This is a genomic window from Chryseobacterium sp. FG46, assembly GCF_057809135.1.
Genome location: NZ_JBMDJJ010000024.1, coordinates 1 through 57,671 on the forward strand (window position 1 = coordinate 1; position 57,671 = coordinate 57,671).

62 protein-coding genes and 1 tRNA gene (1 of these 63 running past the window's edge) are annotated in these 57,671 nt (G+C 36.4%); 45 read left to right on the plus strand and 18 right to left on the minus strand.

What is annotated here, in order from left to right; genetic code table 11:
* Positions 1–345 precede the first annotated feature (345 nt).
* Positions 346–419: transfer RNA gene (locus ACODR7_RS16455), tRNA-Ile, on the minus strand.
* Positions 420–481: 62 nt separating this feature from the next.
* On the minus strand, positions 482–880 hold the full coding sequence (gene mce, locus ACODR7_RS16460; RefSeq protein WP_076597204.1) for a methylmalonyl-CoA epimerase: 399 nt from the start codon (positions 878–880) through the stop codon (positions 482–484).
* Positions 881–973: 93 nt separating this feature from the next.
* Between mce and rbfA the strand changes: the two genes are divergently transcribed.
* From rbfA to ACODR7_RS16505, 9 genes are all read left to right on the plus strand, one after another.
* A complete protein-coding gene (gene rbfA / locus ACODR7_RS16465) occupies positions 974–1,333 on the plus strand; it encodes a 30S ribosome-binding factor RbfA (protein ID WP_488840700.1) in 360 nt (119 codons plus the stop codon).
* Between the two features lie 3 nt (positions 1,334–1,336).
* On the plus strand, positions 1,337–2,542 hold the full coding sequence (locus ACODR7_RS16470) for an ABC transporter permease (protein WP_488840702.1): 1,206 nt from the start codon (positions 1,337–1,339) through the stop codon (positions 2,540–2,542).
* Between the two features lie 79 nt (positions 2,543–2,621).
* Positions 2,622–4,418: an endonuclease gene (locus ACODR7_RS16475; protein WP_488840704.1), complete on the plus strand. Its 1,797-nt coding sequence runs from the start codon at positions 2,622–2,624 to the stop codon at positions 4,416–4,418.
* 61 nt (positions 4,419–4,479) lie between these two features.
* Positions 4,480–5,217, plus strand: a complete 738-nt coding sequence (locus tag ACODR7_RS16480) for a shikimate dehydrogenase family protein (RefSeq protein ID WP_488840706.1) — start codon at positions 4,480–4,482, stop codon at positions 5,215–5,217.
* A gap of 74 nt (positions 5,218–5,291) precedes the next feature.
* A complete protein-coding gene (locus tag ACODR7_RS16485; RefSeq protein WP_488840707.1) occupies positions 5,292–7,091 on the plus strand; it encodes a DUF349 domain-containing protein in 1,800 nt (599 codons plus the stop codon).
* A gap of 64 nt (positions 7,092–7,155) precedes the next feature.
* Positions 7,156–8,181 carry a bifunctional diaminohydroxyphosphoribosylaminopyrimidine deaminase/5-amino-6-(5-phosphoribosylamino)uracil reductase RibD gene (gene ribD, locus ACODR7_RS16490; protein WP_488840709.1) on the plus strand — a complete coding sequence of 342 codons (1,026 nt, stop codon included), beginning with the start codon at positions 7,156–7,158 and terminating at the stop codon, positions 8,179–8,181.
* Positions 8,182–8,244: 63 nt separating this feature from the next.
* Positions 8,245–8,409, plus strand: coding sequence for a bacteriocin-like protein (locus ACODR7_RS16495; RefSeq protein WP_488840711.1), 165 nt, complete (start codon positions 8,245–8,247; stop codon positions 8,407–8,409).
* 36 nt (positions 8,410–8,445) lie between these two features.
* Positions 8,446–8,628, plus strand: a complete 183-nt coding sequence (locus tag ACODR7_RS16500; RefSeq protein ID WP_488840712.1) for a bacteriocin-like protein — start codon at positions 8,446–8,448, stop codon at positions 8,626–8,628.
* Positions 8,629–8,747: 119 nt separating this feature from the next.
* Entirely contained in the window at positions 8,748–9,353 is a 606-nt protein-coding gene (locus ACODR7_RS16505) for an IMPACT family protein (protein WP_488840714.1), read from the plus strand.
* Here ACODR7_RS16505 and ACODR7_RS16510 read toward each other — a convergent pair.
* Entirely contained in the window at positions 9,350–10,060 is a 711-nt protein-coding gene (locus ACODR7_RS16510) for a zinc metallopeptidase (RefSeq protein WP_171006330.1), read from the minus strand. The genes ACODR7_RS16505 and ACODR7_RS16510 overlap by 4 nt on opposite strands.
* Before the next feature lie 104 nt (positions 10,061–10,164).
* Between ACODR7_RS16510 and ACODR7_RS16515 the strand changes: the two genes are divergently transcribed.
* From ACODR7_RS16515 to ACODR7_RS16610, 20 genes are all read left to right on the plus strand, one after another.
* Entirely contained in the window at positions 10,165–11,292 is a 1,128-nt protein-coding gene (locus ACODR7_RS16515) for a GNAT family N-acetyltransferase (RefSeq protein WP_488840716.1), read from the plus strand.
* Between the two features lie 51 nt (positions 11,293–11,343).
* A complete protein-coding gene (locus ACODR7_RS16520; protein ID WP_168801911.1) occupies positions 11,344–11,520 on the plus strand; it encodes a hypothetical protein in 177 nt (58 codons plus the stop codon).
* A gap of 273 nt (positions 11,521–11,793) precedes the next feature.
* A complete protein-coding gene (locus tag ACODR7_RS16525) occupies positions 11,794–12,165 on the plus strand; it encodes an NADH-quinone oxidoreductase subunit A (RefSeq protein WP_034693436.1) in 372 nt (123 codons plus the stop codon).
* A gap of 103 nt (positions 12,166–12,268) precedes the next feature.
* A complete protein-coding gene (locus ACODR7_RS16530) occupies positions 12,269–12,829 on the plus strand; it encodes an NADH-quinone oxidoreductase subunit B (RefSeq protein WP_002983540.1) in 561 nt (186 codons plus the stop codon).
* 6 nt (positions 12,830–12,835) lie between these two features.
* The gene (locus ACODR7_RS16535; protein WP_488840720.1) at positions 12,836–13,330 is read left to right on the plus strand and encodes an NADH-quinone oxidoreductase subunit C; all 495 of its coding nucleotides are present in this window, start codon (positions 12,836–12,838) and stop codon (positions 13,328–13,330) included.
* A gap of 75 nt (positions 13,331–13,405) precedes the next feature.
* Complete coding sequence (gene nuoD, locus ACODR7_RS16540) at positions 13,406–14,629, plus strand: NADH dehydrogenase (quinone) subunit D (protein WP_076597193.1); 1,224 nt, start codon at positions 13,406–13,408, stop codon at positions 14,627–14,629.
* 91 nt (positions 14,630–14,720) lie between these two features.
* Entirely contained in the window at positions 14,721–15,230 is a 510-nt protein-coding gene (locus ACODR7_RS16545; RefSeq protein ID WP_062675585.1) for an NADH-quinone oxidoreductase subunit NuoE family protein, read from the plus strand.
* Positions 15,231–15,239: 9 nt separating this feature from the next.
* Positions 15,240–16,397, plus strand: coding sequence for an AAA family ATPase (locus ACODR7_RS16550; RefSeq protein ID WP_488840721.1), 1,158 nt, complete (start codon positions 15,240–15,242; stop codon positions 16,395–16,397).
* Positions 16,398–17,018 carry a DUF3226 domain-containing protein gene (locus ACODR7_RS16555; RefSeq protein ID WP_488840723.1) on the plus strand — a complete coding sequence of 207 codons (621 nt, stop codon included), beginning with the start codon at positions 16,398–16,400 and terminating at the stop codon, positions 17,016–17,018.
* A 3-nt stretch (positions 17,019–17,021) separates the two neighbouring features.
* On the plus strand, positions 17,022–18,380 hold the full coding sequence (nuoF, locus tag ACODR7_RS16560) for an NADH-quinone oxidoreductase subunit NuoF (RefSeq protein ID WP_089697000.1): 1,359 nt from the start codon (positions 17,022–17,024) through the stop codon (positions 18,378–18,380).
* A 5-nt stretch (positions 18,381–18,385) separates the two neighbouring features.
* A complete protein-coding gene (locus tag ACODR7_RS16565) occupies positions 18,386–19,297 on the plus strand; it encodes a hypothetical protein (RefSeq protein ID WP_488840725.1) in 912 nt (303 codons plus the stop codon).
* A 41-nt stretch (positions 19,298–19,338) separates the two neighbouring features.
* Positions 19,339–20,337 carry an NADH-quinone oxidoreductase subunit G gene (locus ACODR7_RS16570; protein WP_488840727.1) on the plus strand — a complete coding sequence of 333 codons (999 nt, stop codon included), beginning with the start codon at positions 19,339–19,341 and terminating at the stop codon, positions 20,335–20,337.
* A gap of 178 nt (positions 20,338–20,515) precedes the next feature.
* Positions 20,516–21,580 carry an NADH-quinone oxidoreductase subunit NuoH gene (gene nuoH / locus ACODR7_RS16575; protein ID WP_076597190.1) on the plus strand — a complete coding sequence of 355 codons (1,065 nt, stop codon included), beginning with the start codon at positions 20,516–20,518 and terminating at the stop codon, positions 21,578–21,580.
* Between the two features lie 124 nt (positions 21,581–21,704).
* Positions 21,705–22,262 carry a NuoI/complex I 23 kDa subunit family protein gene (locus ACODR7_RS16580; RefSeq protein WP_040996950.1) on the plus strand — a complete coding sequence of 186 codons (558 nt, stop codon included), beginning with the start codon at positions 21,705–21,707 and terminating at the stop codon, positions 22,260–22,262.
* The gene (locus ACODR7_RS16585) at positions 22,262–22,759 is read left to right on the plus strand and encodes an NADH-quinone oxidoreductase subunit J family protein (protein ID WP_488840729.1); all 498 of its coding nucleotides are present in this window, start codon (positions 22,262–22,264) and stop codon (positions 22,757–22,759) included. The genes ACODR7_RS16580 and ACODR7_RS16585 overlap by 1 nt, the downstream gene beginning before the upstream one ends.
* 4 nt (positions 22,760–22,763) lie before the next feature.
* A complete protein-coding gene (gene nuoK, locus ACODR7_RS16590) occupies positions 22,764–23,093 on the plus strand; it encodes an NADH-quinone oxidoreductase subunit NuoK (protein ID WP_002983557.1) in 330 nt (109 codons plus the stop codon).
* 2 nt (positions 23,094–23,095) lie between these two features.
* Positions 23,096–25,009: an NADH-quinone oxidoreductase subunit L gene (nuoL, locus tag ACODR7_RS16595; RefSeq protein WP_488840731.1), complete on the plus strand. Its 1,914-nt coding sequence runs from the start codon at positions 23,096–23,098 to the stop codon at positions 25,007–25,009.
* Between the two features lie 2 nt (positions 25,010–25,011).
* Positions 25,012–26,505 carry a complex I subunit 4 family protein gene (locus tag ACODR7_RS16600; protein WP_076597187.1) on the plus strand — a complete coding sequence of 498 codons (1,494 nt, stop codon included), beginning with the start codon at positions 25,012–25,014 and terminating at the stop codon, positions 26,503–26,505.
* A gap of 16 nt (positions 26,506–26,521) precedes the next feature.
* The gene (locus tag ACODR7_RS16605; protein ID WP_110368337.1) at positions 26,522–27,901 is read left to right on the plus strand and encodes an NADH-quinone oxidoreductase subunit N; all 1,380 of its coding nucleotides are present in this window, start codon (positions 26,522–26,524) and stop codon (positions 27,899–27,901) included.
* A gap of 263 nt (positions 27,902–28,164) precedes the next feature.
* Positions 28,165–30,477: a GAF domain-containing protein gene (locus ACODR7_RS16610; protein ID WP_488840734.1), complete on the plus strand. Its 2,313-nt coding sequence runs from the start codon at positions 28,165–28,167 to the stop codon at positions 30,475–30,477.
* A gap of 10 nt (positions 30,478–30,487) precedes the next feature.
* Here ACODR7_RS16610 and ACODR7_RS16615 read toward each other — a convergent pair whose 3' ends face one another.
* Together ACODR7_RS16615 and ACODR7_RS16620 are read right to left on the minus strand one after the other, a co-directional pair.
* Positions 30,488–31,411 (minus strand): bestrophin family protein, encoded by a 924-nt coding sequence (locus ACODR7_RS16615; RefSeq protein ID WP_488840735.1) that lies wholly within the window; start codon positions 31,409–31,411, stop codon positions 30,488–30,490.
* 15 nt (positions 31,412–31,426) lie between these two features.
* Positions 31,427–32,602, minus strand: coding sequence for a Pycsar system effector family protein (locus ACODR7_RS16620; protein ID WP_488840737.1), 1,176 nt, complete (start codon positions 32,600–32,602; stop codon positions 31,427–31,429).
* A gap of 26 nt (positions 32,603–32,628) precedes the next feature.
* Here ACODR7_RS16620 and ACODR7_RS16625 point away from each other — a divergent pair, with 26 nt between their 5' ends.
* Positions 32,629–36,345, plus strand: coding sequence for a metallophosphoesterase (locus tag ACODR7_RS16625; protein ID WP_488840739.1), 3,717 nt, complete (start codon positions 32,629–32,631; stop codon positions 36,343–36,345).
* 318 nt (positions 36,346–36,663) lie between these two features.
* Complete coding sequence (locus ACODR7_RS16630; protein ID WP_488840741.1) at positions 36,664–37,386, plus strand: hypothetical protein; 723 nt, start codon at positions 36,664–36,666, stop codon at positions 37,384–37,386.
* 83 nt (positions 37,387–37,469) lie between these two features.
* On the opposite strand, the gene ACODR7_RS16635 is transcribed toward ACODR7_RS16630, so the two are convergent.
* From ACODR7_RS16635 to ruvX, 6 genes are all read right to left on the minus strand, one after another.
* Positions 37,470–38,282 (minus strand): hypothetical protein, encoded by an 813-nt coding sequence (locus ACODR7_RS16635; protein WP_488840743.1) that lies wholly within the window; start codon positions 38,280–38,282, stop codon positions 37,470–37,472.
* 37 nt (positions 38,283–38,319) lie between these two features.
* Positions 38,320–39,195 carry an SdiA-regulated domain-containing protein gene (locus ACODR7_RS16640; RefSeq protein ID WP_488840745.1) on the minus strand — a complete coding sequence of 292 codons (876 nt, stop codon included), beginning with the start codon at positions 39,193–39,195 and terminating at the stop codon, positions 38,320–38,322.
* Between the two features lie 57 nt (positions 39,196–39,252).
* Positions 39,253–40,020 carry a nucleoside triphosphate pyrophosphohydrolase gene (gene mazG, locus ACODR7_RS16645; protein ID WP_488840747.1) on the minus strand — a complete coding sequence of 256 codons (768 nt, stop codon included), beginning with the start codon at positions 40,018–40,020 and terminating at the stop codon, positions 39,253–39,255.
* A 234-nt stretch (positions 40,021–40,254) separates the two neighbouring features.
* Positions 40,255–40,815, minus strand: coding sequence for a DUF5606 family protein (locus ACODR7_RS16650; protein ID WP_488840749.1), 561 nt, complete (start codon positions 40,813–40,815; stop codon positions 40,255–40,257).
* A gap of 74 nt (positions 40,816–40,889) precedes the next feature.
* Positions 40,890–41,462 carry a peptide deformylase gene (gene def, locus ACODR7_RS16655; protein ID WP_076597177.1) on the minus strand — a complete coding sequence of 191 codons (573 nt, stop codon included), beginning with the start codon at positions 41,460–41,462 and terminating at the stop codon, positions 40,890–40,892.
* Positions 41,459–41,875 carry a Holliday junction resolvase RuvX gene (gene ruvX, locus ACODR7_RS16660; protein ID WP_488840751.1) on the minus strand — a complete coding sequence of 139 codons (417 nt, stop codon included), beginning with the start codon at positions 41,873–41,875 and terminating at the stop codon, positions 41,459–41,461. The genes def and ruvX overlap by 4 nt, the downstream gene beginning before the upstream one ends.
* A 115-nt stretch (positions 41,876–41,990) precedes the next feature.
* On the opposite strand from ruvX, the gene ACODR7_RS16665 reads away from it, so the two are divergent.
* From ACODR7_RS16665 to ACODR7_RS16675, 3 genes are read left to right on the plus strand one after another with little or no spacing between them, the layout of a single operon-like run.
* On the plus strand, positions 41,991–42,467 hold the full coding sequence (locus tag ACODR7_RS16665) for a SixA phosphatase family protein (protein WP_062675602.1): 477 nt from the start codon (positions 41,991–41,993) through the stop codon (positions 42,465–42,467).
* Positions 42,448–43,008, plus strand: a complete 561-nt coding sequence (locus tag ACODR7_RS16670; RefSeq protein ID WP_488840753.1) for a zinc metalloprotease — start codon at positions 42,448–42,450, stop codon at positions 43,006–43,008. The genes ACODR7_RS16665 and ACODR7_RS16670 overlap by 20 nt, the downstream gene beginning before the upstream one ends.
* Positions 42,999–43,340 (plus strand): hypothetical protein, encoded by a 342-nt coding sequence (locus tag ACODR7_RS16675; protein ID WP_488840755.1) that lies wholly within the window; start codon positions 42,999–43,001, stop codon positions 43,338–43,340. Before ACODR7_RS16670 ends, ACODR7_RS16675 begins: the two co-directional genes overlap by 10 nt.
* A gap of 169 nt (positions 43,341–43,509) precedes the next feature.
* Here ACODR7_RS16675 and ACODR7_RS16680 read toward each other — a convergent pair whose 3' ends face one another.
* Positions 43,510–45,054: a serine hydrolase gene (locus tag ACODR7_RS16680; RefSeq protein WP_488840757.1), complete on the minus strand. Its 1,545-nt coding sequence runs from the start codon at positions 45,052–45,054 to the stop codon at positions 43,510–43,512.
* An 88-nt stretch (positions 45,055–45,142) separates the two neighbouring features.
* Here ACODR7_RS16680 and ACODR7_RS16685 point away from each other — a divergent pair, with 88 nt between their 5' ends.
* From ACODR7_RS16685 to ACODR7_RS16705, 5 genes are all read left to right on the plus strand, one after another.
* On the plus strand, positions 45,143–45,610 hold the full coding sequence (locus ACODR7_RS16685) for a hypothetical protein (RefSeq protein ID WP_136521046.1): 468 nt from the start codon (positions 45,143–45,145) through the stop codon (positions 45,608–45,610).
* Positions 45,611–45,668: 58 nt separating this feature from the next.
* Positions 45,669–46,160, plus strand: coding sequence for a metallophosphoesterase family protein (locus ACODR7_RS16690; RefSeq protein WP_488840759.1), 492 nt, complete (start codon positions 45,669–45,671; stop codon positions 46,158–46,160).
* 149 nt (positions 46,161–46,309) lie between these two features.
* Positions 46,310–46,804 (plus strand): DUF8465 domain-containing protein, encoded by a 495-nt coding sequence (locus ACODR7_RS16695; RefSeq protein WP_488840761.1) that lies wholly within the window; start codon positions 46,310–46,312, stop codon positions 46,802–46,804.
* A gap of 18 nt (positions 46,805–46,822) precedes the next feature.
* The gene (locus ACODR7_RS16700; protein ID WP_488840763.1) at positions 46,823–47,539 is read left to right on the plus strand and encodes a DUF3822 family protein; all 717 of its coding nucleotides are present in this window, start codon (positions 46,823–46,825) and stop codon (positions 47,537–47,539) included.
* Positions 47,540–47,623: 84 nt separating this feature from the next.
* Entirely contained in the window at positions 47,624–48,196 is a 573-nt protein-coding gene (locus ACODR7_RS16705; RefSeq protein ID WP_488840765.1) for an RsmD family RNA methyltransferase, read from the plus strand.
* On the opposite strand, the gene ACODR7_RS16710 is transcribed toward ACODR7_RS16705, so the two are convergent.
* On the minus strand, positions 48,193–48,540 hold the full coding sequence (locus ACODR7_RS16710) for a winged helix-turn-helix transcriptional regulator (protein ID WP_488840767.1): 348 nt from the start codon (positions 48,538–48,540) through the stop codon (positions 48,193–48,195). The genes ACODR7_RS16705 and ACODR7_RS16710 overlap by 4 nt on opposite strands.
* Positions 48,541–48,624: 84 nt before the next feature.
* Between ACODR7_RS16710 and ACODR7_RS16715 the strand changes: the two genes are divergently transcribed.
* Positions 48,625–49,224, plus strand: coding sequence for a nitroreductase family protein (locus tag ACODR7_RS16715; RefSeq protein ID WP_488840769.1), 600 nt, complete (start codon positions 48,625–48,627; stop codon positions 49,222–49,224).
* A gap of 81 nt (positions 49,225–49,305) precedes the next feature.
* Here the strand turns inward: ACODR7_RS16715 and murI are convergent, their stop codons facing one another.
* The 5 genes from murI to ACODR7_RS16740 form a co-directional block, all read right to left on the minus strand.
* The gene (murI, locus tag ACODR7_RS16720; protein WP_488840771.1) at positions 49,306–50,136 is read right to left on the minus strand and encodes a glutamate racemase; all 831 of its coding nucleotides are present in this window, start codon (positions 50,134–50,136) and stop codon (positions 49,306–49,308) included.
* Positions 50,137–50,280: 144 nt separating this feature from the next.
* Positions 50,281–51,405, minus strand: a complete 1,125-nt coding sequence (gene hemW, locus ACODR7_RS16725; protein ID WP_488840773.1) for a radical SAM family heme chaperone HemW — start codon at positions 51,403–51,405, stop codon at positions 50,281–50,283.
* Between the two features lie 51 nt (positions 51,406–51,456).
* A complete protein-coding gene (locus ACODR7_RS16730; protein ID WP_488840774.1) occupies positions 51,457–52,407 on the minus strand; it encodes a PorP/SprF family type IX secretion system membrane protein in 951 nt (316 codons plus the stop codon).
* 51 nt (positions 52,408–52,458) lie between these two features.
* Complete coding sequence (locus ACODR7_RS16735) at positions 52,459–53,532, minus strand: RluA family pseudouridine synthase (RefSeq protein WP_170872093.1); 1,074 nt, start codon at positions 53,530–53,532, stop codon at positions 52,459–52,461.
* A 73-nt stretch (positions 53,533–53,605) separates the two neighbouring features.
* Entirely contained in the window at positions 53,606–54,697 is a 1,092-nt protein-coding gene (locus tag ACODR7_RS16740; protein ID WP_488840776.1) for a PASTA domain-containing protein, read from the minus strand.
* 156 nt (positions 54,698–54,853) lie between these two features.
* Between ACODR7_RS16740 and ACODR7_RS16745 the strand changes: the two genes are divergently transcribed.
* From ACODR7_RS16745 to ACODR7_RS16765, 5 genes are all read left to right on the plus strand, one after another.
* Positions 54,854–55,837, plus strand: coding sequence for a D-alanine--D-alanine ligase (locus ACODR7_RS16745; RefSeq protein ID WP_488840778.1), 984 nt, complete (start codon positions 54,854–54,856; stop codon positions 55,835–55,837).
* An 89-nt stretch (positions 55,838–55,926) separates the two neighbouring features.
* A complete protein-coding gene (gene coaD / locus ACODR7_RS16750) occupies positions 55,927–56,391 on the plus strand; it encodes a pantetheine-phosphate adenylyltransferase (RefSeq protein WP_076597162.1) in 465 nt (154 codons plus the stop codon).
* 23 nt (positions 56,392–56,414) lie between these two features.
* On the plus strand, positions 56,415–56,786 hold the full coding sequence (locus ACODR7_RS16755) for a four helix bundle protein (RefSeq protein ID WP_488840780.1): 372 nt from the start codon (positions 56,415–56,417) through the stop codon (positions 56,784–56,786).
* A gap of 55 nt (positions 56,787–56,841) precedes the next feature.
* Positions 56,842–57,474: a trimeric intracellular cation channel family protein gene (locus tag ACODR7_RS16760; RefSeq protein ID WP_076597161.1), complete on the plus strand. Its 633-nt coding sequence runs from the start codon at positions 56,842–56,844 to the stop codon at positions 57,472–57,474.
* Positions 57,475–57,478: 4 nt separating this feature from the next.
* On the plus strand, positions 57,479–57,671 hold the beginning of the coding sequence (locus tag ACODR7_RS16765) for a hypothetical protein (RefSeq protein ID WP_488840782.1). 344 nt of this gene lie beyond the right edge of the window; the window shows 193 of its 537 coding nt (coding positions 1–193); its start codon is at positions 57,479–57,481; its stop codon lies off the right edge, out of view.

Consider the following 57,671-nt stretch of genomic DNA (forward strand, 5'->3'; position numbering starts at 1 on the left):
TTCTATTCAGGTTGACTAAACTTTTTGCTTAGCCCCCAACTTTTGCGCTTGATCCCATTTTTGCTTAGCCCCCAACTTTTGCGCTTGATCCGACAGAACTTTCTTTCTATTCAGGTTGACTAAACTTTTTGCTTAGCCCCCAACTTTTGCGCTTGATCCACCAGAATCAGGTAATAGCATTTCTTTTGAAAACACTACTGTGTAATCTGAGGGGGAAACGGGAGGGGAAAGTTATTTTGGGAACGATGACTATTTTTGTCTACAAATAACAACAGGAAGAACATAAAAAAACCCCTGAAATAGGGGTTTTTAAAATTTTCGAAGAATTGTCTATCTTCAAAACCGTGGTCCCACCTGGGCTCGAACCAGGGACCACCTGATTATGAGTCAGGTGCTCTAACCAACTGAGCTATAGGACCTCAAAACTTGGTTAAATTTTGTGTTTGCAAAAATAGTAAAATTTCTTTCACTACAAAACTTTTTATTGCTTTTCTTGGCAAAGTTCTACCAGCACACCGTTGGTAGACTTAGGATGAAGGAATACAACTAATTTGTTATCAGCACCTTCTTTAGGTTCTTCGGAGATAAACTGAAATCCTTCTTTTTTTAATCTTTCTACTTCCTCAAGGATATTTTCAACCCCAAATGCAAGATGATGGATGCCTTCTCCCTTTTTATCAATAAACTTAGAGATCGGACTTTCAGGATTACTGGCTTCTAAAAGCTCAATTTTACTTTCTCCTGTTTCATAAAAAGAAGTAACCACACCTTCCCTTTCTACGGATTCTTTTTTATAGGATTCTTTTCCTAATAGTCTGGCAAAAAGCTCATCAGAAATACCTAAAGACTTTACAGCAATACCAATATGTTCTAGTTTCATAAATACTAATCAATATAATTAAATCGTAAATTTGATACTGTAGTTGAATTTCAAAGTATCAATTCAAACAAAAGTACTAAATTTGCAGAAATTATGGAAAGTAACAGACAAAGAAAAGTAGCACAGATCATTCAGGAAGACTTCGCGGAGCTTTTCCGCCAACAGGCTGCAGAAAGCAAACAGAGCATATTGGTATCTGTTTCAGATGTAAAAGTAACTGCCGACTTAGGAATTGCTAAGATTTATTTAAGCATTTTCCCACAGGAATTTCGTACCGCTGTGATGAAGGAGATTGAAGAGAACAAACCTCAATACAGAAACTTCATTGGCCAGAAAATGGCAAAGCAGGTGCGAATTATCCCACAACTTAACTTTTACCTGGATACCGCTCTTGATGATGTTGAAAGACTGGAAAGAGAATTAAGAGGCGAAGGCGACAATCCTGTTTTATAGATCTTGAAGAATATTGCATTTTACATAGCATCCAGATACCTTTTGGCTAAAAAAGGAAGTACTGCCGTTACGTTCATTACGTGGCTGGCCGTAGGTGCCATGACGGTTGCTGTGGCTGCAATGTTCGTCATTATTTCTGTTTTTTCAGGTCTTGAAGACCTGAATAAAGACCTTATTTCCAATCTTCATGCTGACCTTACTTTAAAAAGCACTTCCGGAAAAACGATCAAAAATCTTGATAATGTCAGTAAAATTCTGACCAGCAATAAAGAAATCAGCAGCTTCTCCCGTGTTATTGAAGAAAAAGTATACATCAGTTTCAACGGAAAGGGTGACATTGCTTACTTAAGGGGTGTAGATTCTGCCTATGTGAAGGTAAATCCTATTAATAAAGAGGTTTTCTATGGAACTTATCCAAGTTTCAAATACTCCAATGAGGTATTAATGGAGAATAGTCTTGACAACAGACTTTCAATTCCTGTAGATTCTTCCAATCATTATGCAACAGTCTTCATGCCGAAACCGGGAACGGGGATTATCAGTAAGGAAGAAGACATCTATAATAAAAGAGATATTCTGGTAACAGGTGTATTCCCTGGGAAAGACCAGCTGGACAGCTATATTGTTTCTCCTATTGAGCTTACTGAAGAATTGCTTAGCCTTCCTAAAAAGTCAGCTTACCAGATTGTTATTAAACTGAAAAATCCGGAAAATGCAGATGCTGTAAAACAAAGCCTGCTTTCTTCACTTGGAAAAAATATCGAGATCAAAACCAAGGAAGAGGAAAATGCCGCTTTCTGGAAAATGATTAACACAGAAAAACTTTTTATTTATCTGATCTTTGCATTGGTCATCTTTATTACCACTTTCAATCTTGCCGGAGCAATTATTATCCTTCAGCTTGATAAAAAAGAGCAGGCAAAATCATTGATATCATTGGGCTTTCCTTTAAGCCATTTGAGAATGACGTATTTCTATACCGGACTCCTGATTGTTATTTCAGGTGTGATTACCGGATTAATTCTCGGAACAGCACTTTGCTATTTCCAGCTTTACACAGAATTCTTCAGAGCCAATGAGACTCTGCCATTCCCAGTGAAAATTGTAGGAAAAAACTATCTTATCGTAGCCCTTACAGCTTCCCTGTTTGGAATCACTATTTCATGGTTTTTTTCAAAAATCAGCAAGGAATATATTACTAAAAACTAATATATTGACTTTATATATTACACACAATTAACACACTTCAGTTTCATTTTTTCGTACCTTTACGCCCCAATTTTAAAAAATGAAACAACTTTTATCTTTTTTTCTTTTAAGCGTGACATTTATTGGCGCTTTGGCACAGGCTCCGGCAGGATATTACACAAATGCTAACGGGTTAACAGGTGCAGCTCTGAAAACAGCCCTTAAAACCATTATCAGTAATGGACACATAGACCATGGTTATGGTGGCCTATGGACAGGCTACGCTACCACGGACCGCGATTATTTCTATGAAAATGACGGAACAATTCTGGATATTTATTCTGAAAATCCAAATGGGCCGGATCAGTATAATTTTACCTATGGACCTACAGATCAATGTGGATCTGCAGGATATTCTAATGAAGGTGACTGCTACAACAGAGAGCACGTTATTCCTCAAAGTTTATTCAGCAGCGCTTCTCCGATGGTAGCTGATATTCATTTTATCCGGGCTACAGATGGAAAAGTAAACGGAATGAGATCCAACTACCCTTTCGGAATTGTTGGCAACACTTCTTTCACCTCTAAAAACGGATCAAAACTAGGTACATCTGTATCTGCAGGATATGCAGGTACTGTATTTGAACCCATTGATGCTTTCAAAGGAGATATCGCCAGAATGATTCTTTATTTTGTAACAAGATATGAAGATAACCTTCCCGGTTTCTCTACGGGTAATATGCTTGCCAACACAGCATTTCCAGGGCTACAGCCTTGGGCACTTAACCAGTATTTAATCTGGAATGCAATGGATCCGGTATCGCCGGAAGAAATTGCAAGAAACAATGCTTCTTATACTTATCAGGGAAACAGAAACCCTTTCATTGATCACCCTGAATATGTTACCCAGATCTGGGGAACTCCGGTTGTTGATAACCAGGCACCTACAGCAGCAACCAACCTTGTTGCAAGCAATCCAACGTCAAACTCTATTGCTTTAAGCTGGACAGCCGCTACAGATAACGTGGGAGTAACTTCGTACCAGATTTACGCCAACGGAACATTAAAAACTACAGTTTCAGGTACTACAACGTCTACTATTGTTTCAGGATTATCACCACTTACTCAATACACATTCTATATAATTGCTAAAGATGCTTTCGCAAACTCTTCTCCACAAAGCACAACAGCAACAGAAACTACTCTTAGCGGACCTGCAGGAGGCGGAAGCTGTGGTACAGAAGACTTCAGTACAATGCAGGACGGATCTTCACTTCCATCTTCATATGCAACAAGAACATGGACAAACAACAATATAACATGGACTGCAACTCTGGCAAGAACAGACGAAACAATCAATGATAAAGCTGTCTGTACCAAAGGAACGCTTACTAGTTCTGTTATTTCCGGAGGTGTTCAGACACTTACATTAACTACACAAAGAAAATACAACGGAAACAATGGTAACCTGAATGTACTGATAAATAATGTTGTTGTAGGAACCATACCATACAGTACTGCTGTAACCACCACTACAATTAACGTAGGAGTAAGCGGTGATGTGACCATTCAGATTGCAAACCCAAGCAGTGGAGACAGAGTCGCAATGGACGATCTTAGCTGGACATGTGCTACAACATTAGCAACGGTAGAAACTAAAAAAGACAAATCAGCATTTATGATCTACCCCAACCCGGTAAAAAATAATGAATTATTTGTAAAAGGAGAAAGCCTTGGCAAAATTTCAAAAGCTGATATCTATGATCTTTCCGGGAAATTAATTGAAACAATTACCAATCCTTTCAGACATTCAAACAAGATCAGCCTTAAAGGTTTGGCTAAAGGAACTTATATTCTGAAAACAGATAATTTCTCTACTAAATTTATCGTAGATTAATTATTAAAAAATATTTCAAACCAAGGCCGGATTTTTCCGGTCTTTTTTTTACTTTTGATCTATGGATTCCAATAAAAAATTAGGATTGATAGGCAGAAACATTTCCTATTCTTTTTCTAAAAAATTCTTCGAAAATAAGTTCCAAAAGCTCATGCTGAAGAACTTCTCCTATGATATTTTTGATCTGAACGAAATCAGTGAAGTAGAAAAACTTTTTGTTTCTCCGGATCTGTTAGGATTCAATGTAACCATTCCTTATAAAGAGAAAATAATTGATTATCTGGATGAATTAAGTGATGAAGCTGAGAAAATAGGTGCCGTAAACTGCGTTCTTATTCAGGATGGTAAGAAAACAGGCTATAACACAGATGCATTCGGTTTTGAAAAAACTCTTCTTTTGCACAGAAAACCTTCACAGGACAAAGCTTTGATTTTAGGAAACGGAGGAGCTGCTAAAGCCGTAAAATATACTTTGGACAAGCATAATATTCCTTCAGTCACCATTTCCAGAAGTACGGAAATCAATTTTGAAAATCTTGATCAGGAAACCGTTGCTGAGCATAAACTTATCATTCAGTGTACACCGGTAGGTACTTTCCCGAATGTGAAAGACTGTCTGAATTTTCCTTTTGACGGACTTTCTCCAGATCATCTGATTATTGATCTGATTTATAATCCCAACTACACCCAATTCATCATCAATGCCTCTGAAAAAGGAGCAAAAACCGTGAATGGATACTATATGCTTGAACAGCAAGCAGAAAAAGCTTGGGAAATTTGGAATTTTCAAAAAAAATAACATAAATTAGTGCTTTAATTGGCCTTTCAGCTATATTTAAAGGATATTAACGCCACTCACATAAAAGATTTGCTATGACTACAGAAAACAATCTTTCTGAAAACGAAGAAAAGAAAAATCCAAACGAAGTATCTCAGGACCCATCAGAAAACACCGTTTCTCATGATGCAAACCAACATGAGGATGATGCAGAACACCTGGATGAACATGAAGAAGAAATCTCCCTTGCCGATGCTTTAAAGGAAATGGAAAAAATCATCAACACTCCCAACGCCGGAGAGAATTTCAAAAGATTCAACCAACTGAGGGAAAAAGCAAGTCATTACATCCATGATGAAGTGGAGGACAAAAAGCATGAATATGTAGAAGCCGGAAATCCTGCTGAAAATTTCAGCTATGAACACCCTTCTCAGGCTAAGTATTCTGCACTGGTCAATATCTTCAAGGAAAAACATGACGACTTCCAGAAAGGACAGGAAGAAGAGCAAAAGAAAAACCTTGACCATCGTCAAAACATAATCGAAAGACTTAAAAACCTATACACCAGCTCTGAACCAGGAATTAATCTTTTCAGATCTATCCGTGAGATTAAAGAAGACTGGTCAAAAGCCGGACAGGTTGCCAAGTCTGAATTCAAAATTCTTAACAATAACTATTTCCACCACCTGAATCAGTTTTATCAGATGCTGGATCTGAATAAAGAGTTTTTGGAACAGGAATACAGCCACAACCTGGAAAAGAGAGAGCATATCATTGCCCGTGCTAAAGAACTGGAAAACGAACCGGTAATTCAGAAGGCGTTAAATGAGCTTCAGTATCTTCATAAACTATGGAAAGAAGAAGCAGAACCTGTGGCTGAAGAGTTCCGTGAAAAAACATGGGAAGAATTCAAAGAAATTTCCAATAAAATTCACGAAAGAAAATCTGAACTTTCTGCTTCTATTGAAAAAGAACAGACGGTTAACCTTGAAAAGAAGAATGAAATCATCGCTGAAATCAAGAAACTGTCTGAACCTTCGGAAACACCTAACCACAATTACTGGCAGAACGCCATCAAAAGAGTGGAAGATCTGCGTTCTGAATTTCTGAAGACAGGAAGTGTTCCAAGAAAACTTTCCAACCAAAACTGGAATGATTTCAAAACAACACTAAGAGGTTTCAATACAACGAAAAACAATTACTACAAATCGTTGAAAGGCTCTCAGCAGACTAACCTTGAAGAAAAATTAAAGCTGATCCAGACGGCACAGGACAATATGAATAATGAGGAATGGGATATTGCCGTTCCGTTATTCAAAAAACTTCAGGAAGACTGGAAAAAAATCGGCCACGTTCCCAAAAGCATGACCAATAAAATCTGGGATGAATTCCGTGATGCCTGTAATGCATTCTTCAACAACTACAGAGAGAAAAGCAATACTTCTACGGACAACTGGAAAGAAAACTATAAAAACAAAAAAGCACTTCTTGATGAATTGAAAGAGGTTTCCAATGAAGAAGGCAGCATCGAAAAAATCGAGCAGATCAAGACTTCATGGAATAACATAGGAAAAGTTCCAAGAGATAAAATTTCAATCAACTCTGAATTCAACAAAACATTAAGAGAGAAATTGAAAATAAACAAGATCAACGAACTTGAACTGAAAGAAGAAGGCTTATCTGAAAATCAGCTAACCGATAAAGCAAGGAAGATCAAAAATCAAATATCTGATCTTGAGGCAGAAATCGTTAAACTGGAGAACAACCTTTCTTTCTTCAACAAACCGTCCAGAGAAAATCCTCTTTTAAAAGACACTTACAATACGATTGATGAGAAAAAAGCTCATCTGGAAACGTTAAAACAAAATCTCCACAGCATTATCAGCGGAGAATAGTACATAACAAAATAAATAAAGGCGGAGCAAAGCAATTTGTCTTCGCTTTTTCTTTTTATAAAACATGAACAACGACGAATTTTATATTAAAAGATGTATCGAGCTGGCTCAAAAAGCTCTTGGAAACACCTACCCCAACCCTCTTGTTGGAAGTGTGATTGTACATAACGGAAAGATCATTGGCGAGGGATATCATCACAAAGCAGGAGAACCTCATGCAGAAATCAACGCCATTAATTCTGTTAAAAATAAAGATCTTATTCCGGAATCAACGATTTATGTATCTCTGGAACCATGCGCCCATTATGGAAAGACTCCGCCTTGTGCTTTAAAGATTAAAGAACTGGGATTTAAAAAAGTGATGATTGGCGCTATGGATTCTCATGATAAAGTGAATGGTAAGGGAAAAAAAATCATTCAGGATGCAGGCATTGAGGCCGTTTCAGGAATGCTGGAAAAAGAATGTGTTGAACTCAACAAGAGATTCTTCACTTACCATGAAAAGAAAAGACCTTATATCATTTTAAAATGGGCAGAATCCGGTGATGGCTTTCTGGATAAAGATTTTAAACCGACAGCTGTTTCAAACTCGTTAGTGAATCAATTTGTTCATCAGTTAAGAGCTGACGAACATGCCATTTTAGTAGGAACTCAAACCGCTTTGAATGATAATCCAAGTCTTACTGTTAGAAATGCTGAAGGCGTAAACCCTGTAAGAATTCTGATTGATTTTGATTTAAAAGTTCCTGCCAGCTTCAAGATTTATAACAATGAAGCAAGAACATTGGTTTTAAATTCTGTGAAAGAAGGCACTGAAGGACACGTTCAATTCATTCAAATCAACAAGGCTTATTTTCTACCGGAACTCATGGAAGCACTGTATAAAGAACAGATACAGTCTGTCATCATTGAAGGTGGCCGCTTTACTCTGCAGCAGTTTATCAATGCTAATCTTTGGGACGAAGCCATTGTAATTAAAAATGAGAATTTGATATTAGAAAATGGGACAAAATCCCCGGAATTCGGTCAAATTCCTGCTAGAATTGAAAATTTCAGAGATAATACCGTTTCATTTTTCAAAGCAAAATAACTCTTTTTTATCACTGTTAAATGAAATAATTTATTTACATTAGTCTTACAAATCAAAATTACTATGAAAAATGTAAAGAAAGTTTCAAGACAGAGTTTAAAAAAAGTAAAAGGAGGAATTGCTCCTGAGTGCTGTTCATTCTATCCACCTTCATTACAGCACTGCTGTGCAACTCCTTCCAGCATGAGCTGTCCACCACCTTGGGCAGACGGGACATTTCCTTGTTAGATTTATTTTTAATTTTAAAAACCAAAAACTAATATCATGAAAAATTTGAAAAAAGTATCAAGAACCGGTTTAAAAACAATTCAGGGAGGAGCTTTTGTAACATGTACACTCCCTAATGGACAACCTACCAGATGCAGAGATAAATGTCCCCAGGATTTTTGCGGCCCAACAAGCTATATGTGCCTGATCCCGATGGATCTTTGCGGAGATGGAATGTAAGACCGTAATTTTATATCAAAAAAACAGATAAGCCGTCAAGATTTGACGGCTTAATTTATGATTATGGTGCAGAATCGTAAAGCATTTAATATTTTTGCATAAACAAAGCAGGAACTCTAATGACGTTTGAATACAAAACCATAGAAAAGCCCATAGAAAATACTCTTTTAAAAGAAAAAGGAAGCAAGTTCATCGGATTTGCTTACCCGATAACCCATGAAAAAGAATTAAAGAGTGCACTCGAGAAAATAAGAGAAGAACATCCCAAAGCTACTCATCACTGCTATGCCTTCAGAATGGGATTAAATGGAGAGAATTATCGCGCCAATGATGACGGTGAACCTTCCGGAAGTGCGGGATTACCAATTTACAACCAGCTTCTGGCTCATGAAATTACCAATGTTCTTGTCATTGTTGTTCGTTATTATGGAGGAACTAAATTAGGTGTTTCAGGGCTAGTGAAAACCTATAAGGAATCTGCCAAGATCACATTGGAAGAGGCCAGTATTATCACCAGAGAACTGGAAACAGAAGTAGAGATTCAATTTAATTTCAATCAGCAAAATACGATTTTCACCCTGCTTTCAAAATTTGATGCTAAAGTTTTGAACTTCGATGCGAATGAAAACTGTATTCTTACTGCATCCCTGAAACTGGCACAAAAAGAAAACATCTCAGAAAAACTTTCTGAGATGCAATATGTTTCATTTGAATTTAATGATTAATCCCTTCTTCCGCCAAGAAGCAAAGATGCCCAGTAAAGAAGTTGTGCCAGAGAGCCTAAGGCTGCTACCACATAAGTTCTTGCTGCCCATTTCAAACTATCCTGTACTCCCACGAATTCTTCTGCAGTTACCGTTCCTGTATCTTTAAGCCACTTCATTGCTCTGTTACTCGCATCATATTCCACCGGAAGTGTTACAAAAGCAAAAAGTGTGGTCATTGCAAACATCGCAACTCCTATTGCCAGCACAGTTGTATTTCCATTTGGATTTTCAATTGTTCTGGATGCTGCCATTACTGCGATACCCGCAATAAGGACAAACTGCATCAGATTGGAACTTATATTCACAATAGGAACCAACTTTGAACGTAAATTCAACATGGAATATCCTACTGCATGCTGCACTGCATGCCCGCACTCGTGAGCTGCTACTGCCGCCGCCGCTGCGTTTCTCTGCATATAAACCCCTTCAGAAAGGTTCACTGTTTTATCTGCCGGATTATAGTGGTCCGTCAATTGTCCGGGTACCGATATTACCTGAACATCATTTATTCCGTTATCTCTCAACATCTTTTCCGCTACCTCTTTGCCCGAAAGACCATTTCGAAGGTGTACATTGGAATAATATTCAAATTTCGATTTCAATCTGGACGAAACCCACCAGCTCACCAACATCGAAATACCAATAATGATATAATAACCCACCATTTTATATAAATTTTGTGTTTAATTTTACCCATAATCATATAAAAACTGTGCCAAAGTATACGATATTATTATTTATATTTGTCCTTTAATTCCTCTCAAAAAACATGTCTACAGTTTCAATTATTGAAGTAAAAACAGCGGGTCAGCTCAAGCAATTCGTAAGATTTCCAATGGATTTGTATAAAAACAATCCCTACTATGTTCCGTCCTTTATCAATGACGAAATCAACATCTGGAATGCTGATGAAAATCCTGCGCTTCAATATTCTGAGGCAAAGCAGTATCTGGCCTATAAGAATGACAAGATCGCAGGAAGAATTGCCGTTCTGATTAATCATAAGGAAGAGAGAGAATTAGGAATTAAAAAGGTACGTTTTGGATGGATCGACTTTATTGATGATGCTGAAGTTTCAAAGGCATTGATTCAAAAAGCACTTGATTATGCCAAAGAAAAAAATATTGATAAAATTGAAGGACCTATGGGGTTCACCAATCTTGACAAAGCCGGGATGCTGGTAAAAGGTTTTGATCAGCTGGCAACTATGATTGGGATTTACAACCACGAGTACTATCCAAGACATCTTGAAAATCTTGGTTTAACCAAAGAAAAAGAATGGGTGGAGTTTGAAATCATTTTCCCTGAAACCTTGCCTGAAAAAATCCACAAGTTCAATCAGCTTATTTCTGAAAAGTATAAACTGAAGGTTTTAAAATTCAAAACAAAAGAAGAGATTATTCAGTATGTAGATCCGATGTTTGATCTTCTGGATGAAACGTACAAACACCTTTCTACCTACACGCCTATTTCAGATGAGCAGCGTAAGACCTACAAAGAGAAATATTTTAAGCTCATCGATAAAGATTTTATTGTATGCATCGCTGATGAACACAACAATTTGATCTCATTTGCTATTACCATGCCTTCTTATTCCAAAGCACTGCAGAAATCCGGTGGAAAGCTGCTTCCATTCGGCTGGTGGCATTTCCTGCAAGCAGGTAAGAAAAATGACAGGGCTAACTTCTACCTGATCGGCATCCATCCCGACTATCAGAGAAGAGGAGTTACTTCTATTATTTTCAAAGAAATCTGGAATATCTTCAGAAAAAAGGGCGTAAAATACCTGGAAACCAACCCGGAACTGGAAGAAAATAAAAGCATTCAGCTCTTATGGCAGGATTACCATCCGGTGAATCATAAAAGAAGAAGAACGTATTCAATGGAAATCAAATAATTGATACTGTAATTTGTACAACGTAAACTTAAAATCTAAACTTTGAATTTTATGAAACCACAACTTATCATATTTGCTGTTTTAATCGCTGGATTTATCAGTTACAATGTCTTTTTCCAGTCACCTGATGACAAAACAAATACCGTTATCAATATTCTTTTTGCGAGTATTCTTTTTGGATATATCTCCTTTATGGCCTACACTCTTCTTAGAAAAATGAAAAAATAAGACCATAAAACAGCATCAGTGCATGGTTTGATATGAACCTCTATTCAGTATTCAATGAATCCAAAATATTCCAAATGCAGGGAATGAGGGCCCATTTTTCCACACTTACTACAAAAAAAGGGGAAAAACACACCAAAAAAATAATCATAAAAAGCTAATTTTTATTGATTCTAAATTACCGATTTAGCTCATTTTCATCCGACTTTTAAGCTGATAAATTTCATGCTTTCTTGTTTATTCGCTAAATTTGCAAATTGAGATAATAATGCAAAAATGAATTTACCTGAAAGTTATATTCCAATCCTTATCCAGGCTGGTGTAGCAGTAGGATTTGTAGCTGTTTCTTTGCTTGGGGCACATTTCTTAGGCCCACAGCAGAAAAAAGGAAACTCTGTAAAAAACCAAAGCTGGGAATGTGGAGTTCCTGTAGAAGGAAATGCCAGAACACCGTTTTCTATCAAGTACTTCCTGACTGCGGTATTGTTCGTACTATTCGATATTGAAATCGTATTCTTTTATCCTTACGCTGTAAACTTCAGAGAATTCGGTATGGAAGGATTCCTTGCCGTACTTACATTCGTTGCAATTTTCTTCGTAGCGTTTTTCTATGTCTGGAAACGCGGTGCGCTGGATTGGGATAAATAAAGTAATTATAAATTTTAATTAAACATTTTAGATGGTGATTTTAAGTTATGCCATTAAGAATTAATTTAAAATCTAAAATTTAAAATCTAAAATCATCTACAAGATGTCAGATAAAAAACCAGTAATAAGAACAGATGCACCTGCTCCCGAAGGCTATGAAGGAGAAGGATTTTTCGCAACAAAACTGAGCAGTGTAATCGGAATGGCAAGGAAGTTTTCGCTTTGGCCGTTACCCTTTGCAACCTCTTGTTGTGGTATCGAGTTTATGGCTACCCTGAACCCGACATATGATGCTTCAAGATTTGGTATGGAAAGAAACTCTTTCTCTCCAAGACAGGCAGATATGCTGATGGTTTGCGGAACTATATCAAAGAAATTGGGACCTGTCCTGAAAGAAGTGTACACTCAGATGGCTGAGCCGAAATGGGTGGTAGCAGTTGGAGCTTGTGCTTCCAGCGGTGGTATTTTTGATACGTATTCTGTACTTCAGGGAATTGATAAAATTATTCCGGTAGACGTTTACGTTCCCGGATGTCCTCCAAGACCTGAACAGATCATTGAGGGCGTAATGCAGGTACAGGCTCTTGCGGAAAGTGAAAGCATAAGAAGAAGAGATATGCCTGAATATCAGAAATTATTAGATTCTTACAACATAAGCAACTAAACGGAAATGACAAACGAATTTGTATTAGAAGCAATCACAAGAGAATTTCCGGAATCTGTTATTTCAAGTTCAGAACCTTATGGAATGCTGACCATTGAAGTGAAGAAAGAAGATATCAAGAAGATTATTCATTATCTGAAAGATTCATCACTGGAATTTAATTTCCTTACGGATATCTGCGGTATTCATTATCCTGAATTCCCTGAAAAGGAAATTGGTGTTGTTTACCATTTGCATAATATGATGACCAATTTCAGATTACGTCTGAAAATCTTCATGTCCAGAGAAAATATTGAAGTAGACTCTCTTGTAGATCTTTATGTGGGAGCCAACTGGATGGAAAGAGAAACGTATGATTTTTATGGGATTAAATTTAAAGGACACCCGGATCTGAGACCTATTCTGAATATGGAAGACCTGGGATACCACCCAATGTTGAAGGAATATCGCCTTGAAGACGGAACAAGAACCGACAAGAACGATAGTATGTTCGGAAGATAAAAAATAATGCAATAAGCAGTAAGCAGTAAGCATTTAGCTTAAAGCCTATAGCCTATCGCCTAAAGCATTTAAATTATGAAAGATAACTCATTATCTAATATACTAAACCAGTACGAAAGTAAGGAACAGATTGACGGACAATTATACACCCTGAATCTGGGACCTACCCACCCTGCTACGCATGGGATTTTCCAGAATATCTTAACGATGGACGGAGAGAGAATCCTTCACGCTGAGCAAACCGTAGGATACATCCACAGAGCATTTGAGAAAATTTCTGAAAGAAGAAACTATTCTCAGATCACTACCCTTACCGACCGTATGAATTACTGTTCTGCACCCATCAATAACTTAGGCTGGCACATGACAGTAGAAAAACTGATTGGCGTAGAAGTTCCAAAACGTGTAGACTATATGCGTGTTATCCTGATGGAGCTTGCCAGAATCGGTGACCACCTGATCTGTAACGGGGTAACCGGAATGGACTCAGGAGCTATTACAGGTCTTACTTATATGTTCATCGAAAGAGAACGTATTTATGATATGTATGAGCAGATCTGCGGAGCCAGAATGACTACCAATATGGGAAGAATCGGAGGTTTTGAAAGAGATTTCACACCTAAGTTTCATGAGTTGTTGAAAGACTTCTTAAAAACTTTCCCGCCAAGGTTTAAAGAATTCTGTACATTATTAGAAAGAAACAGAATCTTTATGGACAGAACCATCGGTACAGGAGCTATCTCTGCCGAACGAGCTTTAAGCTACGGTTTCACAGGTCCCAACTTACGTGCAGCAGGTGTAGATTACGATGTTAGAGTTGCACAGCCTTATTCTTCATACCAGGATTTCGACTTCATTATTCCGGTAGGAACTTCAGGAGACACTTACGACCGTTTCATGGTTCGTCAGCAGGAAGTCTGGGAATCCATCAAAATTATCAAACAAGCATACGAAAACCTTCCGGAAGGGCCATTCCATGCGGATGTCCCTGATTTCTATCTTCCTGAAAAGGCAGATGTATACCAGAAAATGGAAGCATTGATCTACCATTTCAAAATCGTAATGGGAGAAACCGATGTACCGAAAGGAGAAGTTTACCATGCTGTAGAAGGTGGAAACGGAGAATTAGGTTTCTATCTTGTGAGTGACGGAGGAAGAAGCCCTTACAGACTTCACTTCAGAAGACCATGCTTCATCTACTATCAGGCATACCCTGAAATGATTACAGGTTCTGTAATCTCAGATGCTATTGTAACGATGTGTAGTATGAATATTATTGCGGGAGAATTAGACGCATAACTGGAATTATAAATTTTGAATTATAAATTATAAATTGATTTTAGACCGTTATTCAATTAGAATTTAAAATCTAAAATCTAAAATTTCAAAAATGAGCGAAACAATAGCTTTTAAACCGGAAAGTTTAGCACAGGTACACAAAATTATCGCAAGATATCCTGAAGGAAGACAGAAATCTGCTCTTCTTCCTGTACTTCACCTGGCACAGAAAGAATTCGGAGGATGGTTAGATGTTCCTGTGATGGATTATGTTGCCGGACTATTAAGTATCCAACCGATCGAAGTATATGAAGTGGCTACTTTCTATACGATGTTCAATATGAAGCCGGTAGGTAAATATGTATTGGAAGTTTGCAGAACCGGACCTTGTATGGTTTGTGGAAGCGAAAAGATCCTGGATCATATCAGAACCAAACTGAACATTAAAGACGGAGAAACTACTGAAGATGGTATGTTCACTTTAAAGCCAGCTGAATGTCTTGGAGCATGCGGCTACGCACCCATGATGCAGCTAGGGAAATTCTTTCATGAAAATTTAACGATAGAAAAAGTAGATGAAATCCTTGATCTTTGCAGACAGGGACAAGTTGCTTTAGACTAAACTAATTATATGGGAAACCAACATCTTACATATTTTAAAATTGAAAATTTCAAGAAGTTTGACTCTCTTGAAGTGAAAGATATTGGTCAATTTAATTTGATTGTAGGAGATAATAATGCCGGAAAGACATGTTTATTAGAGGCCTTTTCATTAGGAGTTAAACATAAAGAAATTATTTCTAATCTATATAATATTCTTAGACACAGAAAAGATTCTGACTATTATTATAAAATTATTAGAAATACAGACCCTACTGGAAATATTAAAAATCTACATTCATTATTAGAAGATATTTTCAATTTCGAAAACAATATTATTACTCCGTTTTTAAAAAAAGGCAATGATTATTTCAAGTATACTTATAATGATGTTGAAATACTTATTGAAAATAAATTTATAGGGCTTAATAAAGAAACTGAAAAAGATAAACAAAATAAATACATTTTTGATTTTATAACAAAGCACGAGTTATTTTCATATAATGAGATTAATAGAAAATCGAAAAACTGGATATTTATAAATAAAAAAGATGAAACCCAGAAAAAATTCCATTTAGATTTTATGGTTGATATTACATCCGGTTATTACTTTGATTTTTTTAGTTATAAACCATTCCATAATATTATTTATTTTTCAAACAAAATTTCTAATGAGAAAATATTAAAATATGAATCTATTATTTCTGATTACGACACAAAAAAAGAAGTAATATATTTATTAAATAGTATTTTCGAACTACAAATCCTAGATTTTAACTTTTCATCAAATGATCTGAAAATATCAACTAAAGAAAATGGAAAGTATAAATCAATTCGGGAATATGGAGATGGAGTTCAGAGATTTATTCTTTTTGTATTAGAAATGTTAATTAATGAAAATGGAAAATTATTTTTTGATGAAATTGAAGTAGGAATTCATTTTTCAAAAATTGGAAAATTATGGAAATCTATTTTTGATTTAGCAAAAAAATATAATGTTCAAATTTTTGCAACCACCCACTCAAAGGAATGTATAGAAGCTTTTATAGAGGCTTGTCAAGAAGTAAATTTGCAAGGAGATATTAAATTAATAAAATTATTAACTAATAAAGATAAAACTACTAAGGCAATAACTTATCCATATAATGAATTTGAATATTTAGTAGATTCTGAAACAGAAATTAGATAGATGGATAAAATTAGAATATTTTGTGAAGGATTTTCCGATCAACGTTTTTTAAGAGACTTTATTTATCTTAACTACGGTATTGAGATAACAGATAAGCAATTAAAAAAAAATGAGTTTATTCATTGTTTAGGAGGTTGGACTAATTTGAAAAATAATAAAGGTAGAATAACTGAAGAATTTTCAGATTATTTATCATTAATATTCCTTGACGCTGATGATCATGAAACGATTGAAAAATCAGGTATTATTGAAACAAAAAAATTTGTTGCTGATTTAATGCATAGCTGGGGTTGGACAAAATATGACTTATACGTTTTTCCAAATAATCACGATGAAAAAGGAGAAGTTGAAGATTTTTTTGAGAAAATAATTAATACTAATAATGCAGATATTTTTGATTGTTGGAATAATTTTGAAAATTGCTTAAAAAGCAAAAACGAAAACTATTTAATTCCTGCTAAAAAATCAAAAATCTATCTTTATCATGAAGCTTTAGAGGCAAATAAAGATAAATGCAAAGATATGGGAAGAGACTTTACGGATAATAAATTATGGGATCTAGATGTCAATAATTCACATCTAAAACCATTAAAGGAATTTTTAGACAAATATTTAATTTAAACAATGAGTAAAAAACTTTTACTTAAAGACGCACATATAGAAGGTATCCGCTACTTTGAAACCTACCGTAAACAGGGAGGTTACACAGCTGCTGAGAAAGCCTTGAAAATGACTCCTGACGAAATTCTTGAAGAAGTAAAAGCTTCAGGACTAAGAGGTCGTGGTGGAGCTGGATTCCCAACAGGAATGAAATGGAGCTTTTTGGCAAAGCCTGAAGGTGTTCCAAGACACCTTGTTGTGAATGCGGATGAATCTGAACCCGGAACGTTCAAGGACAGATATCTGATGGAGTTCCTTCCTCATTTATTGATCGAAGGAATGCTGATTTCTTCTTACTGTTTAGGTTCCAATACTTCTTATATCTACATCCGTGGAGAATATTCATGGATTCCGGATATCCTTGAAGAAGCTATTGAAGAAGCTAAAGCAGCAGGATTTTTAGGTAAAAATATTTTAGGAACTGGTTTCGATCTGGAAATCTACGTACAGAGAGGTGGTGGAGCATACATTTGTGGTGAAGAAACTGCATTGCTTGAATCCCTTGAAGGAAAAAGAGGAAACCCAAGATTAAAACCACCATTCCCGGCTGTAAAAGGTCTTTGGGAGAGACCAACGGTGGTAAACAACGTTGAGTCTATTGCGGCAGTAGTTCCGATCATTGATATTACAGGTGCTGAATATGCTAAAATCGGGGTGGGAAGATCTACAGGTACGAAATTGATTTCTGCTTGTGGAAACATCAACAAACCGGGTGTATACGAAATCGATATGACGATCACCGTAGAAGAATTCATCTACTCTGATGAATATTGCGGTGGTATTAAAGACGGTAAAAAATTAAAGGCTTGTATTCCTGGAGGAAGTTCTGTTCCGATTGTTCCGGCAAACTTATTGTTGAGAACCGTAAACGGAGAGCCAAGATATATGAACTATGAATCATTGGCAGATGGTGGTTTTGCTACCGGAACCATGATGGGTTCAGGAGGTTTCATCGTTTTGGATGAAGACCAGTGTATTGTAGAACATACCATGACCTTGGCAAGATTCTACAACCACGAAAGCTGCGGACAATGTACGCCTTGCCGTGAAGGAACGGGATGGATGTACAAGATTTTAAAGAAAATCGAGAAAGGAGAAGGAAAAATGGAAGATATCGATCTGCTTTGGGATATCCAGAGAAAAATCGAAGGAAATACGATTTGTCCGTTGGGTGATGCAGCAGCCTGGCCGGTTGCCGCAGCGATCCGTCACTTCAGAGATGAATTTGAGTGGCACGTAAAAAACCCGGAATTGTCTCAGACACAAAACTATGGATTGGCACATTATGCAGATCCTATCCCGGCTGTTGAAAAGAACGCATAGGTAAGATGAAAAAAATATTGGTGGTCGGCTTAATGATGTCGAATTTTGTATTTGCACAGAATAAGAAAACTGATACTGCAAATTATAACAGATCCGTTGAAGAGGATTTGTCATATGTAGTGAGTGAGAAACAGCAGATTAAAGCTGAGAGAAAGGAAAAGCCTTTACCATTAAGCAAAAAAGGTCAGGTTTTCGTATTTTACGGATGGAACAGAGCGGCTTACAGCAATTCTGATATCCACTTTACTGGAAACGGATACGATTTTCAATTGAATAACGTAACCGCAAAAGACAGACCTACAAAATTTGGAATTGTCTATTTTGATCCAAGCTGGTTTACCGTAACACAGTATAATTTCAGAATAGGATATTTCATTAAAGACAATTTAGCATTGGTACTGGGGATAGACCATATGAAATATGTAATGGATCAAAACCAGACTGTAGGTTTCAAAGGTCATATTTCAGATCCTGAATATGCAGCAATGGTTCAAAACGGGCAGGTTAATCTTGCAGATGAGAAGTTCCTTACTTTCGAACATACTGATGGACTTAATTATGAAAACTTAGGTCTTGAGAAATACAAAAATCTTGTTCATAAGAAAAATATAGATTTAGTATGGTCTTATGGAGCCGGAATCGGGTTTATGTTTCCGAAAAGTAATGTAAAACTTTTTGGTAACGAAAGAAGTGACCGTTTTCACGTTGCAGGTATGGGAACCGATATCAGATCCAGTCTTAACTTAGTATTCTGGAAAAACTGGATGCTGAGATTAGAAGGAAAAGCAGGTTATATTAATATGTGGGACATTAAAACCACGTTGAATAACAAGCCGGACAAAGCACGTCAGGATTTTGTTTTCGGACAGGTTCTTGGAGGAATTGGATATACATTTAATACAAAGAAATATAAATAACAAAGCCTATTGCTTAACGCATAAAGCTTAAAGCATATCATATGAGCGAAGAAGTTAAAAAATTCAAAATAACTATAGACGGACAGACTACCGAAGTTTTGCCTGGTACTTCTATTCTGGAAGCTGCAAGACAAATCGGTGGTAAATCTGTACCTCCTGCAATGTGCTACTACAGCAAGTTGGAAACCAGCGGAGGAAGATGCAGAACTTGTCTGGTAGAAGTTTCTAAAGGATCTGAAGCAGACCCACGTCCTATGCCCAAATTAGTGGCAAGCTGCAGAACTAATGTAATGGACGGTATGGAAGTAAAAAATCTTACTTCTGAGAAAGCTCAGGAAGGAAGAAAAGCGGTTACCGAATTCCTTTTGGTAAACCACCCGCTGGACTGCCCTATCTGTGACCAGGCAGGAGAATGTCATCTTCAGGACTTAGGATATGAGCATGGTGTGGAAAATACAAGAACAGAATTCGAAAGAAATACTTACGAAGCTGATGATCTTGGACCGAACATCAAATTAAATATGAACCGTTGTATTCTTTGCGCAAGATGCGTACTTACAGCTAACCAGCTTACAGAAACAAGAGAACACGGTATCCTTTTCAGAGGAGATCACGCAGAAATTTCAACCTATTTAAATAAAGCTTTAGACAATGACTTCATCGGAAACGTTATCGATGTTTGTCCTGTAGGAGCATTAACAGACAGAACAGCCCGTTTTGCCAGCAGAGTTTGGTTTACCAAACCGATGAACGCAACTTGTAAATGTGATAAATGTTCAGGAAAAGCTGTAGTATGGTTTAAAGGAGACGAAATTGTAAGAGTAACTGCCAGAAAAGACCAGTGGGGTGAAGTTGAAGAATTCATCTGTGATACATGCCGTTTCGAAAGAAAATCTTTATCAGACTGGAATATCGAAGGTCCTAGACATATCGACAGACATTCTGTAATTTCATTGAATCACTACGAAAAGCCTAAAGACGAACTAAGAGTTTTAGACAATCCGATGGCTAAAGAAATCAGTGAAAAAGACGAAAAATAAAAAGATGGAAGCCTGAAGCTGGAAGATGGAGGTTTGTAACCGTAAAATATTTCACTTCTTCTTTTAACTTTAATATCGTTAAAAAATAAAATAAATTGGTAATGTGATGTAGAGTTGATGCCACGACGTGATAAACTTCCAGCTTCCAGCTCCCATCTTCAAACATTTAAAATAAAAAATGGATTTACTTACATTTAAACTTATACTTGTACTAGCACTTTTTCTGCTGTCACTTACGATTGCAGCCTACTCTACATGGGCAGAAAGAAAAGTTGCCTCTATCATGCAGGATAGAATTGGTCCCAACAGAGCCGGACCTTTCGGATTGCTGCAGCCTCTTGCTGACGGTGGAAAATTCTTCTTTAAAGAAGACTTTACGCCTGCCAATGCAGAAAAATTCCTTTTCGTATTAGGGCCGGCTTTGGTGATGTTTATTTCATTGATTACAGGAGCTGTTATTCCTTGGGGTAAAAGTTTAAATATTGCAGGTACTTCTTTTGATCTTCAGGTAGCAAACATCGATGTTGGTGTGCTTTTCATCATCGGTATGGCTTCCATCGGGGTTTACGGAATTATGATCGGAGGTTGGGCTTCGAACAATAAATATTCATTATTAGGTGCTATCCGTGCTTCTTCTCAGATGATTTCTTATGAACTGGCAATGGGATTAGCACTTCTTTCCATCATCATGATGGCTGGAAGTTTGGATTTAAAAGAAATTACTGAAAGCCAGACTACCGGAAAATTATGGGGCGTTATTCCTTGGGTTTCAGGATTGAACTGGAACATTTTCTACCAGCCGATTGCATTCCTTGTTTTCTTTGTAGCCGCTTTGGCAGAAACCAACAGACACCCATTTGATTTACCTGAGTGTGAATCTGAATTGGTAACAGGATACTCTACAGAATATTCTTCCATGAAATTAGGTTTATATATGTTCGGGGAATACGTGAACATGTTTATCTCTAATGCTTTTATGGTCGTTCTTTTCTTCGGAGGTTATAACTATCCAGGTATTGAATGGGTAACTCAAAACTGGGGTGAAAACACTGCAGGGATTTTAAGTATTGTAGCCTTCCTTACAAAAACAGTAATTGGAATTCTGATCTTCATGTGGATCAGATGGACACTTCCAAGATTCAGATATGACCAGTTAATGCACTTAGGATGGAAAACATTAATCCCAATGGCATTGGTAAACCTATTAATTACAGGAGCTGTAATTTTAGCGTTTGGAAATTAAATTATCTAAACCTAACAGGTTTTTGAAACTTGTTAGGTTTGTGTAAATATTGAATATTAAAAATTAAGATAACAGACAAGATTAGTCTAAAATCTGGTGTCTAACATCTAATATCTATAATTAAATGAAACTTACAAACAGATCAAAAGTTGTTTCCAATAAAGAAATGACCCTTGCTGAAAAAATCTACCTTCCTGCCATCTTTACAGGAATGGGGATTACATTCAAGCATGCTGTAAGAACCGTGATAAAGGGTGCTCCCGCAGTATATTCGTATCCGGAAGTACAGAAACCAAGAACCACAATCTGGAGAGGCCAGCACGTTTTGAAAAGAGACGAAGAAGGCAGAGAAAGATGTACAGCTTGCGGACTTTGTGCGGTAGCTTGTCCTGCAGAAGCCATTACGATGACTGCTGCTGAAAGAACTAAAGAGGAAAAAGGACTTTACAGGGAAGAGAAATACGCTTCAGTATATGAAATCAATATGCTAAGATGTATTTTCTGTGGTATGTGTGAAGAAGCTTGTCCTAAATCTGCCATCTATCTTACCGACAGGTTGGTAGACGTGGAAACCAACAGAGGTTCTTTCATTTACGGAAAAGATAAATTAGTTGAAAAAATAAATGAAAGGATTGATATCACGACAAGACAATCCGAGAAACAAAAAAATGCGGTAAAATAATGGATCAGTTTTTATTTTTCTTGGTGGCGTTTTTAGCAGTGGCAAGTGCTGTTTACTTTGTATTTGCAAGAAATCCTCTTTATGCTATTTTGTCATTAATTGTTACGATGTTTTCAATTGCCGGAATGTACATTCTTCTCAATGCACAGTTCCTGGCAATCATCCAGATTATTGTTTACGCAGGTGCTATCATGGTACTTTTCCTTTACATCTTAATGATGCTTAACCTTAATAAACAAGACGAAAGTAAGAAGAACAATACTTTAAAATTTGTTGGAGTTTTTACGGCAGGTCTTCTTTTGGTAGGTGTATTGGGAGTTTTCAGAGGAGTAAAAGACAATCACATTGTTGTTGAAAATATAGACAGAGGGGTAGGTCTTACGAAAAATCTGGGTAGACTTTTGTTTAATGAATATGTTTTACCGTTTGAGCTTGCTTCCATCCTAATTCTGGCAGGTATTGTAGGCGCGGTATTAATCGGTAAAAAAGATTTATAAAATTATGGGAGAAGTAAATACATTTATACAAAGCATCCCTTTGGACTACTTCATCATTCTTTCCTCAGTATTGTTCTGTTTGGGAGTAATGGGAGTATTGCTTAGAAAAAATGCTATTGTGATTCTGGGCTGTGTAGAGCTTATGCTGAATTCTGTAAACCTTTTATTGGCAGCTTTTTCAGCATATAAAGGCAACGGCGACGGACAACTTTTAGTTTTCTTCATTATGGTGGTAGCAGCTGCTGAAGTAGCAGTAGGTCTGGCAATTATTGCGATGCTATATAGAAACACCCGTTCTGTAGATGTGAGTATATTTAATAAATTAAGAGGATAAGAATGGAGAATCTAGTATATGCAATAGTACTTTTACCACTTTTAGGGTTTCTTATTAACGGGCTATTCGGAAAAAATCTTCCCAAAATATTGGTAGGATCTTTGGCTACAGCTATGGTTTTCGGATCTTTCTGTATTGCGGTAAGTATTTTCATGAATTTCAATTCTGAAAGCCAGCCTGTTATTGTAAAAGCTTTTGAATGGTTTAGAGTAAACGGAGTTCAAATTAATTTTGGATTCCAGATTGATCAGCTTTCTTTAATGATGGTGATGATCATTACGGGTATCGGTTCACTGATCCACTTATACTCTATCGGATATATGAGTCATGATAAAGGATTCTATAAGTTTTTTACTTACCTGAATCTTTTCATCTTCTCGATGTTACTTTTAGTAATGGGAAGCAACTACCTTATCCTGTTCATCGGATGGGAAGGTGTAGGTCTTTGTTCTTACCTGCTGATCGGATTCTGGTACACAAACGAAGAATACGGTAAAGCAGCAAGAAAAGCTTTCATCATGAACAGAATTGGTGACCTTGCGTTATTGATCGGTATTTTCATGATTGCTTCTCAAACCAATGCTGTAGATTATCTTTCTGTAGCAGAAAACGCTTCAAAATTTGAATTAGACGGAACAGTGATCATCTTTATCACAGCGAGTTTATTCATCGGTGCTACCGGTAAATCTGCTCAGGTTCCATTATATACATGGTTACCGGATGCGATGGCCGGGCCAACTCCTGTATCAGCGTTAATCCACGCGGCAACGATGGTAACAGCGGGTATCTATTTAGTAGTAAGATCCAACTTCTTATTTACTTTGGCACCTACAGTGCAGGGAGGAATTTTATTCATCGGATTCTTAACGGCTGCTTTGGCTGGTTTCTATGCACTTCGTCAGAACGACATCAAAAAAGTATTGGCATACTCTACAGTTTCACAACTTGGATTTATGTTCATCGCTTTAGGTCTTGGAGCGTATACAACGGCTATGTTCCACGTAATGACACACGCATTCTTTAAGGCGTTGTTATTCTTAGGTGCAGGTTCAGTAATCCACGCTATGAGCAACGAACAGGATATGCGTTTCATGGGAGGTCTTAAGAAATATATTCCTCTTACCCACGCTACATTCCTTATCGGAACATTAGCCATCTCAGGTTTCCCTTTATTATCAGGGATGATCTCCAAAGACGAAATTTTAGTAGCAGCTTTCGCTAAAAACCCTATCTATTGGGTAATCTTATTTGTTTTAGCGGCAATGACTGCAACTTATATGTTCAGACTGTACTATCTTACATTCCACGGAGAATTCAGAGGTACAGAAGAACAAAAACACCATTTACATGAAAGCCCGTCTAATATGACATTACCATTGATCGTATTGGCAATTCTTTCTGTAATCGGAGGTTTTATCAACCTGCCACACTTCATCGGTCACGGCCATTATGCTAAACTGATGGAATGGTTAAAGCCGGTTCTTACGGAACAAAGCTACAGCCAGATGGAAGCTACTCTTTCAGGAGTACCTTTCAATACTGAAATGATATTATTAGCAGCAACAATCCTGATGTTCTTCACTGTATGGTTCATCGTTAGAAATACTTATGTAAGTAAGAAAAAGATGGCTGTTGCAGAGGAAAACTATACCGGATGGGAAAAGCTTTCTGCTAAGAAATTATACGTTGACGAACTTTACAACGCATTGATTGTAAAAACTGTTGAAGGATTAGGACGCGGAGGAAAAATGTTTGATAAGGGTATCTTAGACCGTTTTGTAAACTTTGTAGGTGATGGTGCTGAAGACAGCGGAAAAGCTATGAAGCGTGTACAGAACGGAAATGTAGAGACATATATCCTTATCATGTCTTTAGCGGTGGGAATTATATTAATTGTTAACTTTTTATTACAATAATAATGTCTTGTTTGTTATTAACATTATTACTATTACCTCTAGTAGGTTCGGGATTAGTTTTTGCCTGGAAGAGTAATTCCAGCAAATATTTGGCGCTTGGAATCGCATTGGTACAAATGCTTCTTACGTTCTATATGCTTTCGGATTTTGATTTTACTCCGACAGTAGACAGCGTATTGCAGCATGAGATCAATTATCCATGGTCACAATTTATGAAGAGCTCTCTTCACTTCGGTGTTGACGGAATGAGCATGCTTCTTTTATTATTGACCAATATTCTGGCTCCAATCATTATTTTATCATCTTTCAACGAAAGTGTAAACTACAGAAATACATTCTACGGATTGATTCTGTTGATGCAGTTTGGTCTTGTAGGAGTATTTACTTCTTTAGACGGATTGTTGTTCTACATTTTCTGGGAAGTCACTTTGATTCCAATTTGGTTCATTGCCGGACTTTGGGGACAAGAGAATAAAAGGTTTGAGTTTACGACGAAATTCTTCGTATATACATTTGTAGGATCACTATTTATGTTAGCCGGATTGATCTATGTGTACAACCACTCTGCATCATTCGCTTTAACAGATCTGTATAATGCACAGCTGAACGAAGTACAGCAGACTGTGGTATTCTGGTTTATCTTCTTTGCTTTTGCAGTGAAATTACCGGTATTCCCTTTCCATACATGGCAGCCTGACACGTATACCTACTCTCCTACTCAGGGATCTATGTTATTATCAGGGATCATGCTGAAGATGGCAGTATATGGTGTAATGCGTTATTTACTCCCAATCACTCCGCTTCCGATTGCCGGAATTTCCGGACAGATCGTAATCATTCTTGCTATTGTAGGAATTGTTCACGGTGCTTTGATTGCCATCATCCAGACGGATATGAAGAGAATCATTGCTTATTCATCTTTCTCTCACGTAGGATTGATGGTAGCAGGGATCTTCGCTTCAGCAGTAGTTACTTTGAGAGGAACTTTCAACGTAGAAGGAGCTGAAGGAGCTTTGGTACAGACTTTTGCCCACGGTATCAACGTAGTAGGATTATTCTACTGTTGTGATATTTTATACAAGAGATTCAAATCAAGAGACATCAGACAAATGGGAGGTTTAGCCAAAGTAGCGCCTAAATTTGCAGTATTGTTCCTGATCATTATACTAGGTTCAATGGGAGTTCCATTAACCAATGGATTCATCGGAGAATTTATTCTGTTGAAATCGGTTTATGATTTTAACGGAACAGCAGCAGTAATTGCTGGTCTTACGGTAATTCTTTGTGCAGTGTATTTATTGAGATTCTACGGAAAAGCAATGTTTGGAGAAGGAGATGAAGCCGTTTTAAGTACTGCAAAAGATTTATCAGGTGTAGAATTTTCTGTATTGGCAAGTTTAGCGGTTTTTGTGATTTTACTAGGTATTTTCCCACAACCGGTAATCGACATGGTGAGTAGTTCGGTGAAGTTTATCTACCAATCAATGGTAAGTTAATTTGATATTTTAAGAAATGAGTGTTTTAATTATTGTTTTCCTAACGGCAGTTATTGCGTTATTTTCAGGAGTTTTTGAACAAGGAAAATTCGCAAGATACATTGGGATTTTGGGATTAATCATTGCATTGTATGTAAGTTTTATGCCGGAATGTTCGTTCTTCGACCATTACAAGCATATGTACGAGTACAGTGACAATACCGCATTATTCACTAAAATATCAATCGTAACAACTTTATTGTTATTCTTCCTTGGAGGTTTTGCTTTCAGCAATCACAGAAGCCACCAGTCGGAATTATATGCATTGATGCTATTTGCATTATGTGGAGGGATCATCCTTTTCGGATACCAGAACCTGGTAACGATGTTCCTGGGAGTTGAGATTCTTTCTATTCCATTATATGTAATGGCGGGAGCTAACAAAACTGATCTGAGATCCAACGAAGCTTCTATTAAATATTTCCTTATGGGTGCCTTTGCAACAGGTTTCTTACTGTTCGGTATTGCATTCATCTACGGAAGTGCAGGAAGTTTTGATCTTTACAAGATTCATGATTTTGGAGTAGCAAATGCTGGAAATGTAATGTTCATCTTAGGAGTATTACTGATTCTTTGTGCATTGGCATTTAAGGTTGCTTTAGCACCTTTCCACATGTGGAGTCCTGATGTATATGCAGGTTCTCCTTCATTAATCACAGCTTTCATGGCGAGTGTAGTAAAGATCTCAGGATTCTTTGCTCTGTTCAGATTGATGACGCTTGGTTTTGCGGGAGTAACTCACGAGTGGATTAATGTTTTAGGAGTATTCTTAATCATTACTTTACTTTTGGCCAACGTTATGGGTCTTGCTCAGACGAACGCAAAAAGAATGCTGGCATACTCTTCAGTTTCCCATGCAGGATATATCGGATTGGTATTCTTCGGAATGACAAGCCTTTCTACATATAACCTGGCGTTCTATTTATTTGCTTATTCTTTATCTACAGTAGGCGTTTTCATGTGTCTGATCTGGGTAGAGAAATTAAAGAGAGAAACTTCTTTCGGAGCCTTCAAAGGATTGGCAAAAACCGAACCTTTATTAGCCACTGTAGCAACGATCTCTATGCTTTCAATGGCAGGAGTTCCGTTAACAGCTGGTTTCATGGGAAAATTCGCTTTATTCTCCCAGGCTATGAACGGTGCTGCTTTCTTAGTATTGGTAGCTGTGTTAGGTTCTGCCCTATCCATTGCTTATTATTTAAGACTGATCATTGCGATGTTCTTCTTTAAAGAATCAACATTCAAATCATCAGAAAAAGTGACCCTTACTTACAACATCATCGCAGTAGTTGTTATTGCTTTGATCATTATCCTTGGAGTTTTCCCGGATTTATTTGCAAGAATGTTCGGATTATAAAATCTGAATTTTAAAATATAAAAAGCACAACTTCTCAGTTGTGCTTTTTTATTATCCTAACAAAGTAATGAATATCTCATCTAAAATGTTACAATTTTTATGTATCACTAAATCTATAATCTGTCTTTCAAAAAAGCAATAAGGAATTATAAAATATGTTGCAGAATTTCCCAAAGCACATGCAAATTATATACAATAAAATAAAAATTCCACACGATCAATATTCTCCTTTTTTCATAACTTTACTCTAAATTTTTCAGCTCTTGGCTAATCTCTATAAAAAAGACTCTCCCTTTCAGGTTTATATATCATTCAAAAAATATTTGGATGTTCTGGAACATATCCGGTATAATGACAGACTGGAATACAGAGTCAATTATGCAGAGTCTTTGATTGAGAGTACAAGAAATTTTAATGAGCTCAGAGAAGGCTTTCAGGACACTGCCCTTCTTGAAAAATACGAAGACCTCATCAGACTTCTTCTTGCTGATCTTTTCCCAACAGGCCTTACCAGAAACGAAATAAAAGCGGCAAGTATTCCGCTTTCCAACATTACCTTCAACTATACTGAAAGGTTTAAAGATATTCTGAAAGATGCCGGAAAAGACTTCGAAATAGAACTCAGGAATATTTCGGATAATGAATTTTATGTGTTCTGCTGCTGTTTGATTCTTCAAAGCTATTTCAAAAAAGATATTAAAAGTATGCTTCCGTTTTATTATGACATTCCCAACAAACAGGGAATCATGAAGCATTATAAAATTACGGTCAATTCCGATTTTACGGAAATTACGCCTACAGAAGATGCCAAAATTCCATCTGATGATGTTCTGGATATGCTGCTGGAAAATCTTGATGACTTTAAACTCTGGAAGAAATATTTTCCATCTCAATCCTGGATATTGAAAGGATTTACTATTATTTCACTGGTAGACTGTACTTCTGAAGTAGCCCTTTCCGATCTGAAATCAAGCATGATTGAAATTGATCCGGAAAATATGAATCCCAACGAAAACCTGACCGAAATTTTCAAATCCTATTTTGATGTTCCTGAACTCAACTTCGGGTTGATGACTTTCAACAAAAAGGAACAGAAACTCGATAAACTTCCGATTTACGAAAGCCTGCTCACGAATCATATCCTGGATTTCTGGATCAATGCATTTGATGAAGAGACGCGTAAAAGCACCTTTGATAATTTAAATCACAATTCAAAGCCTGTGGTTGTTTCCAATGTAAACAACCTGGACGAGAATGTCAAGCTGCTTCCTTCCTTCAGTATTTTAAAGGACAATAATGTCAACAGTTTCATGGTAATTCCCATCATGAAAGACGGCGAACTCCTTGCGATCATGGAATTCACCTCTCCTATTGCCGGAAGTTTCAATGGCTTGAAACTGAAAAAACTGGAGTTTTTCACTGATATGGTTCTCTTTTCTCTGAACAGGTTCTACTTTGAGAAAAATTACCAGATTGAAGCTATTATTCAACGTGAATATACAACCATCCACGACAGTGTGGTATGGAAGTTCAGAAATGAAGCTGAAAAATACTTCACGGCATCACTAGGAAAAAAAATCTATACATTAAAACAGATTTCTTTCAAAAATCTTACTCCGCTATTTGGGGTTTCGGATATCCGTTCTTCTTCAGAAAAACGTTTTAACCTGATGCTGCAGGACCTTAATCAGCAGATTGAGTGGCTTAATGAAATTTTTCTACTTACTAATTCTGATTCGGAAAAATTTGTGCTGGCACTGGATGTTTTTGAAAATGAACTGAACAATGAGATCAAAGCGGATACGGAACAGCGTTTTCAAAGATTATTAAGGGAAGAAATTCATCCTTTTTTACAGGGAAAACTGGAAGTAAAAACCTCCAGAGAAATAAAGACAAAGATCAAAGACTACTTTTCACATATTTTTGCTCCTACTGACCTGTTTTATCATCACAGAAAAAACCTGGATGATTCTATCACTCTGGTCAACCGGAAACTGGCAGATATGCTGGACGAAAGCCAAATAAAAGCACAGGAGATTTTCCCGCACTATTATGAAAGATTTAAGTCTGATGGTGTAGAACACAATCTGTACATTGGTTCTACCATCGCTCCTGAGCTTCACTATACCTCAAAAGTTGTTCACAAACTGAGATACTGGCAGCTGAAAACCATCTGTAAAATGGAACTTGAATTCCAGTCGTTCAAAAAATACCTTCCTGTACAGCTGGATATTGCCTCACTCATTTTTGTATATAATGAAAAAATAGACATCCGTTTCAGAATGGATGAAAAACGCTTTGATGTAGACGGCGCCTACAATTCCTATTACGAAATCATCAAAAAACGTCTGGATAAAGCCCATGTCAAAGATTCTTCAGAACGCATCACTGCTCCCGGAAAAATCACCATCGTCTATTTCGGAATGGAAAACCAGAAGGAATACCTGGACTATATTTCCAAACTCCAGAAGAAAGGAGTTTTACAAAATGATATAGAATTTTTAAGAGTAGAGGATCTTCAGGGAATTACGGGATTGCTGGCACTGAGAGTGTCTTTTACACTTCCGCAGGAGTAATTATATTCCATTAATCCACAAAATAAGTATCAGGTTTCTTTAACTCCTCTTGAGGAATTCCTGCCTGTTCAAAAATAGAAAACTCAATGGTACGGCAGATACTGTTCAGGGCAAGATCATTTTCCTCTTCGCCAAAAGGTTCTCCAATCTCCTGAATAATGGCATCAAGAGCAATAAAAGTATAGCTGATCAGCAGAACGATCAAAGGCATCATCCATCCCAAAGAATCTACCAATCCGAAAGGAAGCCAGAAACAGTACAGATACACGGTACGATGCAGCAAAACACTATAAGCAAAGGGAAGCGGAGTATTATAAATCCTTTCACAGCCTCCGGAAATAGCAGAAAACTGATTCAGCTGATGATCCATGGAAGTCATGACAATAGTATCGATATTACCTTTTTTGTTTTGCTCATTGAGCCAGTCTGCAATAAATCCAAGAATAATACTGGGAATAAATTTCTTATTCCTCACCTGTTCCAGCTGTTCAAATGAAAGCAGTCTCTCAAGATGTTCTGTCCCTGTTTTATCTCTCAACTGAAAGTTCAGAGACCAGCAAAATGCAGAGATCAGCCTAATGATACTTTCTTTCTCTTCTTTTGCAGTAGGAGAGGAATCGTTTACCAATGATAAAATCTGCCTTGTCAGGGATCTTGTTTCAATCACAAGCAATCCCCAAAGTTTCCTGCCTTCCCAAAATCGGTCATAACTCGCAGAATTACAGAAGCCCATAAATATGGCAAGTGCCAATCCTATCAGTGTAAAAATGGTAGGATTAAGATGCACTTTATAATCAAAGATTCTTCCTTTGAAAAAATAGATAGCCAAAGAGAACAACGTGATAATGGAAAGCTGAACAACAATTTTCTTTAAGACGGATCCTCTCCATATAAATAACATTTTCAGCCAATTCGAACGCTGTCTGACTATCATTTGTGTATATTTTAATTAAAGACTCAGAAAAGCCGCCCCGAAAGATAAGACGGAAATAATAATCCCTGCCATAAATATCTTATAGGTAATGGATAAAAGCCTGTATTTCCTGTTAAGAACTTTCCCAAGATAATACAGATCCTTCACCATAGAATCATAGATATAATCTCTGTCTTTAATAAGATCTTTCATAGCATTGTTATAATCGTCAAACAACATCTGCTGAAAGTTTCCAAAGAACAGCAGGTTTACTTTTCTGTTGGCAATATCCTGAGAAGTAAATGTTGATTTGGTTACATTCGGTTTTGTAGAGAGAATCGCAAATATAATCGTCAGTACACTGGACAGCAATAATATGAAGCTTGGAAGAATCAGATGTGAATTCTTAGGAGCATCCAGTTTCGGAACCAGTACAGAAAGACAAACCGAAATAATAATCGCGTTTACAGATAAAAGAATATTGGCTTTACTGTCCGCAATATCACTTAATCTTGTATGATTGTTCAGTGTAACTCTGAATAAGGTATCTACACTTCTGTCCGATTTTTCTTTTTCTTTTTTGCCCTCTGAAGCCTCCTTTTTGTTTTCTTTTTTCTCTTCTTCTTTTTCCAGCTTCTTTTCGATCTTTTTGATATTTTTCTTTTTCAAAGGCTCCCAGTTTTCTTTGGCATAATCTGTATAAAAAGTATGCTTGTTTTTCAGCATATCCAGATTTCCGGCATTCCATTCTTCATTGGAAAAGCATCTTACATTAGTTAGTTCCCATTCTTTTCTCAAAGCATCAGAAATTTCACTGTAATCATGGCCTGCAAAATGGCTGAAGTCTGCGTCCTTTACAATTTTTTCCAGTAAGTTCTGAGGTTCGTAGTGTATTTTCGTAGCCAGAATCAGTTTTTCAACGTCTGCAATATAGTCTTCAGGATAATTTTCCTCATGTAAAAAGGCTTTCATCACCTCTACACTCCTTTCCTCATGGTTCAGGGCACATTCTATATACCCTGTATCATGAAACCATAATGCAACAAGTACCTTCTCCTGATCTTCTTCAGAAACAGAGGTATTTTTCATGATTTCCTCAGCCTTATTGACTGTATAGGCAGTATGGATAAAATTATGATAAAAATATACCGAAGATAACTTATCTTTGAATAAGATTTCAACATAATTTTTAGCTTTGTGTAGAATGCTCATTCCTGAATTTTTGTTAATGTAAATTTATGAATTTATCCTTTAAAACTCATCTAAAAAATACTTCTATTGTTCTTCGGACGGTAATGTCCGCAGGAGCTCTTTATTCCTGTGCTACCTATAACGTACAAAAGGGCAAAAACTTATTTGAAGTAAAAGATTCCGAAATAAAATCTGAAAATGATTTTAAACTCTTTCTTATTGGAGATGCAGGAAACTCAGATGAACCTCAGGCACAAAAAACATTGAATTTACTGAAAGGTAAACTGGATTCTGCGGATAGTAATTCTATGCTGATCTTTCTGGGTGATAATATCTATCCTAATGGTATGCCCAAAGAAACAGACAAAGATTACTCCCTTGCAAAGCAAAAACTGGAAAACCAGCTTTCCATTACCAAAAATTTCAAAGGAAAAACATTAGTAATTCCCGGAAATCATGATTGGTATAGTGGATTGGAAGGACTGAATACCCAGGAAGGACTGGTTAAAAAATATCTTGATGATAAAAAAGCTTTCCTACCCAAAAACGGCTGTCCTATTGATGATATCAACATTTCTAAAGATATAAAGCTTATTGCCATCGATACAGAATGGGTGATTGCCAACTGGGATAATTATCCGGGAATCAACAAAAACTGTAATATCAAAACCCGTGAAGATTTTTTCACAGAGTTCAAAGATCTTATCATTAAAAATCAGGGCAAAAAAATAATTGTTGCTTTACACCATCCTATCATCAGCAGTGGAACCCATGCAGGTTTTAATTCTGCAAAGTCCCATCTCTTTCCTTTAAAGAGTAAAGTTCCTGTTCCTGTAGTAGCAAGTGTAATCAATGTATTAAGAAGTTCCTCAGGAGCCAGCCCTGAAGATATTAATAATCAAAATTATGCAGATCTGGCCAACAGACTGAAAAGTATTGTCCAGGATAAGGAAAACATCATTTTCGTATCTGGCCATGACCATAATCTGCAATATCACGAAGATGGAAACTTAAGACAGATCATTAGTGGAGCAGGCTCAAAAACAGATCCGTCTACCATCGTAGAACAAACAGACTTTTCTTACGGAGGTAGTGGTTTTGCAGTTTTAAATTTCAGAAAAGATGAAAGCACAGATGTGGAGTATTTTTCAACTAAAGATGCTCAGCTCCAAAAACTGACTCATATTTCCGTGATATCCAAACCGGATGTATTCATCAATAATTTTCCCAATTCTTTTCCTGCCACATTCTCTTCAACCATTTACCCGGTACAGCTTACTGAAAAAAGAAAGTTTTACCGCTGGCTTTGGGGAGATCATTACAGAAGATATTACGGAATTCCCATTGAAGCGCCAACCGCTAATCTTTCTGAATTAAATGGAGGGTATATTCCTTTCCGGGAAGGCGGAGGAAACCAATCCAATAGTTTGCGTCTGAAAGCTAAAGACGGACAGGAATTTGTCATGCGTGGAGTAAAAAAAAGTGCGATCCGCTTCCTGAACAATATGGCTTTTCAGAAAAGTACATTAGGAGAAGAACTCGCAGATACATTCCCTGAAAAGTTCCTGCTTGATTTTTATACCACCAATCATCCCTTTACTCCATTTACGATTGGAAATATGTCAGAAAAACTGGGTATTTTCCACAGTAATCCAAAACTGTATTATATTCCTAAGCAACAGGCTTTGGGAAGATATAATGAAAACTACGGGGATGAAATGTATATGATTGAAGAACGGTTTTCTTCCGATCCGAAAACATTAGCTGATCTTGACCATGCAAAAGATATCGTTTCCACGGATGATGTACTTAAAAATCTTAGCAAAAGCGATCAATATTCTGTGGACAGAGAATCTTATATCAGAGCAAGATTATTTGATATGCTTATCGGCGACTGGGACAGACATTCCGACCAGTGGAAATGGGCAGAATATGAAGCGGGTGATAAAATAATCTATAAACCTATTCCTAAAGACAGGGATCAGGCATTCAGTAAATATGACGGCGCAGCCTTTAAAATCATCATGAATGTTCCTGCCATCCGCCATATGAAAACCTTTACAGAAGATATCAGCAGTGTAAAATGGCTTGCCATGGAACCTTATCCGATGGATCTTGTTTTCTTAAAAGGTGCAGACCAGAATGAATGGGAAACCCAGGCAAAATATATTCAGGAACATCTTACTGATGCAGATATTGATGATGCTTTCCATAATCTTCCGAAAGAAGTACAGGATGACACCATTGCCGAAATCCAGAGAAAACTGAAAATAAGAAAGACAAAATTACAGACCTATGCCGCCCAGTATTATGATGTACTGCTTAAAAAAGTTCCTTTGGCGGGAACGGTACATCCTGATAAGTTTGTCATCACCAAAAACGGACATTCCGTACTTGTACAGCAGTATAAGCTGGGCAAAAACAAAGACCAGAATGAACTTGTTTTTGAAAAGACTTATCATGATTCGAAAACAAAAGAATTGTGGATCTACGGATTGGAAGATGATGATACTTATGTAGTAACAGGAAGCGGAAATCCTAAAATGACGATCCGGCTGATTGGTGGATACAATCATGATACCTATAATGTTGCAGATGGAAGAAAAGTAAAGATTTATGATTTTAAATCTCAGAAAAACACTTATAACACCGGCAATGCAACCAGGAATATTACGGATGATTATGATATCAACAGCTATAATTATAAACATCCTAAATATAATTCTGTTGCAGGGTATCCAAACCTGGATTACAACCCGGATGATGGGGTGATTGTAGGAGTTCTGGCCAATTATACAGTGAATAATTTTATACGTGATCCTTTCACTCAGAGACACAGCTTAAAAGCTAATTTTTATACGGCAACTGCAGGATTTAGCCTTACGTACAAAGGTGTATTTAAAAAAGCAATCTCAGGCTGGGATATTAACCTTGATGCATTTTATACCACTCCAAGGTTCTCTCAGAACTTTTTTGGGCTTTCGAACGAAAGTGAGTATGACAAGGAGGATACAGAAAGAGAATACAACAGAGCCAGAATATCTAAGTTTAACTTCGCTCCTTCCATTTCTCAAAAGAGCTGGATGAACCTCAGCCACCAGTTTCAACTGACTTTTGAAGATAATAAAGTACAGAGAAAAGCGGACCGTTTCATCAATCAGTCACCGGATGTCAGACCTGGTGTATTTAATAGCCAACAGTTTGTAGGAGCGAATTATACCTTTGGCTATAAAAATGCAGATAATGCAGCCTTCCCTACTCTTGGACTGGAATTTATGCTGAATGCAGACTGGAAAGCAACTCTTTCTGATTTTAATAAGAATTTCGTAACGGTAAAAGGAAAACTTGCCATTGACCACAGGATTGATAAAAAAGGAAAATTTGTATTCGCCAACTCCAGCAATGTGATGTGGATTAATAATAATAATTTTGAATTCTATCAGGCCGCTGCTATCGGAGGAAATAATGGAATGAGAGCTTTCAGAAACGAAAGATTCTCCGGAAGATCCTATTTTACCAATAACTCAGAAATCCGGTGGGATTTTGGAAGGGTAAGAAATAATATTGTTCCTGCCAACATGGGAATTCTTATCGGATATGATATCGGCCGTGTATGGAATGACAATGAGAACTCCAGAAAATGGCATCAGTCTGCTGGTGCAGGTGTATGGCTGAGTATTGTGGAAATGATGTCTGCAAGGTTGAATTATTTCTATGGTTCAGATGGCGGAAGAATTTCTGCCGGAATAGGAATGAAATTTTAATTTGTGCCATTAAAAAGAAATTAATTCTAATTTCTTGACTGAATACTGCTATTGCAAACAAAACATAAATAACTGTTTAACAATATGTTAAACTAATTCAAACTGAGTATTTGAAAAAAAATTCAATTTTAATAAAATTTAATAATTCAAACTTTCAACTCACATTTTTTACTGATAAAATAAATATGGCTTTTAAATAAGAGCAATATTTTCAGCTATATAAGTAAAAACAAGACATAGTTCAATATGTTTATGAATTCCTTAAAAAACAGACATTTTAAAAACATTTTATATTTGTGCCAATTAAAAAATCAACAAATGATGAAAAAAAAGCTATTGTATATGGCATTATTTTTTATGTTCATACATTTAAATGCACAAATAGGGATTGAAACATCAACTCCCCAAAATACTTTACATGTCAATGGCTCACTTCAGGTAGTTAAAGACCTGAATGTAGGCGGAGATGATAAAACCAAAGGTAATTCTGGCAACAAAGGCGAGGTCTTAATGTCAAATGGAGTGGGTAATGCCCCGGTATGGAAAACGATTGAATCTGAAAACTTCTTAAAGGTAATATATGTGGGAAACAAAACAAACATCAGTCCCGCAAGCGGAAGCTATACAGGTACCCATTCTACTCCGGTTAATACTCATGAAAGTTATTCACAGACTTATGTTTTCAATGTAAGCAATAAGATTGATACTGCTTATTTAACGTATAATTCTACCACCGGACTTTTCACGGTAGTAAAACCAGGATTTTACAATATTGTTCCTTATGTGACGTATGATCTCAATTTAAATCCATCAGGACAAACTGCAGGAACCGCCAATTCTTATATCCAGAAAGTAGCTCCAACGCTTACAACTCTTGCAGGAATATCAACAGGTCATGGAGAGCGTACTACAGGATTGAATCATAATCTTTCCTCCATTAATTTTTTCAATACAGGAGAAACCTTCAGAATACGCTGTCGTTATACCCAGGATTTCAGATTATCAAGCGGAAATATTCATATCTCTTATCTTACTCCGTAAACACTATAAACTTCAATCACTTCAATAACATTCATCTATTTAAAAACCCCACATATTTCTCTTGTGGGGTTTTATTTTATCTTTTATGGAAATGGAAAGTACAATAGTACCTGGCCATTCTGATCATAATTATAAGTCCATTTTGATTTGGATACTCCTGGCTGCGGAGGTATTCCGGTATTAGGGTATTCAGCATATTCAATCACTGATTCTTTAGCCCTGAAATTATTTGTTGATAAACTCTTTTCATAAAAATCATCATTAATCAGAAACAATTTCTTAAATGGATTTTTAGCATTGTCAAAATCTGAATACACGGTAGTTGTAAGCTGTTTATTCTTACCTCCTGCCTTTTCTAATGTTTCACTTTTAGAAAGATTACTATTTCCATCAAAATAGTACGTTGTAAAAAGTTCCTGATAACCACGTTTAGTATATACATTTATTGTATTGAATCCATAGGTATAATTCCTTGTCATTTCCAGTTCGGTAACAGTCCCATTCTTATAATACTTTTCAGCCGTAACAGGTCTGTTATTTTCCATCAGATAAGAAGTTGTTCTATATCCGGAAGTTGTTTCTGATTCAAAATAATCTACCTGTATTTTATTATTTGTATAAGTTAACTGAGTAATTACATCAGGATAAAAAAACTGGATATTTGCTGTTACAAAATAGTTCCTTCCAAGCATTTTCTGTAAACGTCCGTTTTCATAGAAAAACTGATAGTATTTTTCAGGACCAGGCAGTGTTGTGCGTTGATCCATCTCGAAAATATATCCTTTATCAGGTTGTAAATCTACGGTTTGATTTTCATTTACAGTTATAGAGTCATCATTAGTACTGCTACAAGAGGAAAAACCTAGTACCAAAAAGATATATAAAATTTTTTTCATAGTTATTTATCGCTTGTAAAGATAGAGAAGATAAAATTTAGTTTAAAGAAAAAGTATATACCATTCCACCTTCATTCTTCCCTTTCTCATCTGCAATCATTACTGTTTTATCATCAAAGAAAACAAGGGCTTCCTTCTGGGAATTATGATTTAATGGAATTTTCTGAATTTTAGCAGAATTAAAATCGTTAGCGGTAAATCCGGTAAGAACGTGAACATTTTTATGCGTCAGCAATACAATTTTATCTTTCGTACTGTTGATGGTAGCTGAAGTGATGGCCGCATCATTATAACCACCCTGAAGTTTCAATGTTCCTATTAGCTTTGCTTCAAAATCACCTTCTTTATTAGGCACCTGGAATACAAGGAAGGTCCCGTCAAAACCTTTGCTTCTGTTTTTGGTGAATAAGTAAAAATTCCCGTCCATTTCAACAAAAGCTTCACAGTCATACAGCAAGTTTGATTTTTTTGGAGGAAACTCAGTCTGTCCCTGATAATGGAATTTTGTGGTCTGAACAACTTTAGTAACAATTTGTTTACTGTCTTTCAAATCTGTTTTTAAGATCGCCAGATCCTGTCGGTTATTATCATTATTCCCAAAATCTCCGATATAAATATTCCCCTGAGAATCGGATATGATGTCTTCCCAGTCTGTATTTTCAGCATTTTCTACGGGTATTTTTGCCAGCATATCACCTTTATCGCTCAGTCCGTATATTGCATTTTTATTTCCTCTGTCCTCTATCGTCCAGATTGTTTTCTTATCTTGCGACAAAGTAATTCCGGAAACTTCCTTCAATTTTTTAGGTAAGGAAAACTGAACTTTCAGTTCATCCTCTTTTGTTGGGGAGTTCTGAGCTTTTGGATTGCAGCTTAATAAAAGCAAAGCAGGTAAAATAAGAAAACGTAACATATCTATTTTTTATTATTTTAATTGAGTGTAAGAAGCATTAATTGTTCCAATCAGGAATTATGAAAGTTTTTTTGCTTTTTCCCAGAGAACGTCCATTTCTTCCAGAGACATATCTGCCAGTTTCAGATCCTGTTCCTCAGCCAGACTTTCCATCTTTTGAAATCTTGAAATAAATTTGAGATTAGTTCTTTCCAAGGCAGAATCAGGATTGATTCCTGAAATTCTTGCATAGTTAATCAAAGAGAAAAATACATCACCCAACTCCTGTTCTTTCTTATCCAAATCAGTCTCCGCATGAAACTCCTGAATCTCTTCATCTACCTTTTTCCATGCATCTTCTGCATCGTGAAACTCAAAACCTATTCCTTTCACTTTATCCTGAATTCTGTAGGCTTTTACCAAACTAGGCAGACTTTTCGGAACTCCGCCTAAAATAGACTTATTTCCTTCTTTCAGTTTCAATTTTTCCCAGTTCTGTTTCACTTCTTCTTCATCTTTCACTTCAGTATCACCATAGATATGAGGATGGCGGAAGATCAGCTTTTCATTAAGTGAATTGATGACATCTGCTATATCAAAACTTCCTTTTTCAGAACCGATTTTAGCATAAAAAACCAGATGAAGCAAAACATCACCCAGCTCTTTCTTTATTTCCTGTAAATCATTCTGCAAAATAGCATCTGAGAGTTCATAGGTCTCCTCAAGGGTAAGATGGCGAAGAGACTCTAGCGTTTGTTTCTGATCCCACGGACATTTTTCACGCAAGTCATCCATAATATCCAGTAATCTTCCGAAGGCCTCCAGTTTCTCTTGTTTCGTATTCATTGTTTGAAAATTCAATCTTATACAAATGTAAGGGATATTCGGACATCATTACAAACGTTGGAAGTAAAAGTTGCGAAGTGCAGAATCCTGATAGATTCAATATGTAAACCTAACAGGTTTTCGAAACCTGTTAGGTTTGGAATACTAGCACGCAATTATCTTTTGTTTGAAAAAAACAAAAAACCTTGCCCGGAAATTCCGTACAAGGTTTTGTATTTTTAATTCAAAAATGAATTATCCTTGTTTTCTGTGTGTGCTTTTCGGAGCTGATTTTGCAGCTGAAGTAGCTTTTACTTTTGGAGCAGCAGGCTTTTCTGCTTTTGGAGCCGCTTTTTTAGTATCTTTTTCAATGCTTACTTCTTCTGCAGCAGGTTCACCTTCTAAAGTTTCAGGCTCTGCTTTTACGAAGCTTTCCGGAGTGATATATCCCGCTTTATGAAGGATGTTGTACCATTGAGCCAATTTCTTGATATCAGAAGCATATACTCTTTCTGTATCATAGTTAGGAAGAGATGCCAACATGAAATCTTTCAAATCTGCCTCAGAAGATTTGTGAGAAATAGTTTCCTTATAATCGTTGTTTTTAGCAATATTTTCAAATACTTCAAATAACGGAACTTCTTTCTCAAATGTAAACATGGCAATATTGTCCAACAAACTTACCTGGCTTGAGTTTCCAATGCTTACTTTTTTCTTGTTGGTAACATCTTCAATGATGAATCCGTTTCTTAATTGAGAAACTAATTTGAAAAGTCCTGGTTTTCCAGAAATTGAAATTATTTTTTCTAACAGCATAATTTTATTTTTTGTAAATTCTGCAATCAGCACTGGCTTTTTGCTTTTTATTATTCGTTTTAATCCTTATTTAATTACTTTGGAAATCTCATTTTGTAACCGATGTTTACGTCACCCTGAGAGATTTTAGTCAGCTTACCTTTTACCAGTTTCTTCTTCAGAGCGCTAAGGTGATCGGTAAACAGAACTCCTTCAATGTGGTCATATTCATGCTGAATTACGCGGGCTCTAATATCGGAAAAAGTTTCTGTATGTTTCACAAAATTTTCGTCATAATATTCAATAACGATTGTTCCTTTTCTTTTCACATCTTCCCTTACATCCGGAATAGAAAGGCAGCCCTCATTGAACTTCCATTCTTCACCTGATTCTTCAAGAATCTGAGCGTTGATAAATACTTTTTTGAACTCTGCCAACTCATCTTTTATATCTTCATAATCCTCATCTTCTGCAAGAGGTGTCACATCTATCACAAACAGACGGATATCCAAACCAATCTGTGGCGCTGCAAGACCTATGCCATTTGCGCTGTACATGGTTTCGAACATGTTATCAATCAGTTCCTGTAATTCGGGATAGTCTTTTTCTATATCTTTTCCTACTTTTCTCAAAACAGGATCCCCAAAAGCTCTTATAGGTAATATCATCTTAATCTTTGTTCTAAAAAATTCTGCAATATGATTGTTGCACTTACTTTATCTATTAATCCTTTTTCCTGCCTCTTTTTCTTGTTTTTTCCACTTTGGGAAATAAAAAACGAAGCCATTTTGGAAGTAAATCTTTCATCTAAACGGTGAACTGCAATATCCGAAAATTCTGTTTTAAATTCTTCAATGAATTTTAAAATATCGGTTTCCACTTCTGAAACATTCCCTTTCAAATCCATGGGAAGCCCAATCACTACTTCATCCACCTTGTTTTCACTGAAATATTTTTTCAAAAATTCCATTAAAGAACGATTCTCTACAGTATCAAGCCCACTGGCTATAATCTGCATATCATCGGTTGCAGCGATACCACAACGAGCCTTTCCGTAGTCTATTGCAAGGATTTGTCCCATAAGTCTGCAAATTTAGTAAAATTTACTGATTTTATTCATAACGCAGTTTTTTTATATAAATCATGTTTTATTCCATTATTTTTTTTATAATTTTAATCTTCCAAAAAACAATTATATGAAGAAACTCATCCTCGTTAGACATGCAAAAAGCGACTGGCCGGAGGAAACGGAGGACTTTGACAGACCTTTGGCAGACAAAGGTCTGGAGGATGCTATGCACATGTCCAGATTCCTGAAAAACAATAATATTTCCATTGATCATTTTGTGTCCAGCCCCGCGGTTCGTGCACTGAATACCTGTAAAATTTTTAATCAGGCGTATCAGTTAAATTGTTCAACTGATGAAAAATTATATAATCCTTCGGAAAGAAGCTTCGAATCTGTAATTTATGATCTGGATGACAACCTGAATTCAGTTGCGTTCTTCTCTCACAATAATGGAATTTCCAATTTTGCCAATTCCATTTCCGAAGATATTTTTCATTTCCCCACCTGCGGAGTGGCTGGTTTTGAAGTAGACTGTGAATCCTGGTCTGAATTTGATGGTGCCAAAAAGAAACTGCTGTTCTTTTATGAGCCTGGGAAAATATAATTTTACATCCTTATTTTTTTATGTCACAATAATTACTCTTCTTTTCTCATGTCAGAAACAGAACAAAGCTTACTATGAGTCTATCGCAAAGAATGACATAAAACTTTCCTCTTCACCCAACCCCGGAAGCTGGCGGTACAATCATGATGAACATTTCCAGACATTTGAAGATTTTCAGAAGTTAAAAAAAATAAAACCAGAACCTGGAAAAAACACCATTTATCTTCAGCCTATAGGAATATTTGATAAACTTCAGAAAAAAGAAATAGTTTTTACAAAAGAATATTTAAAAATATATTACCAGCTGGAGACCAAAATACTACCAACTCTTCCTAACACAATATTTCCTGAAAATGTAAGAAGAATTTCAAAGGAAGGAAATGAACAGATACTTGCAGGATATGTACTGGAAAGCATTCTGATCAAAAGAAAACCAAAAGACGCTGTAGTACTGATGGGAATTACCGAAAAAGACCTTTTTCTAAACCGGAATGGAATTATATTTTCGGACTGGCTTCTTATCAGGATGGTGTGGGAGTAACTTCGATGTACAGATTTGCCGGCGGTCAATTAACCGATTCAAATTTTAATGAAAGTCTTTTAAGATTAATAAAAATCAGTTCACACGAAATTGGCCATATGTTTGGAATCAGCCACTGCCTGAATGCCAACTGTGTGATGAACGGAACCAATTCATTATCGGAAACTGATTATCACCTGGCAAGAGCCTGCTCGTTATGTCAAAGAAAACTCAATTCAAGTATCCATTATGACAACAAAAAAAGACTTCTTGAATTAAAAAATTTCTTTGAAGAACAGCATCTCAAGACTGAGTTTTCCTTAGCACAGCAAGATCTGAACCTTCTTCAGTAAACTAAGATATATTTTACCGGCTGCATATTCCCATCCTGCGGAGGGGTGGCAAAAAATTTATTTTTTGACGGGGTGGTTAGTTCGGCTAAAGCCATTATCGTTGTAAACATAAAAAAACGGGCTAAAGCCCGTTTGTAGTGAAGTATACTATGTTTTGTGATAGTATCTTTTATTTTCTTTTCAAATCCAGATCATCAAAATCAAAACTGAAATCTGTTACGTCTGAAATCGCTTTCAATTTTGCAGATTCTGCTTTTCCGTTTTCGTCATAGCTGAAAATAATATAGGCATCTGCATCATAGCTTCTGTCATCCCATTTGATAATAAAAGAGTTGTTGGAGTATGGAAGTAATTCTCCTTTTAACCTTGGAGAGTTTTTGCATGAAATTCTGTAGGCATTTCCCTGCTGTGATATTTCTACATCACCAAACCATATATCATTGTAGGTTCCTGTAAACTGTTCTGCTTTTGGCTGGAGAGCTTTTTCTTTTTTGAAGGCTTCAGATTTTACAAAAGCATCTTTCTTCTGTTTATTGAATTCAGCTTCCATTTTAGACATTCTGTCGCCGTAGGTTTTCAGCCAGTTTCTGTCTGCTACCCCAAGATAAGAATCTTTCACGGTATTCGTAATGGTATTGAAAGCGGCTCCGGACTGTTGGTTCGTCAATACTACAATTCCCAGTTTCATATCCGGAATTAAAGTAAATTGGGTAACCGTTCCGATCAATCCACCGGTATGCTGTACCTGTTTGTGTCCTTTAACATCGCTCAAGAACCAACCTAAACCATATCCATAAAAGCTTGTATCATATGGATTCTTAGCGGCTACTCTGTCCGGAATCTGCAGACTCCAAAGCTGTTGAACATTCTTATCCGAAACCAGTTTTTTACCATCTTTTGTGGTGAAGTTATTCAACAAACATTCTGCCCAGGTTGTCATGTCTTTGATATTACTCATGATTCCTCCAGCTGCATTGGCAGTTTCGTTCCAGTCGTGAGGAACAGCAATTGCTTTTCCATCTACCGGAGCGTGCGCATCAATTTTGTTTGCTATAGCCTTTGCTCTGCTGTAGCTTCCGAAACTTGAAGTCATTCCTACAGGTTTCATAATTCGCTGTTCAATAAATTCTGCCCAGCTTAATCCGGAAACTCTGTGAATTACTTCTCCGGCAACAATAAACATGATATTGTTATAATCCAGTGTTGTTCTGAAAGGATTTTCCGGCTTCAGGTATCTTACGTTATGAACAATATCATTAACTGTTAAGCTTCCCCCTTCCGGAAAAAACATAAGATCTCCCTGCCCTAGTCCTAATCCCGCTCTGTGCGTGATAAGATCTTTGATCGTTACATTTTGAGAAACGTAAGGATCATACATTTGAAATTCAGGAATATACTTTGAAACTTTATCATCCCAGTTCAGTTTTCCTTCATCCGCAAGAATTGCTAATGCCACACAGGTAAACCCTTTGGAGTTGGAAGCAATTCCCACTAATGTATTATCGTCCATAGGCTGTTTCGTAGTAAGAGAACGAACTCCAAAGCCTTTGGAATAGGTTACTTTTCCATCTTTTACAATTCCAACCGACATTCCCGGTACGTCAAAGGTTTTCAGGGTATTTTGGATCAGCTCATCCAGCTTTTTTTCTTCAACCTGCGCATTGGCCAATCCTACGGTCAAAAGAAAAATGAAAAAAGAAAGTTTCTGTTTCATTGTTTATTTTAATTTTCCCAAATTTACTAAATATTAAGCGATGCTAATTTTAGCCGTGCTAAAACTTTACGATAAATCAGCAGTATTCATGAAAAAGCCTATTTCTATCTGTATTTTCTCTCTTTTCACTATCAGTGGTATTAAAGCCCAGGACAGAACTTCTAATCCTTTGCTTTTACAAACCTGGAATTTAAGTAAAATGGATACTTATATCTATACTTATGAAAAGCAGGATGGTTTTGAGGCAAGAAGAGAAGGGATCAGATTTCAGAAAAACGGAAAAATCACAGGGAATCTGATTAAATCTACTTTAAGGTATGATACTTTGGAAGAACCTGTTACTAAAAAAAGTGAAAAACCAGACCGTTATATCGGGAGCTGGAAAAAAGCTTCAGACTCTACAGTGACTCTGGTCTTTCCTTCCAATACCAATATGACCGGTACTTTTGTTATTTCAAAGCTTACGGAGAATCAACTAAAACTAAAAAAGGTTTTCAGTGCAGCTATTGAAATGAAACTGGATTCTATCAGAAAAACAAAAAATATTACTGATTAGGATCTCCTGTGAATTGATAAAAGCTTCTTTATATTTGCAGTCTTAAAAATGGCAGTACATGACAAAAGTTCTTCTTCTTTCCGATTCTCATTCTTATATAGATGACCGGATCCTGGAATATGCTTCTCAGGCCGATGAAGTATGGCATTGCGGAGATTTCGGAAGTCTGGATGTGATTGAACAGCTTGAAAAAATAAAGCCTCTGAAAGGCGTTTACGGAAATATTGATAATGCCAAAATTCAGGCTGAGTTTCCGGAAGTCAACCGTTTCTTTTGTGAAAATTTGGAAGTGTTGATGATTCACATTGGGGGTTATCCTGGAAAATACGCTCCACTCACTAAAAAAGAAATTGCTGAAAAAGCACCGAAATTATTTATTTCAGGTCATTCTCATATTTTGAAAGCAATGTATGATGAAAAAAACAGTCTTCTCCATCTGAATCCCGGCGCGTGTGGAAAACAGGGATGGCATAAAGTAAGAACAATGATGCGTTTTGTAGTAGACGGTGAGGAAATCAAGGATCTGGAAGTTATTGAACTGGGACCATGAGTTTGATGAGTGAGAGGGTTGGAGAGTTTTAGGATTGGAGAGTGTGAGCGTTTGAGAATTTAGGGGGACTGGGAGTAAGGAGTTTGTGTTCATCCATTTTACTTTCTACCTTTGCACAAATATTGGGTTCAGACAAGTCTTAAAAAAATATGAAGATCGGCGATAAGGTTTCGGTAGTGGACGAGGATTTAAGCGGGGTAATTACTTCCGTGAAGGGAAATATTGCCGTTTTTAAAGATGAATATGGCTTTACCCATCAATATCCCAAAGAAAAACTGGTTCCTAAAGATTCGGATCTTTATGAAAATATCAGAATCGTAAGAAAAGCCGAGCCTAAAAAAATCATTTCTAAGAAACATCAGAAAAATCATTTGGTTTTAGACCTGCATTTTCATAATTTGGTAAAAAATCCGAGTGACTATGACAGTTTTGAAAGACTATTTATACAAAAGGAAAAACTGATTGAAGTGATTGAGTTTTGCAGAAAGAACAACCTGAAAAGACTGGAAATTGTTCACGGCATTGGTGACGGGACGTTGCAGAGGATGGTTCGGGACGTACTGGAAAGCCAGGTTAATATTGATTTTTATAATAAGGAAATACTTCACCATCAATCGGGTGCGGTAATGGTAGAATTTCACTAAATTTGCAGGAATTGAAATATGAACGTACTTAATTTACTTTTTACCAAAGACGGATTGATCTATCAGATTGTTAAAAACAAAAACATTCTGGAGGAAAAGTCTTATTTCGTTACTGAAGAGACACCAGCCAATCTTATTGATCAAAAGCTGGACGAAGTTCTTATTAAACAGCGCTATGAAGAAATCCATGTGATTTCAGCTTTTAATCATTTTACCCTGATGCCTGAAGGTTTTTCTGAGCATGAGGCAGGATTTGACCTGATCGCTTTCAACGCTCCGACTGACAGAGAAAAAGAAGAGCTGATGCTTTCTATCAACAAAAAATTCAATATTCAGTTTTATTATACTTTTCCGAAAAACTATTATAAGAAAATAAAAGAGCTGGCCATACCGGTTCATTTTAATTTCTCCGGAGAAAAGTTTCTAAGTTCGATTAATAATAAAAACGGCAAGGAAATTCACATTAATCTTTATCATAATCAGTGTGAGTTTTTTGCGATTGATAATAAGAAAATCATTCTTTATAATAACCTGGATGTCAACTCAGAAGTTGATTTTCTTTACTTTATCATGTTTACATTAAGCAAAATAGGTTTTGGAATTAATGAGACCAGCTTTTATGCTTATGGAGAAACTACGGAAAATGAAACATTCATTTCCGAACTTCAGAAATTTGTTAAAAACCTGAAAATTGTTTTTGACAATATTCCCAACAAGAATTTTATACTTAACTAGGTTGCAGGCTGCAGGGTACAGGGAGTAAATCCTTGACACAATTATCTGCCACCTATAATCTATTACCTAAACCCTAACAACAATATGTTCAGAATAATATCAGGCAAATGGAAAGCCAAAAAAATTGCCGCTCCAAAAAACTTTGAAGTAAGGCCTACCACCGATTTTGCGAAAGAGGCTTTATTCAGCATTCTGGAAAATACATATGATATGCAGTCGATTTCCGTGCTTGATCTTTTTGCAGGAATTGGCTCTATTACCTTTGAATTTGCTTCCAGAGGATGTCAAAATGTTACTTCTGTAGAATTGAATCCAAAGCATACCGCATTTATCAATTCTACTGCTTCTGAGCTGGATATGGCACTTCAGATCAATGTACAGAGAGGGGATGTCTTTGACTGGCTTAAAAAATTCAGAAATAAAAAATCTTTTGAAATTGTTTTCTCTGATGCTCCTTTCGAAATGGAAGAGAAAAAATACTACGAGCTGATTTCTCTGGTTTTAAACAATAAATACCTTAAGGAAAACGGAGTTCTTATTGTAGAGCACCAAAGCCGTATGAAGCTTGACCATCCCAATTTAACAGATACCCGAAAATATGGAAACGTAAGTTTCAGTTTTTTTGAACCGAATAAAGAAGATAATCAGGAACTTTAATTCCTGATTATTTTTTTTGAGATTACCGGAGCAGCTTCCCCCCATTTTGTGATCGCTTCCAAAACAGGCAGAAGTGTCTTTCCAAAATCTGTCAATTCATATTCCACCACTAAAGGAGCTTTTTCCGTAAAAACTTTTCTCTCAACAATTCCGTCTTCTTCCAGCTGTTTTAGCTGCAAGCTTAATGTTCTTTCCGTAATGGTAGGAATAGACTTTCTTATCTCGTTATACCGCTTGGCTCCGCCAATAAGGTGGTGTAAAATTACCGCTTTCCATTTCCCTCCTATAAATTTCATCGTAACGCTGGTACAGCAGGGATAGGATTTATTATCTATTGTATACATTTTTATACTATCATTTTTTACCGTTATTGCAAAGTTAATAAACTTAAATTACTTTTGTAACTATAAAAATGATAGTATAAAATTATGAACTTTTTAGACCAAATGAAAAACAGGTATACTGTAAAAAAGTATAACCCACAGGGAAAAATCAGTGAAGAACAAATTGCAACGCTTCAGGAGATCTTACATTTAAGTCCATCATCCATCAACAGTCAGCCATGGAACTTTGTTTTTGTAAATGATCCGCAACTGAAAAAGCAATTGGGCGACAAATCTTATTTTAACAAAGAAAAAGTACTGGATAGCAGTCATGTTATTGTTTTTCAGGTAATCAAAAACATTGAAAACTTTGAAAAGCAAATTGAAGAAAACCTTCCGGAAGGCTCTGTCAATTATTACCGGACCATGGTAAAACCTAAAGGAGAAGAGGCGATAAAATCATGGCTTGGACATCAGGTTTATTTATCATTAGGGGTTCTTTTATCTGCTTGTGCAGCAATGGGAATAGATTCAACTCCGATGGAAGGAATTGAACCTGAAGGATATGATGCTATTCTGAATAATGAAAAATACGAGACCTTATTTGCAGTTGCTATCGGAGAAAGAGATGAAGCAGATGCCAATCAGCCTAAATTCAATCCGAAGAAAAGGCTGAATGCTGAGAAAGTAATTGTGGAGGCTTAGTTTTAAACACAAACTTCACGATCTTTTTCACAAAGAACACTAATAAAAAAGTCTGCTTCAAGATGAGGTAGACTTTTTTATTTATAATACTTTTAATTCCAAATCAATTGATTTTCCAAAGAATTTCTTAGAGATTTTTTCAAAATTCTTGGTAATATCCGAAAGATAGAAGTGATAATTGGGTTTTGAATTATGTTCATTTAAGAGGCTGTACTTATCCAGAATGATCTTCAGATGATTCGCTACGATATTCGGAGAGTCTATCACACGCACTCTGTTTCCGTAATACTGTTTAATCTCATCAATTAAAAGAGGATAATGAGTACAGCCCAGAATTAATGTTTCAATATTCTTTAATTTGTTATTACTTAAATAATTATAAATAATAGCATGGGTGATGGGATGGTTTTTAAATCCTTCTTCAATAGCAGGAACCAATAATGGTGTTGCCAGTTCATCTACTTTAATCCATTTATTATGCTTTCTGATGCTCTTTTTATATAATCCGGAATTGACGGTTGCTTTAGTAGCAATAACTCCCACATTATTGTGGATTTCGTAGGAAACTTTTTCGGCCACAGGATTAATAACGTCTATAACCGGAACTTTTCCCGCAACAGACTGCATGACCTCATTCAAAGCATTTGCTGTTGCCGTATTACAGGCAATAACAATGGCTTTGCAGTTCTGCTCCAGCAGAAAATTGGTAATCTTTGTAGAATATTCAATAATCGCTTCCTTGGATTTTTCTCCGTAAGGAAGGTGCTTTGTATCTCCAAAGTAGATCAGGTCTTCATGAGGAAGAAGTCTTTTAATTTCTTTGGCAACAGTAAGACCTCCTACCCCGCTGTCGAAAATTCCGATAGGCTGGTTGGGTGAAAGATGTGAAAAATCTTGTTTTTTCGTTTTCAAATGAGCTGAAATTTTATACAAAATTAATGAATTTATGTGGTATAATATACTATATCATGAAGAAGCTTCTATGTTAGATGATAACTTTAGATACGTCATGCTGAGCATAAACTGAATATTGACGAACGTAGTTCATGAAACATTTTATACCATAAACAAATCCGAAGAAATTCCGTCTGCCATAAACCAATGCTTTTCAGGAATTTTTAAATGTTCATTTTCAATGATTAAAATGCCTTCCTCAATTTTATGTTTTATTTCTCTTTGAAAATGTTCCAGCATTCTTTCTGAAAATTTGTTTTGTAAACTTTGCATATCAACCCCCCAAATGGTACGTAAGCCAATCATAATCATTTCATTAAACTGGTCTTCCTGCGAAAGGAGTTCTTCCTCTTTGGCCAGCAGTTTCTCGTTCAGCTTTTTAATATATTGCTGATTGTTGGCTACGTTCCAGCTTCGGACATCAAATCCGTTGTAAGAATGTGCTGAAGGCCCTATCCCAAGATATTCCTGATATTTCCAGTATGAAGAATTGTGTCTTGAGTAGAAACCTGGTTTTGCGAAGTTGGAAACTTCATAATGCTCAAAACCGTTGTCTTTTAAAAAGTCTGATAAATAATAGAATTCCCTGTTTTGTTCTTCTTCTTTAGGACTTTGTACTTTTCCTTTTGATATCCAGTTTTCCAAAGCAGTTTTGGGTTCAACAGTCAATGCATATGAGGAAATATGAGGAACTTCTAAGGCAATGGTTTTATTCAGGTTTTCTTTCCAGATTTCAAGATTGGAAGTGGGTGAACCGTAGATCAGATCAATACTCAGGTTTTCAAAGCCGGAATCCTGGGCTCGTTTGATAGAGCTTTCTGCTTCGGAGGCACTGTGAGCCCTGTTCATGAGTTTCAGATCTTCTTCAAAAAAACTTTGAGTACCAATGGACAGTCTATTCACTGGTGTTCCTGCCAGTTGTTTTAAGAAACTTTTATCCAGATCATCAGGGTTGGCTTCCAAAGTGACTTCAATATCTTTTTCAAAACTGAAATGCCGCAAAATTTCATCTATTAAAGCATTGATCTCATCCACCGAGAGAATAGAAGGAGTTCCCCCTCCAAAATACAGGGATTTCAGATTTTTATTCTGTAACTCATCTTTTCTCAGCAATATTTCAGTTTTCATGGCGTGAAGCATTTCATCCTTAAAATTCAAGGATGTTGAAAAATGAAAGTTACAATAACTGCATTTTTGTTTACAGAACGGAATGTGAATATATATCATAAAAAAAGCTCTGAAAAAATTCAGAGCTCAAATTTATTTAAATTAAATTAATTAGTATCTAAATCCTCTAGCATTAATGAAGTTGTCGAAGTTATATCCCAGACCAATCATGAAGCTGTTTCCACCATAGCTCTGAATATCGGATAATCCAAGGTTATAAGTAGCTCCGATCATGAATTTGTTGAATCTTACTTTTACAATTGGAGAGATGCTCAGATCCTGGTTATTAAATCTGTTTTGAACCGTTCTGTAGCTTACCCCGAAAGAGAATGCATTAATATCATTGGAGAATGTCGCCATCAAATTCCAGTCGACCATTCTTGTTGAGTTTGTATTAAGATTGATTAATGCTGACGGTGCAATGGTAATATTATCAGCAATGTTCCAATTGTATCCTAAATTTAAGAAGAATTTAATTGGAGAAGGCTCATAGTTGTTTACGATAGAAGCATCATTACTTAATGCGATATCATTTACGGAAACACCCCCGAATAAGCCTCTGTAGGTAGCCGCCAAACCGAAGTTGGCATACACCATAAAGATGTTACTTTCTTCCCCTCTTAATAATGGATCATTTCCTTCTTCAGTATTGATTTTTGAATAGTCAAAATTCATGTTATAGAAGTTAACACTTGTACCGAAAGAGAACTGGTCTTTTCTGTCTCCTTCACTACTTAGCGGAATAAAATATGAAGCACCAGCCGTGATACCACCCGCAGAGATCGGTCCGTTACTGTCTCTGAATACGGAAATACCAGCACCTACTCTATCAAAGATATTCGCATTAATCCCGATTGACTGAACATTAGGAGAATTACTGAATTTTGAAAATTGTTGTTGATAATTGGCGTTGAGCTGTACGTAATCTGTTTTTCCGTATTGAGCTGGGTTGAACAGGAACTCACCATCCAAAAGATATTGCTGATAGTATGGTAGTGATTCTTGTGCTTTGTATGCATTTGACAAAAGAGCTAAACATACGATAGCATATAGTTTTCTCATAACAAATCTTGATTTCAATTCAACAAATATAAAAAAATTCTCAATATATTTTTAGTTTTCTAAATAATTTCTCCATTTTTTTACAGCATCCGCCATATCTTTGGGCATTGGGCTTTCAAAATATAATTCCTTTTTTGTTGTTGGGTGTATAAATCCCAGGGTATGGGCATGAAGGGCATGTCTTGGCAAAATTTCAAAAACATTTTTAATAAATTGCTTGTATTTTGGAAGATTTATTCCTCTTAAAGGCGTATGTCCTTCATATCTTTCGTCATTAAACAAAGTATGCCCTATATGTCTGAAATGTGCTCTGATCTGATGGGTTCTTCCCGTCTCCAGCTTACATTCTACCCAGGTCATATATTTGAATCTTTCAAGGACTTTATAATGCGTTACTGCATGTTTCCCCTGGCTGCCATCTTCATAAACAGACATTTGCATTCTGTTTTTAGGATGCCTTCCGATATGACCTCTGATGGTTCCCTCTTCATCCTGCATATTTCCCCACACAAAAGCCCAGTACAGTCTTTTCGTAGTTCGGTTAAAGAACTGTTTTGCAAGGAAGCTCAATGCATATTCATTCTTGGCGATCACCAGTAGTCCTGATGTATCTTTATCAATCCTGTGAACCAATCCTACCCTGTCAAGATCAGATTTCTCCCCGTTCTTTTCAAAATGAAAAGCCAGTGCATTCACCAATGTTCCGTCCCAGTTTCCGAATCCGGGGTGTACCACCATTCCCGCTTCCTTATCCACAACAACAAGGTCATCATCTTCATAAACGATATTCACCGGAATATCTTGTGGAATAATGACATTCTCTCTAGGAGGATGAGTAAGCAGTACAGAGATCTGATCTCCCGGTTTTACCCGGTAATTCTGCTTTACTGCAGTTCCGTTCACTATCACATTTCCGGCTCTGCAGGTCTGTGAAATTTTATTTCTTGAAGAATTCTGTCTGTATATTAAAAGGAACTTATCTATTCTTAAGGGTTCCTGCTTGCTGTCAACAGTGATATTAAGATGTTCATACAATCCTTTATTTTCCTCGTCAATATCAATGTTTTCGATACTGTTGGAATCTAATAATTCTTCATCTAAAAAATCTTCGTTATCTTCTGACATTGTTTTATATTTTTTACACAAAAGGCCTCAACATTTTGCAGTTGAAGCCTGTATTTTTGATATTAATCTAATCTTATTCTACGACAACCTTCTTAGCTTTTGGCTTTTGCGCAGGCTGTTGTGTTGTTGCTGCTGCTGCGGGTTTCGCTGTACTTCCAGCAGAATGAGTACCATTCCCTGCAGACGTTTTAGGCTTTTCAACAGTTGCTGCAGCTGGTTTAGCTGCTGTAGTCTGAGTTTTAGGCGTCTCTGTTTTCGGTACTTCCGGTTTTGGAGTTTCTCTTTTAGGAGCAGGTACAACCGGAGCATCATAACTTGGCTCACTGTGTACTTCTTCATATCGAACCGGAGGAAGTGAAGTATCCACTTTCATACGATAGATAGAATTCAGCTGCTCTACTTTTGCTCTCAATTCTGCCGGAGTTTTCTTACTTGCCCAAAGGTCGACCTGCATTCCCTGATCACGAACATCTCCGGAAGCAGGATCCTGATAATAGATAATATCAGACTCATCTTTACCTCCATCTTCATGCTCTACCAATCCTACTTCAAACATACTCCTGGCAATTACAGTTCTCGCTTCTTTTACCGTAAGTCCTACTACATTAGGAATGGAAATGTTTCTCATTGGCCCGGATCCTACCACCACATCAATCGTAGAGAATCTTGGTAAACGGGTTCCCGGATTTACAGCATTTCCTTTATATAATATTCTTAGAAGAGCATCTTTCTGAATACTAGGTTCATAAATCGTATCACCAATTTTAAGACCTACCTGATCCAATCTCTGGAATGCCAGTCCGGAATATTTATTGATAACATTAGGAACCGCAATAGGAGCCCATGTTCTTGGATTTACCTTAAGTGTTATTGTTCTTCCGTCTTTTACACGGGAACCTGGCGCAGGATATACCTGTAATACCTGGAATGGTCTGTATTTAGGGTCGTAATTGGCACTGTCTACTTCATATTCCAGCCCTGTATCATCTAATATTTTAACGGCATCATGTACCGATTTATTTACAATATTGGGAACAGGAATTTCCTGACCGTGATTCGTATGGTACTCCAACCAGCGAAACGTAAGCCATACAAGCCCTACGAAAATACCGATGGCTACTACTAAATTCAGTAAAACTTTCCAATTGAAAAGTGATTTAAGCATACTTAAAAATACTTTAATTATAACCGCAAATATAGCTAATAATTTTAGAATGGACTTTTTATTTAACACAATTCATTTTTGATTTTAAAATTTGCCGATTTCCCATATTGCATTGCATAAAATGATTAAATTTGCCTTAATTGATACTATATGGTTATGAATAAAAAAAGTGTTGCCGTAGTTATGGGAGGCTATTCTGATGAATATGTTGTTTCTTTAAAAAGCGGACAATTGATTTATGATTCTTTAGACAGAAATCTCTATGATGTACATAAAGTAGTAGTCCTTAAAGATGAGTGGTATTTTTTAGGTGAAAATGATAAAAAATATGCCATCAACAGAGGAGATTTTTCTGTGACTTTAGATAATGGAGAAGTCTTAAAATTTGATGTTTGTTTTAATATCATCCACGGAACTCCGGGAGAAAACGGAATTCTTCAGGCATACTGGGATGCCATTGGCCAAAAATATACCGGGTGTGATTTTTACCAGAGTGCCCTTACTTTCAATAAAAAAGACACCCTTGCTGTATTATCAAAATACGGAATTCCATCTGCTAAAAGTATTTATTTAAGAAAAGGTGAAGACATCAATGTGGATGAAATTGTAGCAGAACTGAATCTTCCTTTATTTGTAAAACCAAACCAATCCGGATCTTCTCTGGGAATTTCCAAAGTAAAAGAAAAATCCGAACTCATTGCGGCTACTGAAATTGCATTCAAAGAAGATAATGAAATTCTGATTGAAAGCTTCCTTGACGGGATGGAAGTTTCCGTAGGAGTTATTGATTTCAAAGGTGAAACCATTGTTTTGGGAATTACAGAAATTGTTCCTACCAATGAGTTCTTCGATTATGAAGCAAAATATGAAGGGGCATCTGAAGAAATTACGCCTGCAAGAATTGATGAAGAGACTACAAAAAGAGTGGAAGAAATCGCCAAAAGAGCTTACAATTCATTAGGTATGAGTGGTTTTTCAAGAAGTGAATACATTTTGATGAACGGAATTCCTTATATGCTGGAAATGAATACCAATCCGGGATTCTCTCCTGCAAGTATTCTCCCTCAACAGGCAAAACATTACGGAATTTCCATTATGGATCTTTGCGGAAATGAAGTTGAAAAAGCACTTAATAAATAAAATAGAAGTTAGAAATTAGAGGTTAGAAGTGAAATAAACGTAAAGCTTTTAACTGATAATTCAAAATTCAAAATCATAACTCGTACAACATGAAAATTGCTGTTTTCCCAGGGTCTTTTGACCCGATTACATTAGGACATTATGACATTATAGAAAGAGCGGCACCGCTTTTTGATAAATTAATCATTGCAATCGGACAGAATTCTCAGAAAAAATATATGTTTCCTCTTGAAAAAAGAAAGGAATTTATCCAAAACTCCTTAGCAGAATTCCCCAATGTGGAAGTAGATTCATTCGAAGGCTTAACAGTAGATTACTGCTTTGAAAAAAATGCTCAGTATATCATCAGAGGATTGAGAAACCCTGCCGATTTTGAATTCGAAAAAGCGATTGCCCATACCAACAGAACTTTAGCTCACAAAAAACTGGAAACCGTATTCTTACTGACTTCTTCAGGAAAATCTTTCATCAGCAGCAGCATTGTAAGGGAAATAATCACCCACGGCGGCGAATATGAACTGATGGTTCCGGACTCGGTAAGGGTGGAGAGATAAATATAAGTAATGAGCAATAAGTAATGAGTAATTTTGATAGGGTAGATTTTAACCAAATTTTACGGGAAAGAACCAAAAGTTTTTCTATTGCTATCATTAGAACTCTTTCTTTATTACCTTTTTCGGATGATATTTCAATAATAAGAAAGCAAATTATCAGATCTGCAACTTCTGTGGCAGCCAATTACAGAGCGGTATCCAGAGCGAGATCGGAGAAAGAAAAATTTGCTAAAATGTGCATAGTAGTTGAAGAAATTGATGAAACTCAACTTTGGCTTGAAATTATTGAAGAATTAGAATATTTAAGTCCGGAAAAAATTTTACATTTAAAAACAGAATGTGAAGATCTTGTAAAAGTTATGACTACATATAAGTTTAAATTATCACAAATTTAAATGGCATAATTTTTATTACTCATTGCTCATTACTTATCATTCATACTCATCATATATGCACGAACAGTTCAATTTTGCCATAGAAGTCCTGGGGACCATTGCCTTTTCCATGTCGGGAAGTTTTGCAGCAATGCAGAAACGGCTTGATCCGTTTGGGGTGCTTATTATTGCATTTGTAACTTCTGTGGGAGGAGGAACTGTAAGAGATTTATTACTGGACATACCGGTATTCTGGATGCATGATATTCTGATGTGTACCCTGATTCTGGTGACCAGTATTTTTTCAATGATATTCAAATCTCTTGAGAAAAACTTTAAAGTAACTTTATTTATCTTCGACAGCTTTGGGCTTGGCCTGTTCACCATAATCGGTGTACAGAAAGGATTAAATGCAGGAATCCATCCTATGATCTGTATTGCGTTGGGAACTATTACAGGCTGTTTCGGAGGTATTATCCGGGATATACTGCTCAACAGAATTCCATTAATTTTCAGAAAGGAAATTTACGCCACAGCATGTATCGTAGGCGGAGCAGCATTTTTATTGATGACCAGATATACAATGCTTTCCTATACTTTTATACAGATCTTCACTATTTTACTCATCGTTGCTATCCGAACATTTGCAGTAAAATACCATTGGCAGATACCTAAGTTTTATGGGTATGATCAGAATTCGGAAATGTAACCTTGTGAAACAATTACCTCTTATCATTCTTTCATTTTCTTTATTCTGCTGCCAACACGAGAGTCAATTTGATCTGAATAAAGATCTTTATCATTTTTCCGAAAGAATGGAAAACGGAGATACTGTTAAGATCATGACTGATCTTTCAGCCTGCATGTTCTTCGCATCTGAAACTTATACTTTTACCAAGCAGCATG

Coding starts and splice junctions, on each gene's coding strand:
- ACODR7_RS16755 (WP_488840780.1), top strand. CDS start 56,415: ATGAGTAATTTTGATAGGGTAGATTTTAACCAAATTTTACGGGAAAGA.
- ACODR7_RS16530 (WP_002983540.1), top strand. CDS start 12,269: ATGTCAGATAAAAAACCAGTAATAAGAACAGATGCACCTGCTCCCGAA.
- ACODR7_RS16670 (WP_488840753.1), top strand. CDS start 42,448: ATGAGCCTGGGAAAATATAATTTTACATCCTTATTTTTTTATGTCACA.
- ACODR7_RS16635 (WP_488840743.1), bottom strand. CDS start 38,282: ATGAAAAAAATTTTATATATCTTTTTGGTACTAGGTTTTTCCTCTTGT.
- ACODR7_RS16640 (WP_488840745.1), bottom strand. CDS start 39,195: ATGTTACGTTTTCTTATTTTACCTGCTTTGCTTTTATTAAGCTGCAAT.
- ACODR7_RS16730 (WP_488840774.1), bottom strand. CDS start 52,407: ATGAGAAAACTATATGCTATCGTATGTTTAGCTCTTTTGTCAAATGCA.
- nuoH (WP_076597190.1), top strand. CDS start 20,516: ATGGATTTACTTACATTTAAACTTATACTTGTACTAGCACTTTTTCTG.
- ACODR7_RS16705 (WP_488840765.1), top strand. CDS start 47,624: ATGTTCAGAATAATATCAGGCAAATGGAAAGCCAAAAAAATTGCCGCT.
- ACODR7_RS16735 (WP_170872093.1), bottom strand. CDS start 53,532: ATGTCAGAAGATAACGAAGATTTTTTAGATGAAGAATTATTAGATTCC.
- ACODR7_RS16555 (WP_488840723.1), top strand. CDS start 16,398: ATGGATAAAATTAGAATATTTTGTGAAGGATTTTCCGATCAACGTTTT.
- ACODR7_RS16665 (WP_062675602.1), top strand. CDS start 41,991: ATGAAGAAACTCATCCTCGTTAGACATGCAAAAAGCGACTGGCCGGAG.
- ACODR7_RS16565 (WP_488840725.1), top strand. CDS start 18,386: ATGAAAAAAATATTGGTGGTCGGCTTAATGATGTCGAATTTTGTATTT.
- hemW (WP_488840773.1), bottom strand. CDS start 51,405: ATGATATATATTCACATTCCGTTCTGTAAACAAAAATGCAGTTATTGT.
- ACODR7_RS16625 (WP_488840739.1), top strand. CDS start 32,629: ATGAATTTATCCTTTAAAACTCATCTAAAAAATACTTCTATTGTTCTT.
- ACODR7_RS16535 (WP_488840720.1), top strand. CDS start 12,836: ATGACAAACGAATTTGTATTAGAAGCAATCACAAGAGAATTTCCGGAA.
- nuoK (WP_002983557.1), top strand. CDS start 22,764: ATGGGAGAAGTAAATACATTTATACAAAGCATCCCTTTGGACTACTTC.
- mce (WP_076597204.1), bottom strand. CDS start 880: ATGAAACTAGAACATATTGGTATTGCTGTAAAGTCTTTAGGTATTTCT.
- ACODR7_RS16700 (WP_488840763.1), top strand. CDS start 46,823: ATGAACGTACTTAATTTACTTTTTACCAAAGACGGATTGATCTATCAG.
- nuoD (WP_076597193.1), top strand. CDS start 13,406: ATGAAAGATAACTCATTATCTAATATACTAAACCAGTACGAAAGTAAG.
- ACODR7_RS16515 (WP_488840716.1), top strand. CDS start 10,165: ATGTCTACAGTTTCAATTATTGAAGTAAAAACAGCGGGTCAGCTCAAG.
- ACODR7_RS16745 (WP_488840778.1), top strand. CDS start 54,854: ATGAATAAAAAAAGTGTTGCCGTAGTTATGGGAGGCTATTCTGATGAA.
- ACODR7_RS16510 (WP_171006330.1), bottom strand. CDS start 10,060: ATGGTGGGTTATTATATCATTATTGGTATTTCGATGTTGGTGAGCTGG.
- ACODR7_RS16480 (WP_488840706.1), top strand. CDS start 4,480: ATGGATTCCAATAAAAAATTAGGATTGATAGGCAGAAACATTTCCTAT.
- ACODR7_RS16680 (WP_488840757.1), bottom strand. CDS start 45,054: ATGAAACAGAAACTTTCTTTTTTCATTTTTCTTTTGACCGTAGGATTG.
- nuoF (WP_089697000.1), top strand. CDS start 17,022: ATGAGTAAAAAACTTTTACTTAAAGACGCACATATAGAAGGTATCCGC.
- ACODR7_RS16760 (WP_076597161.1), top strand. CDS start 56,842: ATGCACGAACAGTTCAATTTTGCCATAGAAGTCCTGGGGACCATTGCC.
- ACODR7_RS16500 (WP_488840712.1), top strand. CDS start 8,446: ATGAAAAATTTGAAAAAAGTATCAAGAACCGGTTTAAAAACAATTCAG.
- ACODR7_RS16495 (WP_488840711.1), top strand. CDS start 8,245: ATGAAAAATGTAAAGAAAGTTTCAAGACAGAGTTTAAAAAAAGTAAAA.
- ACODR7_RS16600 (WP_076597187.1), top strand. CDS start 25,012: ATGTCTTGTTTGTTATTAACATTATTACTATTACCTCTAGTAGGTTCG.
- ACODR7_RS16475 (WP_488840704.1), top strand. CDS start 2,622: ATGAAACAACTTTTATCTTTTTTTCTTTTAAGCGTGACATTTATTGGC.
- ACODR7_RS16525 (WP_034693436.1), top strand. CDS start 11,794: ATGAATTTACCTGAAAGTTATATTCCAATCCTTATCCAGGCTGGTGTA.
- ACODR7_RS16740 (WP_488840776.1), bottom strand. CDS start 54,697: ATGCTTAAATCACTTTTCAATTGGAAAGTTTTACTGAATTTAGTAGTA.
- ribD (WP_488840709.1), top strand. CDS start 7,156: ATGAACAACGACGAATTTTATATTAAAAGATGTATCGAGCTGGCTCAA.
- ACODR7_RS16690 (WP_488840759.1), top strand. CDS start 45,669: ATGACAAAAGTTCTTCTTCTTTCCGATTCTCATTCTTATATAGATGAC.
- ACODR7_RS16615 (WP_488840735.1), bottom strand. CDS start 31,411: ATGATAGTCAGACAGCGTTCGAATTGGCTGAAAATGTTATTTATATGG.
- def (WP_076597177.1), bottom strand. CDS start 41,462: ATGATATTACCTATAAGAGCTTTTGGGGATCCTGTTTTGAGAAAAGTA.
- ACODR7_RS16580 (WP_040996950.1), top strand. CDS start 21,705: ATGAAACTTACAAACAGATCAAAAGTTGTTTCCAATAAAGAAATGACC.
- ACODR7_RS16545 (WP_062675585.1), top strand. CDS start 14,721: ATGAGCGAAACAATAGCTTTTAAACCGGAAAGTTTAGCACAGGTACAC.
- ACODR7_RS16685 (WP_136521046.1), top strand. CDS start 45,143: ATGAAAAAGCCTATTTCTATCTGTATTTTCTCTCTTTTCACTATCAGT.
- ACODR7_RS16485 (WP_488840707.1), top strand. CDS start 5,292: ATGACTACAGAAAACAATCTTTCTGAAAACGAAGAAAAGAAAAATCCA.
- rbfA (WP_488840700.1), top strand. CDS start 974: ATGGAAAGTAACAGACAAAGAAAAGTAGCACAGATCATTCAGGAAGAC.
- ACODR7_RS16715 (WP_488840769.1), top strand. CDS start 48,625: ATGAACTTTTTAGACCAAATGAAAAACAGGTATACTGTAAAAAAGTAT.
- ruvX (WP_488840751.1), bottom strand. CDS start 41,875: ATGGGACAAATCCTTGCAATAGACTACGGAAAGGCTCGTTGTGGTATC.
- ACODR7_RS16695 (WP_488840761.1), top strand. CDS start 46,310: ATGAAGATCGGCGATAAGGTTTCGGTAGTGGACGAGGATTTAAGCGGG.
- ACODR7_RS16630 (WP_488840741.1), top strand. CDS start 36,664: ATGATGAAAAAAAAGCTATTGTATATGGCATTATTTTTTATGTTCATA.
- ACODR7_RS16550 (WP_488840721.1), top strand. CDS start 15,240: ATGGGAAACCAACATCTTACATATTTTAAAATTGAAAATTTCAAGAAG.
- ACODR7_RS16650 (WP_488840749.1), bottom strand. CDS start 40,815: ATGCTGTTAGAAAAAATAATTTCAATTTCTGGAAAACCAGGACTTTTC.
- ACODR7_RS16505 (WP_488840714.1), top strand. CDS start 8,748: ATGACGTTTGAATACAAAACCATAGAAAAGCCCATAGAAAATACTCTT.
- coaD (WP_076597162.1), top strand. CDS start 55,927: ATGAAAATTGCTGTTTTCCCAGGGTCTTTTGACCCGATTACATTAGGA.
- ACODR7_RS16710 (WP_488840767.1), bottom strand. CDS start 48,540: ATGTATACAATAGATAATAAATCCTATCCCTGCTGTACCAGCGTTACG.
- mazG (WP_488840747.1), bottom strand. CDS start 40,020: ATGAATACGAAACAAGAGAAACTGGAGGCCTTCGGAAGATTACTGGAT.
- ACODR7_RS16605 (WP_110368337.1), top strand. CDS start 26,522: ATGAGTGTTTTAATTATTGTTTTCCTAACGGCAGTTATTGCGTTATTT.
- ACODR7_RS16620 (WP_488840737.1), bottom strand. CDS start 32,602: ATGAGCATTCTACACAAAGCTAAAAATTATGTTGAAATCTTATTCAAA.
- nuoL (WP_488840731.1), top strand. CDS start 23,096: ATGGAGAATCTAGTATATGCAATAGTACTTTTACCACTTTTAGGGTTT.
- ACODR7_RS16520 (WP_168801911.1), top strand. CDS start 11,344: ATGAAACCACAACTTATCATATTTGCTGTTTTAATCGCTGGATTTATC.
- ACODR7_RS16585 (WP_488840729.1), top strand. CDS start 22,262: ATGGATCAGTTTTTATTTTTCTTGGTGGCGTTTTTAGCAGTGGCAAGT.
- ACODR7_RS16570 (WP_488840727.1), top strand. CDS start 19,339: ATGAGCGAAGAAGTTAAAAAATTCAAAATAACTATAGACGGACAGACT.